We start from the raw sequence: 51934 nt of genomic DNA, 5'->3' as shown, positions 1-51934 counted from the left end.
AATGCGACATTAGCTCAGTTGGTAGAGCGGTACCTTGCCAAGGTACAGGTCATCGGTTCGAACCCGATATGTCGCTCCAAATTCCAGACGCCCACTGTCTTTAAATGTGGACTTAAGTGATGCGACATTAGCTCAGTTGATAAAATAGAAGGTCGGTACCTTTGTTGATTATCAGCTCGGATGATGAAGCAGATAAGCGATGCGACATTAGCTCAGTTGGTAGAGCGGTACCTTGCCAAGGTACAGGTCATCGGTTCGAACCCGATATGTCGCTCCAAATTCCAGATGCCCACTGTCTTTAAATGTGGACTTAAGCGATGCGACATTAGCTCAGTTGATAAAACAGAAGGTTGGTACCTTTGTTGATTGTCAGCTCGGATGATGAAGCGATTAAGCAATGCGACATTAGCTCAGTTGATAAAACAGAAGGTTGGTACCTTTGTTGATTGTCAGCTCGGATGATGAAGCAAATAAGCGATGCGACATTAGCTCAGTTGGTAGAGCGGTACCTTGCCAAGGTACAGGTCATCGGTTCGAACCCGATATGTCGCTCCAATCTTTATTTCCCCCTCAAAATCCTTAAAAAGTGCTTTTCGTGATCTGCCGCAGGTTTCTTGCGTTTTGTCTAATGTAGCGACATTTGTAAGCACTGATTTATGACCTTGTTCAAATATTCCCACCTTTTTTACTTCCATAATGTCTTCATACCGAATTGAATTGTGCCGTTGACGGCAGAAGAATGGAGATAGGCAGATGCGTATTCAACAGTTACGTGAACTCCTTGAATTTATAGCGAAATGTCGTCTTGATATGGCTCAGCTCTATCATAGATTACACACTCAGGCCGACTCATCCAGGGTCAAACTAATGCTGGAATATTTTGAACAGCATCAGAAACATATTGCTGAAACTCTTGAAAACTATATCGATGATGCGCCAAACAAGATCCTCGATACCTGGTACAAAGACATTGTCTTTGAGGACTTCGGCAAGCGCTGCCGCGATACCATGCTGGCGGCCAATATGACAGAAGATGATGTGCTGAATCTGCATCTGGATCTGGAAAACCGCTTGATTGCCTTGCTGGAAAAAACTGCCGGTTCGTCGGCTTCGGCCGAGGTGAAAGGGGCATTGGAAGACTTGGTGCGGGTCGAGAAGATCCAGCAGCAACGACTGGTGCACAGTACTATACGTATGGACGATATTTAACTTCTCCCAGACTTGGCGGATCTGCTTGGGTCTGCCGTTAGTTCTGCCCGGCCCAGACCGGGCTTTTTCATTTTTATCAACTTGTTCTGATTCAAGTCATAAATACTCACTGACTTTACTGCTAGTGTGTTATCAATCATCACAGTCTTTATGCTGATTTTTTATCGGTAGCGTCAGCGCCCGAAAGATGCCGATGGCGACCAATAAGGCGCAGAGAGCCAGGAGCCAGAACCAGGGAAATACCCAGTTAAAGGGTAATCCCAACAGTAATACGCAGAGTATTAAAATAAGCAGTGTCAGTAGCATCATTCCTGTGCTTCCTTCCGGCATCCTTTGCCACAGCATAAGTTTAGTGAACGAGCGGATTTTTTCGAGTTAACAAGTCATCAGTATCTGTCAGTCAGGAGATAGGAGAATCGATATGGCCCAGGATTTGTCAGATATGCCCCGTCAGCTGTATAGCGCCAAGGCTGTACGCCAGGCCGAGTTGGACTGGGTGGCGGCTGAGCAGGGCAGTCTCTATGAGTTGGTCGAGCGGGCCGGAAAAGCTGCTTTTGAGGCATTGGCGGTCAAACTGGCCCCGGACAGCCGGGTGCTGGTCATTGCCGGGCAGGGAAACAACGGTGCCGATGCCTTGGTTTGTTTGCGTTGGTTATTGAACTCGGGTTTCAACGCCAGCTTGTTTATCTTCCCCGCCAGTCAGCCCAGCACTGAGTGGGGGCAAGCCTGGAATAAGTTACAGCAATCCGCGCCGGAACTGGCTCAGGTATCAGAGATAACCGCCGCTGAATACGATTGGATAGTGGACGGTCTGTTGGGAACCGGCCTCAAGGGTGATGTGCGGCCGGAAGCCGCTGGCATGATAGCCCAGATAAATACGGCAAGGGCCAGGGTGCTGAGTCTGGATTTGCCTTCCGGCATAGATGCCGATACCGGCGCAGCTCTTGGGGCGGCAGTCGAAGCCGAGCAGACACTCTGCTTTGCGGCTTTGAAGCAAGGACTCTTGACCGGCAGGGCCAGGCATTGCTGCGGCGAACTGCATTTTGTTGACTTGGGACTAAGTGATTACTTGCCGCCTTCAGATGTAGTCAGAGTCGGCACTGAGTACCTCAAAGGGCTTTTCGATGCCCGCCCCAGGGACAGTCACAAGGGTAAATCGGGCAAGGTTACCGTCATAGGCGGCGATTATGGCATGGGTGGGGCTGTCAGGTTGGCGGGCGAAGCTTGTCTCAGGGCTGGCGCCGGTTTGGTGACTGTGGTGAGCCGGCCGGAGCATCAGCTCACGGTCAATGCCAACAGGCCGGAACTTATGTTCTGGGGCTGTGAATTGGTGGATATGGAAGTTTATCTGCGCCTTGGCTGGGCACAGGTACTGGTGTTGGGGCCAGGGCTTGGCCGCGCCGACTGGGGATATAATCTGTTCAAGGCGGTCAGTCTGAGCGATAAGCCCTGTGTGCTGGATGCCGATGCGCTCAATCTCTTGAGCCAGGAAAAACGCTCCCAGGAGAATCGGGTTCTGACCCCCCATCCGGGGGAAGCCGCCAGGTTGCTGGCAACGGATATTGCTGATGTCGAAGCCAACAGGTTTGCAGCGGTCAGAAAACTGCAAGCTCAATATGGCGGTGTGGTACTGCTCAAGGGTGCAGGCACTCTCATTTATGACGGTAAACAGCTATTTGTTGCCCCTGTGGGGAATCCCGGGCTCGCCAGCGGTGGGTGCGGCGACGTGTTATCTGGTATAATCGGCGCGCTGATGGCTCAGGGACTGGACAACACCCGCGCGACTGTGGCAGGGGTGATAGTTCACGGCGGCGCAGCCGACCTTGCTGCCCGTAACGGGGAGAGAGGCATGCTTGCCAGCGATCTTATGCCCTGGATCCGCCATCTGGTAAACACTGACTTGTAAGCTTAACGGGCCAATGTAAGGCGTGGATCCACACTTAAATGACTATCGAACACAGCTTGACTCTGCAATTGGCAGATGAGACTCAAACTGTCGCCTTCGGGCGACAATTGGCGGCCTTGATCAGTGCGCCGTTGACCATTTATCTGACCGGAGAACTTGGTGCCGGCAAAACGACTTTCAGCCGTGGCTTAATTCAGGCCTTGGGTCATCAAGGTGCGGTTAAGAGTCCGACCTATACACTCGTGGAACCTTATGAGCTTGAAGGAATCGAAGTATATCATTTCGACCTTTATCGACTCAGCGATCCTGAAGAGCTGGAGTTTATGGGGATCCGGGATTACTTCAACGACCGCAGCCTTTGCATTATTGAATGGCCGGAACAGGGAATGGGATGCTTGCCTGCTGCCGATATACATCTGCATATCAAATATGCTAATACTGGTCGCGAAATTTCTCTGCAAGCCGATTCCGACAAGGGTAAGGTGCTATTAAGAAAAATAACAAACAATGGTAAAGACTAATAACATCTTATTTAAACTGACTTTTTTTGTTATCTGTTGGGTGGTGGCGGCGCCGATTTGGGCGGCCAATAAACTCGACGGAGTGCGTATTTGGGCGGCGCCCGAGTCGACCCGGGTGGTTTTTGACTTAAGCCAAGCTCCTGACTACAGCTATTTCACGCTGAGCAACCCTGACAGACTTGTGGTGGATCTGAAAAAGAGCACCAATGGCGTCAAGCTGGAAAAAGTTGAAAACAACAGCCCCTTGGTCAAAAAGGTGCGTTTGAGCCAACCGCCGGAGAAAGGCACGCTGCGGGTGGTCATAGATCTCAAACGGGCCGCTAAGGCCAATCTGTTCTCTCTGCCGCCAACTGCACCATACGGCAACCGTTTGGTGGTGGACCTTGATGACAAGAGCACTTCGGCCAAAGCCAGGGTGACCCCGACAGCCACTGAAGCGGTGCGGGATGTGATTATTGCTATCGATGCCGGCCATGGTGGTGATGACCCTGGATCTATCGGGCCTTCCGGTTTGTACGAGAAGAAGGTGTCATTGGCGATTGCCAAGCGAGTGGAAAAGAAAATTAATGCGACTCCCGGACTTAAAGCCGTGATGATCCGTACCGGCGACTATTTTGTTAACCTGAACCGTCGCTCGGAACTGGCGCGTCAGAGTAAGGCCGATTTGCTGATCTCTATCCACGCCGATGCCTTTACTTCACCTCAGCCCAGAGGCGCCTCTGTGTGGGTGCTCTCCATGCGACGGGCCAATACCGAAATTGGCCGCTGGCTGGAGCAGAAAGAGAAACACTCAGAGCTGCTCGGTGGTGCCGGTGAGATTATTCAAAATACCGACAATGAGCAGTATCTGGCGATGACCTTGCTGGATATGTCGATGGATAGATCTATGGCGATGAGTCACACAGTGGCCAGCGATATTCTTTCTGGTTTGGGCAAGGTGACCAAACTGCACAAGCACAAGCCCGAGTCGGCGAGTCTGGCGGTGCTCAAATCGCCTGATATCCCGTCCATTTTGGTGGAGACTGGTTTTATCTCCAACCCACAGGAAGAGAGGCTGCTCAGTAATGCCAACCATCAGGACAAACTGGCCAAGGCGATTCATAAAGGTGTACTCAAGTATTTTGAAGCCAATCCGCCGGCCGGAACCATGCTGGCCAAGCAGGGCGCTATTAAACACAAGGTTGTCAGAGGTGAATCTCTGTCGGTAATCGCCAATCGTTATGAGGTGTCGGTGGCCGATATCAAGAAAGCCAATAACCTGAAATCGGATGTAGTCCGTATAGGTCAGCAACTGGTTATCCCCAGAGCCTGAGGAAGAGATGGCAATTCAGATATTACCCCCACAACTGGCCAACCAGATTGCGGCGGGCGAAGTGGTAGAGAGGCCGGCCTCCGTCGTGAAGGAGCTGGTGGAAAACAGCCTGGATGCCGGTGCAACCCGAGTCGATATCGAAATCGATAAGGGCGGCGCCAAGCTTATTCGAATTCAGGACAATGGCGGCGGTATTGGCAAGGATGAACTGGCACTGGCGCTGTCTCGTCACGCTACGTCCAAGGTGCATACACTGGACGATCTTGAAGCCATTCTCAGCTTTGGTTTTAGAGGTGAGGCGCTGGCCAGTATCAGTTCTGTTTCCCGCCTGACCCTGACATCTCGCACGGCCGAACAATCCGAGGCCTGGCTTGCTTACGCCGAAGGCGCGGATATGGGGGTCAAGATACTGCCTGCGGCTCATCCAGTGGGCACCAGTATTGAAGTGGTCGATCTCTTCTTCAATACCCCGGCGCGCAGACGTTTCCTCAAGAGTGACAAGACAGAATTCACCCATATCGATGAGTGGCTGAAACGGATTGCGCTGGCCAGGCCGGAAATCCACCTGACGCTGAAACACAATGGCAAACAGGTCCGCAATTATCGTCCGGCAGACAATGAAGCCCAATATCTGCAACGGCTGGCTCAGGTCTGTGGTCGGCCGTTTGCTGAGCAAGCATTGAAGGTGGAATGTCAGCATGACGATATGCGCCTCAGTGGCTACCTGCAGTCCCCCTGGCAAGTTGATCCTTGTGATACTCACTATTTTTATGTCAATGGTCGTTTGATCAGGGACCGTTTGGTGAATCATGCGGTCAGGCAGGCCTTTGCCGGTTTGGCCGAGTTGGAACAACCCGGCTATGTGCTGATGCTGGAGCTGGATCCCCATCAGGTAGATGTCAATGTGCACCCGGCCAAGCATGAGGTGCGTTTCCATCAGGCCAGATATGTGCACGATTATATTCTGCAGGCCTTGAGCTCAGCCCTGCAGCAAGCACAGCAACTGCCGGTCGATGACGTTAATCCGCATTTAAGCCAAACAGATTATGCTGCGCCCATTGATGTGGGTTCAGACGCCGCTGCTACAAGCTTCAACCAAGGTGGAGCGACTGATGGCAGCCGTGCCGAGCCGCGTTTTCGCGAGCCTGAGTCAAGCGGCGGCAGTGCTGGATATCAAAGCCAATATAGCGACAGAGCTCCTTTAAGCGGCAAGGCATTGGGTTCATATTCTGCTGCCGGTTCCCGTCAGGGGGTTGCAGCCCCGTCCAAGTCGGCCATCAGTAGTTATGGTGCCTTGTTGGCGACGCCGAGCGTGGTCAATGAAACCAGTCCTGAAGCCAATGTGACTGTGATGCCGCCTCTGCTGGATGGTGAACATTGGGTGTTGGTCGAAAATGAGCAGCTTAAACTGCTCAAGGTGAAAGCTGCTGCCAAGCGATTGAGATATATTGAGATTATCGCCCGCTTTCCTACCGGGTTGACCGGTCAGCCATTGCTGATGCCGGTTGCTGTGGACGCCGATCCGGAATGGCAGGCATTGCTGGAGGAAAGGGAGACTTTGCTGAGGCAATTGGGGCTGGATCTCAGTATTCGTCATTCGCAGTTGATAATCAAAAAAGTGCCCCCATATCTGAGGGACACGCAACTGGCTAGCTTGATCCCCGAGCTGCTGCAATGGCTCAGATTTGAGCAGCCACAGGAAGCGGCCTTGGCCAATTGGCTGGCGCAGAGCAGCCTTGGCAGTTTTGTCTCGGCGCCATTGATATGGCAGGGGATCTCGGCGTTGGACGAGCAAGCTCGACAAGAAATTTTACAGCTGGCTAAGGTATTGCCTTGGCAGCAATGGTTGGAAGAAGAAGGCAGTGAGTAAGGCGAAACAGCCAAGAGTGCTGACATTAATGGGGCCCACAGCCTCAGGAAAAACAGCGTTGGCGCTAGAGCTCGCCGAACATCATAACTGCGAGATTATCTCGGTAGATTCGGCACTTATCTATCGTGGAATGGATATAGGTACCGCCAAACCCAGTGCGGAAGAGCTAGCTCGCGGGCCACATAGGCTGATAGATATCCGCGATCCCAGCGAAAGTTATTCCGCTGCCGATTTTCGCAGCGATTGTCTGCGAGAGATTGAGCAGATCGTCAATATGGGAAAAACTCCGCTGTTAGTGGGTGGTACCATGTTGTATTTTAAAGCATTATTGGAAGGTTTATCGCCACTTCCCAGTGCCGATGAGGCGATAAGGGCCCAGATACAGCAAGAAGCCGAGCAATTGGGCTGGCAAGTGCTGCATCAGGAATTGGCACGGATCGATCCGGTTTCGGCCGCACGCATTCACCCCAATGACCCACAACGTCTCGGACGGGCACTGGAGGTGTATCGTATCAGCGGTAAGAGTTTGACCGAATTGACTCAGGAAAAATCGCCTGAGCTTCCCTATGATGTGGTGCAGTTTGCCATTGCGCCACAGGAGCGTAAAACGCTGCATGGGCTGATAGAGACAAGATTTATGCAGATGCTGCAGGCCGGATTCAGCGATGAAGTGGCCAAGCTGAAGCAAAGGGGGGATCTGCACCTGGATATGCCCTCGATGCGCTGTGTTGGATATCGCCAGTGTTGGCAATATCTTGAGGGTGAATTTGACCATGATACTATGGTCGAAAAAGCCGTCGCTGCTACTAGGCAATTGGCAAAGCGTCAATTAACATGGTTGCGAGGATGGCCGGAGTTGAATTGGCTGGAGAGTGGGGCGCAAGGGAATTTAGTTCAGCTTATGCGTTACTGCCGCTAGCTTAATAGCCCTAGCTGTATAATACTCAAACCGAACAAGAAAGCTTTTTGTTAGTACTATATAAATTAAAAAAAGGAAATAAAAACATGGCTAAGGGGCAATCTTTACAAGACCCATTCCTGAACGCACTACGCCGTGAGCGCGTTCCTGTTTCCATCTACCTGGTCAACGGTATCAAGTTGCAGGGACAGGTGGAATCTTTTGACCAGTTCGTTATCTTGCTGAAAAACACGGTTAGCCAGATGGTATATAAGCATGCCATTTCAACTGTTGTGCCTTCTCGTCCATTTAATGTGAGCAATCATCAGGGCGGTGGTCAGCAGAACTATAACTCGCAGCACGATGATAGCAGCGAACAGTAATAAGTTAAGGAGTTCACTTCTTGTTTGATCGCTATGAGGCGGGAGAAACTGCAGTACTTGTTCATATCGACTTTTCCGATGAAGACAGTCGGGAAGACCTTCTTGAATTGCAACTCTTGGTCGAGTCGGCCGGGGCGCGTTCGGTAGGGGTGATAACAGGAAGCCGTCGGGCGCCTAACCGCAAGTTTTTCTTGGGGACAGGAAAGGCGGAAGAACTGGCAGCTTTGGTAGCTGCGACCGAGGCAAATGTGGTGATTTTCAACCACGCATTGAGTCCTGCACAGGAAAGAAATCTTGAAATTCTGTGCCAATGCCGGGTGTTGGATAGAACCACACTTATTCTCGATATTTTTGCTCAGCGGGCCCGTACCCATGAGGGCAAGTTACAGGTGGAGCTAGCGCAGTTGCGCCACATGTCGACTCGCCTGGTGCGGGGCTGGACTCACCTTGAACGCCAAAAGGGCGGGATAGGTTTGCGCGGCCCCGGTGAAACCCAGCTGGAAACTGACCGGCGATTGCTGCGGGGGCGGATCAAGTCCATCAATCGCCGTTTGGAGAAAGTGGACAAACAGCGGGAACAAAGCCGTCGTGCCAGGAAGCGAAGCGACCTGGCTACTGTGTCACTGGTTGGTTATACCAACGCAGGTAAGTCCACTCTATTCAACGCTTTGACAACATCTGAGGTGTATGCCGCCGATCAGTTGTTTGCGACTCTGGATCCAACGCTTCGTAAGCTGGAGTTGGACAACGGCGCCGTCTTTTTAGCCGACACTGTGGGGTTTATTCGTCATTTGCCCCATGAACTGGTAGCGGCGTTTAAGGCGACATTACAGGAAACCCGTCAGGCCGATCTCCTGCTGCATGTGGTGGACTGCGCCGACGACAATATGAATGACAACTTTGAGCAGGTGCAAGAAGTGCTCAAAGAGATTGAGGCCGATGATATTCCGCAGCTTCTGGTCTGCAACAAGATAGATCTGTTGGAAGAGATAGGCCCCAAAATAGATTTCGACCCTGAAGGCCGACCATACAGAGTGTGGATCTCGGCACAACAAGGGTTGGGGTTGGATCTTCTCAAGCAGGCGGTGGATCAACTGACCGCAGCTACCATAGTTGAGCTTAGCTTGAGAATACCGGCAACAGCCGGGCATTATCTTGGCCAGTTTTATCGACTGGATGCGATACAGCAGAAAGAGTATGACGACCTGGGGAACTGTATCTTGTCTATTCGTTTACCACAGCCGGACTGGCATCGGCTGGTTAAGCAGAGTCAAGGTGAGTTGGAAACCTTTATCCTCGAACCCGAGATTGATAAAGTAGTTTGTTAATAATCTCGTTTATTCATCCACTTATGGAGAGTTAAATGGCTTGGAACGAGCCCGGTAACAAGGGTAATGATCCTTGGGGAAACAAAGGTGGCAACGACAAGGGGCCACCGGATCTGGACGATGTATTTCGCAATCTGGCCAAACGCTTTGGCGGCAAGGGCAACGGTGGTTCAGGCTTCAGCATGGGAACACTTGCCATAGTTGCAGGTATTGCCCTGGCAGTATGGGGTTTTTCCGGTTTCTACACTATCAAGGAAGCGGAGCAGGGCGTAGTGCTGCGTTTCGGTGAACACGTCGGCGAAGTTGGTCCTGGCTTACACTGGAAAGCCACCTTTATCGATACGGTTTTACCGGTAGATGTTGCATCGGTGCGCTCTATTCCCGCTTCAGGCAGCATGCTGACCGCCGATGAAAATATGGTCGTGGTCGAGCTTGATGTGCAGTATAAGGTGAAAGATGCCTACCAGTATCTGTTTAGTGCCGTTGATGCTAACTCGAGCCTGCGTGAAGCCACCGACAGTGCGTTGCGTTATGTCATAGGTCATTCAAAGATGAATGATATTTTGACAACCGGGCGTGCCAAGGTACGTGATGACACCCGCGCCGAGATTGAACGTATCATTGCACCTTACAATCTGGGATTGCAGATTGAAGACGTTAACTTCCTGCCGGCCAGACCGCCGGAAGAAGTGAAAGATGCCTTTGATGACGCAATTTCAGCACAGGAAGACGAGCACACCTATATCCGTCAGGCCGAAGCTTATCAGCTGGAAATCGAACCTAAGGCCCGTGGTCAGGTGGAACGTATCAGCCAGGATGCCCGCGCTTATAAAGAGCGTGTTGTTCAGGATGCAGAAGGTGCTGTAGCCAAGTTCAACAAGCTGCTGCCTGAATATAAGCTGGCCCCAGAGGTTACTCGTGATCGTCTCTATATCGATGCAATGCAGCAGGTGTTCAGTGATACCAACAAGGTACTGATAGATGCCAAAAATAACGGCAACCTGATGTATCTGCCGCTGGATAAGCTGATGTCTCAGGAAGATAAGCCTAAACCTAAAGCGGAGCAGGAACCCGAGCAGCATGTGGATGCCGTCAGCAGCCAAAGAAATACCAATAACAGCAGCTTCAACGGACGCATGTCCCGCGAAGAGCGTATCCGTCAGGGGAGGGAGTAAACCATGAGCAGATTTGTACTCATTATTATTGCCCTGCTGGCGATTGTTGGTGTGTCTTCATTGATGGTAGTCAATGAAGGGGAACGAGCTATAGTTTCCCGCTTTGGTGAAGTGTTGAAAGACAATGTTGACGGTAAGATGGTGCCCCGAGTTTATGGCCCGGGTCTCAACGTTAAGATCCCGCTGATCGACAAAGTCCGTTATATGGATGCCCGTATCCAGACCCTGGATGGCGCCGCCGACCGCTTTGTGACCTCTGAGAAGAAAGACCTGATGGTGGATTCTTATGTCAAGTGGCGTATCAAGGACTTTGAAAAATACTATCTGGCAACAGAAGGTGGCAACAAGTCCAAGGCAGAGTCGTTGCTGCAGCGCAAGATCAACAGTGACCTGCGTACCGAGTTCGGTAAACTGACCATCAAGCAGATTGTTTCCGGCACCAGCGAAGGCAGCACAAACTTGGCCGAGAGCAGTAGCCGTGATGACCTGATGCGTATTACTCTGGAAAATGCTGCCAAGAGTGCCGAAGGTCTGGGTATAGAAGTGGTCGATGTCAGGGTGAAACAGATAAACCTGCCATCCAACGTCAGCCACAGTATCTTCCAACGGATGCGTGCCGAGCGTCAGGCGGTAGCCAAAAAACACAGGGCTGAAGGTAAGGAAGCGGCCGAGAGAATTCGCGCCATGACCGACGCCAACGTTGTTGTGACTCTGGCCAATGCTCGTCGTGAAGCGGAAAACATTCGTGGTGAAGGTGACGCCATTGCCGCCAAGATTTACGCTGATGCTTATACCAAGGATCCTGAGTTCTTTAGTTTCCTGCGCAGCCTGGAAGCCTATAAGGCTAGTTTTGCCGGTAAATCAGACATTATGGTGCTGGAGCCGGACAGCGAATTCTTCAAATACATGAAGCAAAAAGGCAAGTAACAGTGTTGCTTGAAAGACCCGGACTGGTTCCGGGTCTTTTTTTATCTTTTTCTCAGCTTGATGCGAAAGTCACAGAATTATAAGTATTAATGTGTAAACCAAGAATATATTGTTAATAGTCAAATGGTTATGATTTAGCTTTAGTTAAATTACTTTCGAGATGCTGGTGTTTTGCAGCCTAAATCCGCTGTTTTTTTAACCCAGGCGGCTAAAAAACTGTAATCTCCTTAACCAACTTATGTCTTTTGACTATGATCTGCTTCTAATTTTTCGCTATAATGAGCCCCGCCTCAAAATTCGGCTTTTCCCTTTAGTGAGAACTAAGAGGCCTAAAGTCTTGAAAAACAAAAATTCCAACACCCTCTGGGAGATAAGTGGATGAGCAATGCGCCAGTCGATACCGGACGTCGCAGATTCCTGACAGCTGCAACCGCCGTAGTGGGCGGTGCTGGTGCCGTCGCTGTAGCGGTTCCCTTTATAAAGTCATGGAATCCGAGTGCCAAAGCGAAAGCTGCAGGTGCACCGGTAGAAGTAAATATCAGTAAGCTAGAGCCAGGTCAGCTGATCCGTGTGGAATGGCGTGGCAAGCCCGTATGGATTGTCCGCCGTACCGAGGAAGTTCTTAATGAGCTCCCCACCCACGATGACAGATTGCGGGATCCGGCTTCTGACGAACTACAGCAGCCTGATTACGCCCAAAATGGCGTACGTTCTATTAAGCCTGAGTACTTTATTGCCGTAGGTATTTGTACTCACCTGGGTTGTTCACCTACTTACCTGCCAGACTCTTTTGCAGAGCAGGTTGAAGGTGTGACTTCAGGTTTCTTCTGTCCATGTCACGGTTCCAAGTTCGATATGGCCGGTCGCGTCTTCCAGGGCGTACCTGCTCCACTGAACCTGGTGATTCCCCCACATCAATACATTGATGATGGTAACGTGCTCATCGGCGTAGACCAGGGAGCTGCATAATGGTTAAGAATATAATTGACTGGATCGATGCGCGTATCCCTATGACGGCAACTTATAACCGCCATGTTGGTCAGTACGCCACCCCCAAGAATTTTAACTTCTGGTATTTCTTCGGCTCTCTGGCACTGTTGGTTCTGGTAAACCAGCTGCTGACCGGTATCTGGCTGACCATGAACTATGTGCCTACCGCCGAAGGCGCATTTGCCTCCATCGAATACATCATGCGTGATGTCGAGTACGGTTGGTTGCTGCGTTACATGCACTCCACCGGGGCCTCGGCCTTCTTTGTGGTGGTTTACCTGCATATGTTCCGTGGCCTGCTCTACGGTTCTTACCAGAAGCCTCGTGAACTGCTGTGGCTGTTCGGTATGTTGATCTTCCTGGTGCTGATGGCCGAAGCCTTTATGGGTTATCTGCTGCCATGGGGCCAGATGTCCTACTGGGGCGCCCAGGTAATTATCTCACTGTTCGGTGCTATTCCGGTTATCGGTGATGACTTGACCCTGTGGATCCGTGGTGACTATGTGATCTCAGGTGCAACCCTGAACCGCTTCTTCGCTCTGCACGTTATCGCGTTGCCTCTGGTACTCGTGGTACTGGTATTCCTGCACCTGATTGCGCTGCATGAAGTGGGTTCCAACAACCCGGATGGTATCGAAATTAAGAAGAACAAAGATGAAAATGGCTGGCCTGTTGATGGCATCCCATTCCATCCTTACTTCACTGTAAAAGATATCATGGGTGTTGCCGGCTTCCTGATTGTCTTCTGCTACGTGCTGTTCTTTATGCCTGAAGGTGGTGGTTACTTCCTCGAGAAGCCTAACTTCGAAGCTGCTAACCCAATGAAGACGCCTGAGCATATTGCGCCTGTATGGTATTTCACTCCGTTCTACGCCATCTTGCGGGCCGTACCGGACAAGCTGGGTGGTGTAGTTATGATGGGTCTGGCGATTGCCGTACTCTTTGTGTTGCCATGGCTGGATCGCTGTAAGGTCAAGTCGGTTCGCTACCGCAGCATGATTCACAAGCTGAACATTGCTCAGTTTGCCGTGTCCTTTATCGTCCTGGGTTACCTGGGTGCGGTACCTGCGACACCAACACTGACCATTGTTGCCCGAATCTTTACTTTCACTTACTTCGGTTTCTTCCTGCTGTTGTTCATCTACAGCAAGAGTGAAAAGACCAAGCCAGTACCAGAAAGGGTGACATTCAAATGAAAAAGTTATTGATTGCTTTGGTTGCCTTTGTGCCTGGTATGGTGTCTGCCGCCAGTGGTCACAATGTGCACCTGGAAGATGCCAATATTGATCTGACAGATAAAGAGTCGCTGCGTCGTGGTGTAGAGTTGTTTCAAGACAACTGTGCCGGTTGTCACAGCACTCAATATCAGCGCTACCAGCGTGTCGCCGAAGATCTGGATATTCCTGTCGATGAGATGCGCAAGCTGATCCACACAGATGCCAAGATCGGCGAGCTGATGGAAAACTCAATTGAAACCAAAGATGCGGCCAAGTGGTTCGGTGCCGCGCCACCGGACCTGACTCTGGTAGCCCGTGTCCGGGGTGAAGATTGGGTATATTCCTACCTCAAAGGGTTCTACAAAGACCCAAGTCGTCCTTTCGGCGTGAACAACACAGTGTTCCCGTCAGTCGGTATGCCGCATGTGCTGGAAGGCCTGCAAGGCATCGCAACTCCAGTTATTGAAACTGAAGTTGTTGATGGCAAAGAAGTTACTAAGGTTAAAGGTGTGAATCCAGCTGAAGGTGGCAGTCTGTCTGCGGAAGAGTACGATCAGGTTGTTCGCGACCTTACCGGTTTTCTGGTTTACTCGGCTGAGCCGGTTAAACTGGAGCGCGAAAACCTGGGTAAATGGGTACTCGGCTTCCTGTTCATATTCTTTGTGATCGCATACCTGCTCAAGAAAGAATATTGGAAGGATGTACACTAACCCTTAGAAAGGGGTAGAATATATTATCCGCATAATGTAAACGGGGGGCATTGCCCCTCGTTTACATTTGTTTTTTTCAATTCCGGAGGGTATCAATGGCTGTTGCTGCCAATAAACGCTCTATCATGACCCTGTTCTCAGGTGCCGATGATCTCTATAGCCATCAGGTTCGCATCGTATTGGCTGAAAAAGGGGTAACTGTTGATGTGTTGCAGGTAGATCCCAATGATATGCCAGAGGATCTGCTGGAACTCAACCCTTACAACTCAGTGCCAACGCTGGTAGACCGTGAACTGGTGTTATACGAAAGCCGTATTATCATGGAGTATCTGGACGAGCGCTTCCCGCACCCGCCGCTGATGCCCGTTTACCCAGTTTCCCGTGGTCAAAGCCGTTTGATGATGCATCGCATCGATACAGACTGGTATTGCCTGGTTGATCGCATTCGTAAGGGTGACCGCGCCGATGCGGCCCGTAAAGAGTTGCAGGAAAGCCTGCTGTCTATCGCGCCTGTGTTTGCCGAAATGCCTTACTTCATGAGTGAAGAGTTCGGTTTGGCCGATTGTTATCTTGGCCCCTTGTTGTGGCGCCTGCCGGTGCTGGGTATCGAATTGGATAACCGCACGGGTAAAGATATCAAAGCCTATATGAACCGTATTTTCGAGCGTGAGTCCTTTAAGGCCTCTCTGACCGAAGCCGAGCGCGAAATGCGCATGGGTATCTGATGAAAGATTTGACCCCAAGTCGTCCATATTTGCTTAGAGCTTACTATGAGTGGTTGATGGATAATCAGCTGACTCCACATCTGGTAGTGGATGCCACTATGCCAGATACTCAGGTACCGCTGCAGTATGTTAAGGATGGTCAAATTGTACTGAATGTCGCCGGCAGTGCTGTCGGTGGCCTGAAGCTCGGTAACGAGTTTGTCGAGTTCAATGCCCGTTTCGGTGGAGTGCCACAGCAAGTGCTGTTGCCTATGGCTTCTATTGTTGCCATCTATGCCCGTGAAAATGGTGCCGGTACAGTATTCGATATGGAAGACGCCTATCTGCTTGAAGAGGGTGAAGAGTCACTGCTGAATGTGGTTGAAGAGGTTGAACAGCCACGTACTGAAGCCGAGACTGAACCTGCAGCAGACAAGCCCAAGCGACGTGGCCACCTGACTTTGGTTAAATAGCCGGGTGTCAGCTAAAGCATTGCAAAAAGCCAGTTACAATGACTGGCTTTTTCTTTTCAGTGGCTGCAATACCGCACCGGCCAGCTCCACCCGGTTACGACCATTTATCTTGGCCTGATACAGGGCTTTGTCAGCCCGTTTGAGTGCCTCGCTTGCACTATCTCCAGGTTCGAGAGTTGCCAGGCCTACAGAAGCTGTCAGTTGTAGATAATGGCTTTGATATTCCAGGCCTTGTTGTCTGAGGGACTCAAGGAGTTGCTCACCTCTTTGCTGTAGGGCCTGAGTCCCGGTTTCATCCAGCCTCAGCAGCAAGGCAAACTCTTCCCCGCCTATTCTGGCCAGTCGCTCCTGAGGCTTGAGCGCTTGCTTGAGCAGCTTACTGACATGAATAAGGGCGACATCGCCGGCATCATGGCCAAAGTTATCGTTTATCTTCTTGAAGAAATCAAGATCCAACAGGGCAAGTACCCAGCAGCCCGGCTGCTCTCTTTGCAGTGCGACTTGGCGCATGAATGCGCGGCGGTTAAGCAATCCGGTCAAGGTGTCTGTGTCGGCCTGATGTTGCAGCACTAACTCGGCGCGCTCGGCGTACATTTCGCTGATCAGTAGTATGGCGCAGGAGCTGATAATACATGAGCAGATCACCAAGGCCTGTAAAATGGCCAGAGTGTGTGTAGAAAGCAGGGTGATATCAGGGTGGGATGGCCAGCCGTGCAGCTCAAAGAAGCTGAACAACCCCAGATTGGCTACCATCAGGATCAGGATAGAACGCCATTCACGGATCTCAAACAGTACAACCAACATGATGGCAAACAGCAGGTAATAGCTGTGGATCTTGATACTGGTACCTTGGGCCGTCATTAAAGCTGTGGCGGCATCGGCCATCAACAGCAACATTAAACACCATCTGGCGGCAAAGAACTTGCCTTTGTAGTTGAGCAGTAATACCAGAGGCAGCAGGGCAACAAAGGGCAGTTGATTCAAGCCGGAAAGGAGAAAACCGTGATTTCCGCTGATATAAAAGCCGAAAGTAAATAATAATATAATCGCTATGGAAACCAGTACGCCTAAGTTGACTTGAATGACTTTACGCTCCCGGGTCTTGATAGCACATCTATCACACCCCAGCATCAGCAAAAAATTCAGCAACCTGGTCATATTGGGCATAGGCAAAGCACTTTTATAAGCCACTCGAAATATCAGCTTAATTCAAACCCCGTTGTTGAACCAGTCTTGGCGCCAGATAGCAGCGGATTGCCGGTGAAGTTTGGCGGAACGGCCAATGTCTTTCAGCGGTAAGCGGCAGGCATCTCCCCCTCTGTGCCACTTTGGCTTATTCCCAGATTACAGCGGCTATAAAGGTTAGGATTCTTGGCCAAAATGGCAATAAATCTACCCAAGCTGGCGCGGGAAGTTTCGGTCCCCAGAAAGCACTCGCCTTTTTGAGTAAGTTGAAACTCTTCTATCGGTTTATCGGTTAACCAGACGGGGCGCAGTATGGTGTAGTCGAGTGATGAAGCTTCGATAACATTGGCACTTCTGAGGTTAACAGGCCGGGTGAAACCCACCATACTCTTGTCCCAGCTATTGAAGGGTTCAGGAAGCTCTTCATAGATACCGCCGGCATTGAGTGCAACGAGGCGCTGCACCTGAGCATTTTCCATGGCGTGCACCAGATTTCGGGTCTTGCGGTCCAAATCCATTCCACCCATGGTGTTTATCACCAGATCGATTCCGGGCAATGCCGAGACCAGGTCATCGACTTTGTTGGCATCCCCCTCTACCAGCCGAACTCTGTCATTGTAAAGGTGTTGCAGTCGTTCAGATCTTCGAAGAAAAAGCGTCAGTTGCACTTCCTTTATCTCCAACAAACGCGGCAAGATGGCTTGAGCCGAACGGCCATTGGCACCGATTAACAAAATGTGCATCAACAAACTCCATTAAAGATGAAGGCTGGACAGAGGAGAGCCTCTGTCCGCTTGAAAGTTATAAATACTCACCGAAGAATGCGTTCAACTTATCGAAGGGGATCCGCTCCAATTGGTCATAGAGGTCAACATGGTTGGCGTCTTCGATAATCAGCAGTTCCTTGGGAGAGGCGGCTTCAGCGAAAGCGGTTTCACTGAAATAGCGGGAATGTGCCTTCTCACCGTGGATCAACAAAATGGGCCTGGGAGAGATTTCGGCGATATGAGTCAGCAGAGGTTGATTCATAAATGACATAGGGTTGGTGATGGTCCAGGAAGCATTGGAGTTGATGGCCCTTGGGTGAAAACCACGCGAGGTCTTGTAGTAATCGGCGTATTCCTGCACAAACCGGGGTTCACCTCCCTTAAGTTCCAGAGAGATAGGGCCATAGCCGGGTGAGCCATTTTCGGCATCCAACCAGCGCTGTTGGCTCAACTGGCCCAGAATTTCTTTGCGCTGCTCATGAGTCATGCTGTCGTTGTAGCCCTTGGACATGACCCGGGACATGTCATACATGGTGCTGGTTACCACGGCCTTGATGCGTTGATCCACTGCGGCAGCGTTCAGTGCCATGCCTCCCCAGCCACATATGCCGATAATGCCAATTCGTTGGCGATCCACCTGGCTTTGCAAGCCGAGAAAATCCACGGCGGCACTGAAATCTTCGGTATTGATATCCGGGGATGCGACGTTCCTGGGTTCTCCACCACTTTCACCTGTATAGGAGGGGTCAAACGCCAATGTGGCAAAGCCGTATTCGGCCATCTTTTGGGCGTATAGGCCTGATGATTGTTCTTTCACCGCGCCGAAGGGGCCACTTATTGCGATTGCGGCCAGCTTGCCCTGCCTTGCTTTTGGCAGGTAGAAGTCGGCGGCCAGGGTGATGCCGTAGCGATTTTTAAAGGTGACTTTTTGATGTTCGACCTTGTCACTCTTGCTGAAGGTCTTGTCCCAACTGTCACTGAGCTTCAATTCAGACTCGGCCAATGCCGGAGTGGGGATGGTGGTTGCAATGGTCATGGCGATACCGGCTCCTGTCATTTTCAATAGTTCACGACGCCCATTATCGAGCGTCTCAGAGGGGGATTTTGCTGTGTCTAGGTTGTTCATGCTGGTGTTACTCTTGGTTGTAGGGCTGGTGCTCCAGGTGCTGGTTCAGCGCGGTTTGCGCGCGCTCGGCGCTGGCTTGATTCACCAGTTGCTTCAAGCCGGTGATCACAGATGTGAGTTGCTCAGGTGTTAGTCCCAGATTCATGGCAATGGCTATGTGGGCCTGAAGTTGGGGTTCAGCGCCAGGCAAAACCGCCAACATGGCCAGCGTTGCGATTTCCCTGTCATGCCAGCTCAGGTTATCGCGGCTGAAAATATCACCGAATAAATGGGTCTTGAGAAACTCATCAATGGCCGGTGCAAAGTCAAACAGAGGGCCTTGGACAACGCCTCCAGCCAGTTGTGTCTGGTTGGCTGTACCCGTTGAGAGTAACGCATCACCTTTGGGGAGCGGATGACTGGGCAACTTGCCAATTTCATCTGTCACGCCGCGAGCCTTGCGTGTCTCTACTACTGACATAAGAGTTCCCAGCGCATTGAGGCTACGGGGAAAGCCGGCGTAGGCATAAACCTGTACCAGTATTTCCTTGGTATCGTTGATGGTGAGTCCGGCATCCAGTCCCTGTTCCAGGGCGGTATCCAGCTTGGCCAAGTTACCTTCGGCGGCAAAAGCCGCAATAGGTACTATCGCTTGCTGTCTTGAGGTTAAAGGCTCTGGTTCTGTCATAGTGGGTGTCCTCGATTGGAACGTATGGGGTGTTTGTCCGGCAGTCTGAAATATTGGGATGCAAAGACACAGTATCAGCGGCCAATAACTAATCCCGGGTTTCATGGGTGCTTCCCTGTCTTGTCTGCTTGATCCTGTCCCAGATACTGTTCATCGCTGACCTTTTCCAGCCAACTGACATTACGGCCTTCATTGTCTTGACCCGTGACCACAAGATGTGTCATCGCAGTCTTGGGAGCTGCGCCATGCCAGTGCTTTATGCCTGCAGGGCACCAGATCACATCGCCTGGCTTTATCTGTTGTCGAGGTTTGCCCCATTCCTGTGTGTAGCCTACGCCCTGAGTCACAATAATTTGTTGGCCTTTGGGATGGATATGCCAGGCTGTGCGGGTACCAGGCTCAAAGGTGACATAGGCTGCAGATGCATTGATTTCATCGGTCGCAGGAAACAGTGGGTCGATACGTGCTGCACCAGTGAAAAATTGCTCTGGCCCGGCAATTGAAGGCCGGGAACCTGATTCTGAGATACTTTGCTTTGGCTGAGCAGCCACATTTGGCAGCGAAATAAGCAATAATGTGCAAGTGAATATGAAGTTGAGTTTCATTGCTTTACTCCTTGTTAGAGTGAGACTTGAGCTGTTTACTTTCGATAAGCCCCGCTTTTTCTATGCGGATTTTCTGCCTGCCTGAAAATTTCATCAGCTCTTTGCCAGTGTCTATCCGCCCTAGCGGGATCAAGCCTTGGGCGTAGCCGTGATCACGATAGAAAATGGCCAGATTCCCCCAAGGGGCGTAATAGGTGAGGTCGCCAACCTTGGCCGAATGTCCGCTGGGGACATCCAAGGTGGAGAGCTTTTTGGGTAAGTCCGCGATTTTCTCACTGGCGCCATAGTCGCTCAGTTCAAGTTCAAGGGGTAACAAGGCAAGAAAATCCCGGCTGGCAGAGTTGTCTTCCAGGCTCGCGACCAGGGTTTTGCCGCCCAGTAACAGAGTTATGCTGTGCATGATTTTTGTCTCCTCAATCTGAGTGGGTAACTGGTCTTGAGCCAGAGACATTTGTCCTCCAAGGAAAGGCAGGACAAACATAAATGCCTTGGTTATCTTTAAACAGGCTGTATTGGTCAAAGGCTTTGTCCATGTCATCGTCAGACCCTATCCTTTTGGCTTTTCGGGGTTTCGTAGCCTTGTGTTACCCCGACCAAAGCTGTGGATAGCAACAGCAGCAGGGCGCTGATACCAAAACAGAGTTGGTGGCCACCAATGTCGAATAACACACCTCCCAAGGTAGAACCCAAGGCGATAGAGAGCTGAATGACTGCGACCATCAGGCCACCGGCTGTTTCGGCCGATTGCGGAATAGTCCGTGGCACCCAGGCCCACCAACCCACAGGGGCGGCTGTAGCGATAAGTCCCCAGAGGAGTAACAACACAATCACCGAGATCAATTGAGTGCCAAAGAACGCCAAACCGAGTGCGCTGACGGCCATCAACAAGGGCATGATTTTCAGCGTCAGATAAAATTGTCGTTTCAGAGCCCCATTGATAAGGCTGGTGCCTATGAGCCCGGCCAGGCCTATGAGCAACAGGATCAGGGATAATGGCTTTACAGCCACTTGTGTGACGCTTTCCAGAAACGGGCGAACATAAGTGAATAGGGTAAACTGCCCCATAAACAAACTGGCAATCGCCAGCATACCGGCCAGTACTACTGGAGTGCGTAACAAGCCCAGTACCGCAAAAGTGCCGCGGATCCTCGCTGAACGCTCTCTAACCGGCATGGACGGCAGGCTAAGCCATTGCCAAATCAGGGTGATGACAGCTATTGGCAATAAACAGAGAAAGGCGCCACGCCAACCAAGCATTGAGCCCAGATAAGCGCCGAGAGGGGCTGCCAAAATCATCGCCAAGGCGTTCCCGCCATTGAAGATGGCCAGCGCTTTGGGGACTTGTTCACTCGGTACCAAGCGCATGGCAATAGCCGCCGACATGGACCAGAATCCACCTATGACGACACCGATCAGTGCCCGGCCCAGCAAGTAACTGGCATAGCTATCGGACAGACCTATGATGAGGCCGGAAATCCCCATCAGCCCTGTCAGTCCCAGAAGCAGTGTTTTACGGTTTACCTTACCGGCCAGTACCGGGATAAGTAAGCTGGTCACCACGGCCAATATGCCGGAAATGGCTATCCCTTGGCCGGCCATTCCTTCGGTTATCTGCAGGGATGAGGCTATAGGAGTCAACAGGCTGACCGGCATAAATTCAGACGCAATTAGGACGAAGACACATAACGACATGGCAAAGACACCACTCCAGCAGGCGGTATCTTCAGTGGTTGGAAGCGGATCTGTAACTGAATGGCTCATAGATTGAGAATTTCCCCTCAGGAGTAGCTGGCGCTGGTAGCCGTTGTTGGATGAATTTATGACCAGCAGAATAGGCCTGGACGGCTGTGGTAACAAGCGCTCTAAATTCATTGAAACTATGAATCCAATTCATTAATAACGGATGTTTTTCGGTTATATTGGCCCAGTTTTCGAAGTATTCTTGTGAATATTTGATTGATTTGGTGAGCTGAAGGCCAAGCAGGGGAATAATATGAAGCGGGAAGAATTGAGTGATTTAACTCTATTTATGGCGGTCGCTGAAGAGCGCAGTTTTACTCGCGCGGCGACCCGACTCGAGCTGTCTCAATCCGCGGTCAGCCATGCAATAAGGCGCCTGGAAGAGGGGGTTGGTATCAAATTACTCAATCGTACTTCCCGTAAAGTGTCCACCACAGATGCAGGTGAAAAATTGTTGGCGGCCCTCAAGCCCGGGCTGGGGATGATCAATGCGAGAATTGAAGAGTTGCGACTATTGGGTGATGCCCCTAGAGGGCTGGTGAGACTGGCTACCAGTAAACCTGCGCTGCGAACCCTGCTGTGGCCCAAGTTGTCACAGATAGTGCGTGACTACCCGGAAGTGCAGATTGAGCTGAATCTGGAAAGTCGCCTCACGGATTTGACCGAAGAACGTTTCGATGCCGGGGTAAGGCTGCGGGAGTTTGTCGGCCCGGACATGATTGCCGTGAAAATTGGCCCCGCTGTGCGATTGGCAGCCGTGGCCACCCCTGAATACTTCAAACGCCATGGCGTGCCAAAGCACCCCCATGACTTGGACGAGCATGCTTGCCTGGTATTGAGGTTTCATGCTCATGCACCCGTCTATGACTGGGAGTTTGAAAAAGAGGGCGAAGAGATAGTCAAACACGTATCCGGCCCCTTTATTTTCAGTGAGAGTGATGTGTGTATTGAAGCGGCCAAGGCCGGGCACGGCATTGCCTTTGTTACCGAAGCCGAAGTGACGGAAGAGATAGAGAATGGATCCCTTCGGCGGGTGTTGGCCGATTGGTGTCCGCCGTTTGAAGGATACTGCCTGTGTTATTCCGGGCGGCGTAATATCAGTTCGGCATTCAGGTTGGTTATTGACAGACTCAGGTATGAGGGTAAGGATTGAACTGGCATCAAGGAGAACCGGCCCAAGGCATCTATTATTCAGGATACAATAAGTTTGTCGTTTGAATGAGCCAATAGCTGACCGAATAAAGCTATCCTTGTTCATCCCCAGGTTGAACCAGCTCAGCGTTAAACGTAACATAGCGTGCGCAAAAAGATGGCGCCTGAAAAAAGATGGAACATCTCCAGCGGTATCTTGTTTGCGGCACTGTAAGCCCTATCTCTTAAATCAATCGGTTCCCGTTATATGCTGCTGATGATCGACAACTATGATTCCTTTACCTTCAATCTGGTGCAGTATTTTCAGCAGTTGGGGCTGCAGCCTGTTATCAAGCGTAACGATGAGATTGGGCTCGATGAGATCCGCGAGTTGGCGCCGGATTATCTGGTGATCTCTCCCGGGCCCTGTAGCCCGGATCAGGCGGGGATCTCGCTGGCCGCCATCGAACATTTTGCCGGTAAGTTGCCTATCCTGGGCGTCTGTCTTGGGCATCAATCGCTGGCTCAGGTGTTTGGTGCCAAGGTGGTTCGGGCCAAGCGGGTGATGCATGGCAAGACATCGGCAATCAGTCACAATGACCGTGGGCTGTTTCAAGGCCTGGCCAACCCCTTGACTGTGACCCGCTATCACTCGCTGTTGATTGACCGTGTGCCCGAAGGTTTTACTCTGGATGCCTGGTATGATGACCCGGTACACGGGCGGGAAATCATGGCCATCAGCCATGCCGAGAAACGCCTCTACGGCGTGCAGTTTCATCCCGAATCCATTCTGACCCAGCAGGGGCTTGAACTACTCAATAATTTCCTGCGTCTGGCTTAAGGAGCAGTGAGTCAGTCCTGGATTCGTACCAAGGCTCCATCCTTAACAAGCCTTTACAAGTTTTCAGCTTTTGCAGAACAACATCCTCTGGCAAATATGGTATAACAGGCCGCAATCGCTTGTTTTCTGTCATATGTCGCTTCCCGGCGGCCAAGATAACTATAAAAAGGAAGGATGATGAAAAGCCTGATGCGTCATGCCGGTCTGAGTGTTTTGACTCTGGCCGTTCTCAGCGGCTGCGCCGCCACCGAGCCGCGACTCACCCCCCAAGAGATCACCAACACCAGCCAAACAGTACCCTTGGCAGCGCCTCCTGTGGCCGACAAGCCGTTAACTCTGAATCAAATTATGGCGGATCCCGATTGGATGGGACTCGCCCCCAAGGGTGCCTACTGGAGCGATGACAGCCACGCTGTGCTGTTCGCCCGCCAGCAGAGTGCATCTGTGCTGCGCAGTTACTATCGTCAGGGAGTGGCAGACAAACAGGCGCAGGAGCTGGCGTTGTCTGAACTGCATACAGTTTCGCAACGAGACGGTGTTCTGAGCCCGGATAAGCGCCGCAAGGCTTACATCTATCAAGGCAACCTGTTTGTGAAGGCGCTCGATAGCGGTGAGATCACTCAGTTGACCCGACAAAATACCAAGGTTGAAGGGCTGCGTTTTTTAGCGAATGGCGATCTTGCCTATTGGCAGGCGGGGCAGATATTCAGATTGCATGCAGACTCAGGCCTTGTGGAGCAGCTCGCGGATATCAAGATGGCCAAAGAGCCGGCACAGGCCCAAGAGCCGGAAACTTATCTCGCCAAGGAGCAACACAAGCTGATCCGCTATGTGGCCAAACAGCAGGAAAACGCCAAGTCTCGGGAGACATATCAGCAGCAGTTACAGAATGAAGACCCGACCCTGTCGGCCAAGCCTTGGTATCTGGGCGAGAGTGAGCAGTTGGTGGAACTGAGCCTGTCGCCGGATGGCCGCTATGTGCTGCTGGCGTTGCAGGACAAGAGCTACAACTGGCGTGGCGAGCATGACATCATGCCCAACTATCTTGGCAAAGATGGCTATGTCGATCCTGTGCCCGTGCGAGCCAGAGTCGCTGAAGACAAGGCACCGGGGCAGCGCTTGGTATTGCTGGACTTGCAGCAGCAGAGTCAGAAAGAGATAACCATCGAAGGTTTGCTCGGTTACAACCAGGATGTGTTGGCCGGCGTCAAGGCTGAAAACGCCAAGGCGAAGGGGGAGCGCTACGAAAGTGAAAAAGCCCCGCGCAAGATCCAACTGATGCAGGATTGGGGCTGGCGCCAAAGCGCTATTCAATGGCAAGAGTCGGGCGAGCGAGTGGCCGTAATGCTGGAAGCCGTGGACAACAAAGACCGTTGGCTGGCCCGGCTCGATCTGGCCAAGGGCAAGCTAGTCACTGAGCACAGGCTGCATGATGATGCCTGGGTAAACTATGACTACAATCAGTACGGTTGGCTACCCGGCAGCGAGACCCTTTACTACCTGTCGGAAGAGAGTGGTTATTCGCAGCTGTATCTCAAGCCGCTCGGTGGCAAGGCGCGGGCTTTGACCTCGGGCAAGTTCGTGGTCAGTGACATCACTCTGAGCCCGGATAACCGTTATATCTACTACAAGGCCAACAAAGAACACCCCGGCAAGTACAATGTTTATCGGGTTGAGATAAGTAGCGGCAAGGATGAACAACTGACCCAGTGGAATGGAGTGCTTGACTACAGCCTGAGCCCGGATGGCCGTTCGCTGCTGTTGACCGCCTCCAGCCTGACCCGGCCGGATGAGCTCTATATTCAAACCATAGGCGGTGAGCTGACCCAGCTGACCCATTACACCAGCGACAGCTTCAAGAGCTATCCTTGGCAGGCGCCTGAGGTGGTTGCCGTGCCTTCCAGCCATGGCGCAGGTGAAGTCTATGCCAGGGTGTATCTGCCGGCAGGTTTCGACAAGGATCGCGCCGAATCATATCCGGCGGTGATCTTCAATCATGGTGCCGGTTATCTGCAGAATGCCCATTATGGGTTTTCCGGTTATTTCCGTGAGTTCATGTTCCATAACCTGCTGGCACAGCAGGGATATGTGGTGATGGACATGGATTATCGCGGCTCCAAAGGCTATGGCCGCGACTGGCGCACCGCCATCTACCGTAATATGGGGCATCCGGAAGTGGAAGACTTGGCCGATGGCGTCAAGTGGATGAGCCAGCATGCCAATGTTGATGCCAAGCGGGTAGGCACCTATGGTGGTTCTTACGGCGGCTTTTTGACCTTTATGGCACTGTTTACCCAACCCGAGTTGTTCCAGGCCGGCGCCGCGCTGCGGCCGGTGACCGACTGGGCTCATTATAATGCGCCCTATACCTCGAACATACTCAATACCCCGGAGGTGGATCACATTGCCTATGAACGCAGTTCGCCCATCTACCATGCCGAGGGTTTGCAAAAGCCGCTGCTGATCATGAGCGGAGTCATGGACGATAACGTATTCTTCCAGGACAGTGTTCGTCTGGTGCAGCGACTGATAGAGCTGGAAAAACCGATGTTTGAGACGGCTATTTACCCGGTTGAACCCCATGGCTTCAGGCAGCCATCAAGCTGGCTGGACGAGTATCGCCGTATCTATAAGTTGTTTGAACAAGAGCTGAAATAGTCACTTTACAGGCCTCATACGAGGCCTGTTTCTTTTTGCTATCAAGATATTGCTGATAAAGCCGCTACATATAACAATAAAGGGGCTAACATAAAAACACAGGGCCCGGGCACGGGCGTGGCAGGAAGGTAACATTTTGGCCTTGTCGGTAGCGGGTGGGGTTAAACCCGGCAGTGTAATAGAGATAGAGCAGCGTCTGTATCAGCAGTTGATACTGGGCAAGCAACGCATTGACAGTGGTGGCGATAAGCTTGAACCTGAGCTGGAGGCGGTGGCTTTCAAGCTTGAGGTTGAACGTGAGGCGACTTTGGAACGGCTCGCCAGGCAGCAACAGGCCAAGGCGCTCTATCAGAAGGTGTCGGCTCAGTTAATCGAGACCCTGGCGGCAGAGCTCGGCAATCGTCTGGCCTCCATCGAAGAGGTGGCACGCCTGGCAGGCATCACAGATAAACAGATCTTGCTGCTGGAGTTATTGCTGCACCCAAGGCTTGATTTGGCGCGCATTCGCCCGGTCGTTGCCGAGCAGAGTTGGCTGGTGAGAGACTTGAGCTCTCTGGTCAACAGTCCCTCATTCAGGGCTCGCAGGCCGCAGAATCTGGATGTACAGCTGACAGATCTCAAGTTGGTGCTCAGCTATATCGGGGTTGAGAATCTGCGCATTTTAGTCCCTTACTACAGCTGTCGTTATTGGCTGCCCACAGGCCATGCCAGTCTGCTTTGGACTGTGCGCAAGCTATGGCGTTTCTCGCAGGTGCAGGGCATTGCTGCCAGAACCCTGGCCAAGTTGCATGACTTGGATGCCCCTATGCTGCATGCGGTTTCCCTGATGCAGCAACTGGGGATCTCAGTGCTGCTCTCCATGAGCGCCAAGTTGTTTGAGCAGTTGCGCGGCTCATGGCTCAGAGAGGCGAGTCGAGACAGGGATAAGGCTCTCTATGATGCCATTGCCCTGTGTGATTTCCCCGCGGCCTTGGTCTATTCCCTGGTTAAGCAGCATGCGCTATCACTCAATTGGCAACTGCCAACCCAGCTTGGGTTTGCGGATGCGGCCATGGTGACTCTGCTCAAGGAGCGGGACACGGCCCTTGGCTTCAGTCAGTTGTCAGCCAATGCGGCAGTGCTGGCCAAAGCCGATTGTTTTGCCAAGTGTTTTTTACTGGAAGAGATGCGGCAACTGGAATTCAGGGACAGGAGGATCATGATGGCGTATCATGAGCTCACGGAACAGGAACTCATTCGTCTCAAAGGCCAGAATTACCGCAAACCCGAGCTGCTTTAAGCCGTTGCGGAGCCTGTAGGCCTTCCATGGAGGAGCTATGCCCAGTTGGCAAGCCTCGGTATTGAACCGGTTGTTAACTTATGTGGCGCGGCCATCGGTCAGTCGCGGCAGTGCCAAAGTACCACTCAGTGCTATTCGTCAGCGTTTGCTGGAGATGGATCGTCGCTTGCTGGGCTGGCTGCCGGAACTCAAGGTCGAACACTGGCCGTTGAGCCACTCGCCGCTCATCCATTACCAGCTGCCGCAACCCAGAGAAGTCAGCCTCTTTTATATCCGCGGCGGAGGCTTCTGTTTCAAGACCCCCCATGCCCATGCCCGTTTTCTGGCCGATATCATGCGGCGCAGTCTGGCAGATTGTTACGTGCCCGATTATCGTCTGGCACCTGAGCACCCGTTTCCGGCGGCCTGTGATGATGTGCTGGAAGCTTATCGGATGACGCTTGAGCATTGTGACCCGGACAAACTGGTGCTGATGGGGGACTCGGCCGGAGGCAACTTGGCCTTGAGCCTGTTGTTGCAGCTGAAACAGCTTGAGTTACCGTTGCCGAGAGCCTGCGTGTTGCTGTCTCCGGCGCTGGATCTCGGCATCACAGGCGATACCGAGCGCATTTTGGCGGCCGACGACCCCTTGTTTACCGTTGAATCCCTGCTCAGACTCAGGGGGGCGTATCTCGCCGGTAGTAACCCCATGTCTGAGCGGGTTTCGCCGCTTTATGGTTGCTTTAAGGACTTGCCGCCCATCTTGCTGCTGGCCGGTACCCGTGAGCTGTTGTTGCAGGATGCCGAGCGCCTGCAACAGGCGGTATTGCGCGACGGAGGCCGGATAGAAGCCGGTTTCTACCTCAATATGCCCCATGTCTTTCCGCTATTTGAACTCTTGCCCGAGGCCATGGAAGCCAGGGGCCAAATCGCTGCTTTTATACGCAATAATCTACTGTTATGATTGTCGTTAACTATTCAAAATAGGTGAATAGTTAACGAATTCGGTGTCAGTTGAGATTTTTTGTGACTATTTATGCCGTTAAATGGCAGATATTTGCCTGCTTAATTCTCAAACTCAGATCTTTATGCACTTATAGGCCAAGGCATTGCTCCTGCATATTGATCAAACTGGTATTTTGATCACAATTTCGCTAATAATGACACCTAAGCAACACAAGTAAGTGCAGTTTTACTCACAAATAATAAAGATTAACTGCTTAAAACGGTGGCCGACAGAGCCGCCGACAACACAAAGGATGAGAAGGAATGAGTGTAAACATGAATTTGACACGTGCCCAGTTTGATGAAGTTATGGTGCCTAATTATGCACCGTCACCCGTTATCCCGGTTCGTGGCGATGGCAGTCGTGTTTGGGATCAGGAAGGCAAAGAATATGTCGACTTTGCCGGTGGTATTGCAGTTAACTGTTTGGGCCACTGTCATCCAGCCGCCGTTGAGGCGCTTAAGGCGCAGGGTGAAAAACTCTGGCACTTGTCCAATGTGATGACCAATGAGCCGGCACTGGCATTGGCGACCAAACTGGTTAACGCCACTTTTGCCGACAAGGTCTATTTCGCCAACTCAGGTGCCGAAGCCAATGAAGCGGCCCTGAAACTGGCCCGCCGCTATGCTCTGGATAATTTCGGCGCCGGAAAAGATCAGATTATAGCCTTCGACAAGGCCTTCCACGGCAGAACCTTCTTTACCGTCAGCGTGGGTGGCCAGGCCGCCTACTCAGATGGTTTTGGCCCCAAGCCGCAGGGGATCACACACCTGCCATTCAACGATGTTGCCGCATTGGAAGCCGCGGTGTCGGACAAGACCTGCGCCATCATGCTGGAGCCGCTGCAGGGTGAGGGCGGTATCATAAACGCCACTCCAGAGTTCCTGGCCAAGGTGCGTGAACTGGCCGACAAGCACAATGCGTTGGTGGTGTTCGATGAAGTGCAAACCGGCGTTGGTCGTACCGGCGAGCTGTATGCCTACATGGGGACAGATATAGTGCCGGACATTCTCACCACGGCCAAGGCCCTGGGCGGCGGTTTCCCCATCGCGGCCATGCTGACCACGGACAAGATTGCCGCTCATCTTAAAGTGGGTACCCATGGTTCCACCTATGGTGGTAACCCTCTGGCCTGCGCCGTCAGCAACGCGGTATTTGATCTAGTCAATACCCCCGAAGTGTTGCAGGGCGTTAAGCGTCGTGAGCAACTGCTGCGTGATGGCCTGGAAAAAATCAATTCCAAGTACCAGGTGTTTTCCGAGGTACGCGGTAAGGGACTGTTGCTCGGCGCCGTGTTGAATGAGCAGTATCAGGGACGCAGCCGTGAGTTTCTGTTGGCCTCGGTCGACAATGGCCTGATGACACTGATGGCCGGTGCCAACGTGGTTCGTTTTACTCCTTCTTTGATCATCCCTGAAAGTGATATTGCCGAGGGTCTGGCACGCTTTGAAAAAGCGGTCGCCAAGGTGGTTGCCGCCTGATCCCCGTGGGCCCAGGCCCACTTAGCGCAATAGACTCACAGCTGCTGTTCTGACGGGCGGGCCCGACGGAGCAGCAACTGTGGATGAGTGGAGATTTAACCATGTTAATCATACGGCCTATCCGAGCCTCAGATTTCCCGGCGCTGCGCTGTATCGCCGAAGAATCGGGCCATGGATTCACCTCGCTGCCGGTCAATGATGAACTGCTGACCCGCAAGATCGCCCGTTCGGAAACCTCTTTCGCCAAGGCGGTGGAAACGCCTTTTGATGAAGGCTACCTCATGGTGCTGGAAGACACAGAGACCCAGGAGGTTGTGGGCACCTGTGGTCTGGAAGCCGCAGTGGGAATGGAAGATGCTTTCTACCATTACCGTTTGGGCACAGAGGTTTATCATTCGTCGCAGATAGAAGTACGTAACGAGGTTGAAACCCTCAGCCTGTGTCATGACTACACAGGTGCCGCCGAGCTCTGCACCCTGTTTCTGAGAGACTCCTACCGCAAGGGTAATAATGGCCGCATGCTGTCACGCAGTCGCTTTCTGTTTTTGGCCCAGCATGCCAATCGATTCGGTGAAACTGTTATTGCCGAGATGCGCGGGGTCAGCGATGAAAACGGTAATTCCCCTTTCTACGGCTGGCTGCAGCAAAACTTCCTCGGCATAGACTTTATTCAGGCCGATTATCTCTCTGGTCTGGGGCAGAAGGCCTTTATGGCCGAGATGATGCCCCGCAGCCCTGTCTATGTCTGCCTGTTGCCCGAAGCGGCGCAGAAGGTTATCGGTGAAGTGCATACCAATACACGCCCGGCCCTGAGCCTGTTACAGGCGGAAGGTTTCCGCTGGCGCAACTATGTGGATATTTTTGATGGTGGCCCCACGGTTGAATGCAATCTGGCGGACATTCGCTCCGTGCGCGAGAGTCGCCTGCTGACGGTGCGTATCGGTGATATGCCCCAATCAAAGGACAGTTTTATTCTCTCCAACACCCATTTGGCAGACTACCGTGCCGGTTCGGCCAAGCTGGCGCTGACAGACGACAGTGAAGAAGTGATCCTGTCGAGCGAGTTGGCCGCCGCACTTTTGGTGGCAGACGGGCAATCGGTCAGGGTATTGGCAATATAGGAACAGCATAATGACACAATTTATCAAGGGCCAATGGCTCGCTGGCGAAGGCCAGGCAATGAGTTCAAGCAACCCGGCCAACGGCGAAACCCTGTGGCAGGGTAATGCCGCTACCCCGGCTCAGGTAGACGCTGCCGTTGCAGCCGCCAGAGAGGCGCAGTTTGACTGGTTTATGCTCGGCTTTGATGGCCGCCTGCAGGTGATAGAGGCCTATCGCGATCAACTGGAAGCCCATAAGGCGGAAATCGCCGACACCATAGCGCAGGAAACCGGTAAGCCACTGTGGGAAACGGCCACTGAGGCGGGTGCCATGATAGGCAAAATTGGTCTGTCGGTCGCGGCTTATCACAAGCGTACCGGCGAAACTGAAAATGAATTGCCTGCCGGGCGGGCGGTGCTGAGACACAAGCCCCACGGTGTAGTGGCGGTCTTTGGGCCTTATAACTTCCCTGGGCATCTTCCCAACGGCCATATAGTACCGGCTTTGCTGGCGGGCAATACCGTGGTATTCAAGCCATCGGAGCTGACGCCCAAAGTGGCTGAGCTGATGCTCAAGCTGTGGGAGAAAGCCGGTCTGCCCGCCGGGGTCATCAATCTGGTGCAGGGCGAAGTGGAAACCGGCAAGAGGCTGGCTTCACATCCTCAGCTTGATGGTCTGTTCTTTACCGGCAGCTCCCGCACCGGCCACTTGCTGCATCAGCAGTACGCCGGTCATCCGGGCAAGATCCTTGCCCTGGAAATGGGCGGCAACAATCCGCTCATTGTTAAAGGGATCAGTGATATCAAGGCGGCCGTGCACGAAATAATTCAATCTGCCTATATCTCCAGTGGCCAGCGCTGTACCTGTGCCCGCCGTCTCTACATAGAGAAAGGTGAGCAGGGCGATGCTTTGATTGCCGCCTTGGTTGCAGCGGTCAAAGCGATAGCTGTCGGCCCCTGGAATGCCGAACCTCAGCCCTTTATGGGCTCGATGATCTCTGAAGCAGCAGCCAAGGGAATGGTCGCGGCGCAGCGTAATCTGCAGAATCTCGGCGGGGTCTCGCTGGTGGAACTGACCCATATTGAGAGCGGTACCGGTCTGGTGTCTCCTGGGTTGATTGATGTTACCGAGGTGATTGAACTGCCGGATGAAGAGTATTTCGGACCCTTGCTGCAACTGGTGCGCTACAGCAGCTTTGACCAGGCGATTTCGCTGGCCAATGATACCCGCTATGGCCTTTCTGCCGGGTTGCTGGCCGATAGCCGTGAAGACTATGACTATTTCCTGGCACGGATTCGTGCCGGCATAGTGAACTGGAACAAGCAGATCACCGGAGCCTCTGGTGCGGCGCCATTCGGCGGTGTCGGGGCATCGGGTAACCACAGAGCCAGCGCCTTCTATGCGGCCGACTATTGTGCTTATCCCGTGGCTTCCATGGAGGCCGATGGTCTGAGTTTGCCACCATCATTGAGTCCGGGACTTAGCCTCTGACAGTGAAGGGAAGCGCAGTGGCGCTTCCCTTTTTTGAACATACCATTTGCCTTTGGGCAAACTGCATTACACAGGGAATAACCATGCATACAGATATCAATGCGCTGTTCAATGCCATGTGGCAGGACTATATCAAGATGACGCCATCGGCGGCCAAAGTGCACCAGCTGTTGGGGCAAGGCAAGGCGATTATTAACGACCATATCGCCTTGCGTACATTCAATCTGCCTAAGGTGGGCTTGGATGTGCTGGCAGCCCATTTCGAAGCGCTGGGCTATGTGGTTTGCGGCGATTATCGCTTTGAGCAGAAAAAGCTGGTGGCAAAGCACTTTGAGCATCCGGACCCGACTCAGCCCAAGGTCTTTATTTCTGAGCTGCTGGTGGAAGAGTTCAGCCCAGAGTTGCAGCAGCGGGTTGCCGACTTGGTTGAGCAGATCCCAACCCAGGCGTTGACCGCAGATAACTTTACTTATTCAGGCAGACACTGGCAGCTTGACTATGACACCTACCAAGCCCTGCTCGCCGAGAGTGAGTATGCTGCCTGGGTTGCCGCTTTTGGTTATCGTGCCAACCACTTTACCGTGTCTGTGAACCATCTGGCCGAGTTCAGCACCCTGGCTGCCGTGAATACCGCGCTCAAGGAGGCTGGGTTTACTCTCAACAGTGTTGGCGGTGAGATCAAAGGTTCAGCTGAAGTCTTGCTGGAACAGTCTTCCACCATGGCCGACAGAATCCCCGTCGCCTTCGATGACAAGACGGTAGAGATCCCCAGTTGTTTCTATGAATTTGCCCTGCGTTATCCCAAAGCCGATGGTGAACTCTATACCGGCTTTGTTGCGGCCTCGGCAGATAAGATTTTTGAGAGCACTAACGTCAAAGCATAGCATTGCTTAAACTTTTATAAATGGCCTCCTTAATTAGGGAGGCCTTTTTTTATAAACAAAACGACATGCTTAATATATTGATGCGTTAATGTGTTTATTGTGTTTTAAATATGTTTTTCATTGGTGTTTTTTATGCTGTGTTAATTTGTTTTTATGATGTTTTTTATGACGTACACCCAGTTTTTAATCTATTTAGACTAGTCATTAAGTATTGTTGTTGATTGTAAGGTTTTTCACGCCTATGCTTGTTTACATACGTAACAATATGTATTGAGTGCATTAGAATCAATATCGAGACGCTATTCCCCTTGGAACAGCGAAAAAAACATGAACGAGAGAAAAAAGTCGAATAGTAAATTGCTGAGCTTGGTTAAATTTGTCATGCCTTTGCTATTGTTCTTGGCTTTTTCTAATGCAGCGATATCTAATGAGTTTGAAGAAGTTAATACACTGATATCTATTGCCAAACAGAACACATCACAGGTAAATCAGCTGGCAATCTATTCTCTTTCCTTGCCTTGTATTATGGCCGTTAAACTGGCGGATAACGCCGTCTTGGCCGAAGTGTTTAAATTTATTGCCGTCAGTTGGTTTATTTTGTTTTTCTGCGGGCCCCGTATACCCAACCTGGGGGTCCCGCAACTTTCCTTTGATTGGATGCCCTATTGGGCGCAAATACTCCTCGAATGGGTAAAACCTATTCGTGGCAGTACCTCTTAGACTGGAATTATCTCCAGATTAATTCGTTTTAAATAAATTAAGGCTTTTAAATATGAGATCCGGTAAATATCACCGCGATCTGGCCTTGTCACGCATAATAAAAAGTAAAAAAGCAAAGACGAGCTTCCCTTTGCTGGGCTTACTATTGCTTGCGGGACAAGCTCAGGCGGTTAATGAGTTTGAACTCAAACAGGAAGAATTCGGCGAATGGACTGCCTATTTTAATGCGTCTTATACCCGCAATGTCTACAGTGAGTCGGCCTTCGATGCGTATCGGGCTTATAGTCTGGATGCCAGGGTCGATTACAACAGTGATTGGGGCAGTGTGCTGCTGACTTTTGGCGGTGAAAAAGAGACGCTGCACGGTAAGGAGTCGAGCTTTTTTGACCCCTTGCTTGAGTATAGGACGCCACTCTATTCCCTGACCAATACTCTCTCGCTCAAGGGCAGTGTCGGTGTCTATCTGCCAGCGAGACATTACAGCAAGCTGGATAGACTGGAGTATGCCCCCAGAGTGGCGGCTTATCTCTTCTATCGTCCTGAGGGCAACTTCAGCTTCTACCTGTCTCCCAGATACAGGTACAACGCCTACAAGTACAAGACCGCCGGTGAGCGGGTGCTGATTGAACATCAGGTCGATCTGGTGGCCGATGCCTATTGGCAGTTTGCCAGTAATTGGTACCTGGATATCAGCGGTCGCTATCGGATGTCGAAGAATTACCGTGGTCGTCGTATGGATGACCAATTCACCTTTGCCCAGGAACTGGGATGGATGCCTGCCGAGAGTTGGACATTGGCCATTGGCCATAACAACAGCGGTCGTTTCTACCACCCGGAACTGGGGCCTTCAGAAGGATTTGAGCTGTATGACAAGCGCAGCTCCACCTTCTATTTCTCAGTAACAAAATACCTATAAACTCAATTTATTCAGAGGATTAAATGAAGAAGTCAAGTCTGAGCCTGGCGATAGCAGCCAGCCTGGCACTCGCAGGATGTGGGGCAGGAGAAGAACCGTACAAGGAGTTGCCCAAAGATGAGAAACAGATTAGCAGCGACTCGATAGAGAAGGCCGGTGAGCGCCAATACCTCTATATCCGCAGTGTCGGCAAGGCGCCGCGTTATGCCGCCGCTATCCGCGGCTTCAGCCAGGGGGATCCCAAGTTGGTGACCCTGCACAAGACAGAGAATGGTATTCAGGTTCGCCAGTTGGACCGGGACGCCATAGGTCTTGGTCATGACAGCCGCTACCAGGAGGGCATCAACCAGGCCCCGGTACTGACCATTCCCGGTGAGTACATAGACTTCAGATGTACCGAAGACAAGTGGCGTGAATGCATCAACGTTGAGCAGGTCAATACAGATGCCAACCTGACCTGGCAGGATAAGCGCTTCTTTGTGCCTGACTTTGCCGACACCAAGATTGCCGAGCTGGGGATCAACGATATCTTTATGTTTGGTGAGTGTGTCACCGAAACTGAATCCCCAAAACTGGTCAATGCCGGAGCCTACAAAGGCTATGAAATGGACCTGGACAAGGGCGTAATCAACTTCGAGATTGAACACACCTATCAGGCATCGGGCCAGTGTTTCAATCAGTTTTACGGTGGCAATCTGGATAATCTGTCGTTCACCACCACGGAATTTATCTCCATAGTGGCGCTGGATCAGCTTGCCAGTGAAGATTATCAAGCCATTCCTTACAGCGAGCATGAGAAGGGCACCTTTGGTTTCTTCAACTCCAGTCACAGCTATCGGGACAGAACCGACTCAGGAGGGGTGGATGGCTATGTTCGTACCTACCTGAACCGCTTCAACCCGGCTAAGGGTGAGTTGGTGTACTACTTGTCCAACAACTTCTATGAGCCCAAGAACAAGCCTTTCCTGGATGCGGCTATCGAATCTGTGACCGCGATGAATATCGCCAACAGCCGTTATCATACCGGCTTGCCACAGATTAAGCTGGAGCAGGCGGGCGATAAACGCCATGGCGATCTGCGTTATAACCATATCACTCTATTTGATGAGCCTCTGGATAACGGTCTGGCCGGTTACGGTCCATCAGCAGCCAACCCACTGACAGGGGAGATTGTCAGCGCCAGGGTTAACCAATACAGCTCCAACCTCAAGCAAGGCGCGGTGCGTTACTATCGGCAACTGATGCTGGATTATAACCGCGGCAAGTTGGATGCGGCTTCGGTCGAAGCGCTCACCGGCGTGCCTTATCAGCAAGCCGTGGTTAAGCCAGCGGCTTCCACCACATTGCAAGCTGTGCCTGCGGCGCTGGACAAGCCTGCCGATGTGATGGTCGCCGCCACTCCGGCAGCTCTGCCACTCAAGCCCGCTGAGCAGCAGTTCAACGCCTTGGCCGACTTCGATGAAGCCAGCCGTGACTATTGGTCCGAGCATACTTTGATGCATGTCGACACTGTGTTTGCCGCAGGTGGTCAGCAAAGAATGCTGCCGGCCGGCGTCAAGGATCACAAGATTGATTGGCAGAATGCCGAGTTGTGGGTCAATGGTGATGTTGGCGGTAAGCTGCAGGCATTCGAGAAGCTGAGCCTGGACCTGCAGGATAGCCTGAGCACGGCGCTGGCCGCCCAGGCCTTTGCCGGTACCCTGACCCATGAACTGGGCCACAACTTCGGCTTGAGACACAACTTCGCCGGTAGCCGCGATGGTGACAACACCTTCAGCCAACAGGAATTGGAAACCCTGAACCAGGCCTTTGCCGGTGCCGGTTATCCTGATCTGAAAGTGAACGCCGAGTTCTCCAGCCAGATGGACTATAACGTCAACCGTTTTGCCACGACATTTGAGCCCTATGACCTGGCGGCGCTGCGTTTCGGTTATGCCCGTGAAGTCGAGGCTGACAGCGGTGACTTTGTCTCCCTCAAAGCGGAAGATGCCAAGCGTCGTGAGGAGCTGCAAAAAGGAGTGCTCCAGGGCGAGACACGTTTCGGCGCGCTCTACAACATTGCCCGCGACCACAAGCTGCGCAGCTATGCCTTCTGTACTGACGAACATGTGTCGCTCAACAGCAACTGTAACCGCAGTGATGCCGGTCAGAACCTGGATGACATCGCCCAGTTCTATATCGATAGATATCAGGACAGCTATGAAACCAGTAACCTGAGACATAACCGTCAGTCGCTTTATGAAGACCACAGCCTGGGTTACACCATTGCCCGCAAGCGTCAGTTTGATGAGATCCGCCAGTTTATTGAAGATGTCAGTTTCCTCGAGGGGATCTTTGACTTGCCGGAAAATTTCTTCGCAAATGACTGTCAGGTGAAAGCCGCAGCCGGCCAAGATAGCTGGTATTGTGCCAACCAAAGGGCGATGAACAAGGCGGCCGACCTGTTCCTGCGCCTTGCCGGTGAGAACGATGCCGTGGTAGATGTCACCTTCCGCACCGAAGATGGTCAGGCAGCCCTGAGACAGCAGTACAACTTTGCCAAGTTGTTGGAGCAGTATCGCTTCAAGAGCGCCGATATGACCATGAAGTTTGCTCCGGGTGAAGTGATCAGCCGGTTTGCCGACTCTCCAGAGGCATTGAAGGAACTGATTATCAACTATGGTATCAAGGAAGAGTTCCGGGATATGCTGAGCGCCGATGTTACCTTCGCCGGTCGTTTGCTGAACGGGATCAAGGCGCCTGAAGGCTCGCCCAACCATCCTTACGTCAACGAGCGTGATGTGCTTGGGGTATGGCCGGACAAACTGCTGGCAGTGCGAGCCTTGGTGAGCCGAACTACGCCGAGATCGACTTTCAGCCGTGGTCACAAGGCGCTGGTGGATCTGCCACAAACCGGCAAGCTGTTCGAAGATATGCTTTGCCGCATGGCGCTGGGTAATGGCCCGGATCTGGTCAGCAATGGCAAGCCTTTGTTTGCCGATGCCTGCAACAGCAGCCCTGAGCTGGAAACGTATCTGCCTTACTACAGCGATTTTGCCAGCCAGAGCATAGAGCCTCTGCCCAATTATGACCGCACAGTATCACGCTTCTTCGGCTTTGATACCGTCAATGGTCAGCCCAAAGGCAAGAGCAACCTGCTGCAGATGATGTTGAGACAAGTGGTGTTGGCCTCGGTCGACAGCGACTATCAGGGTGAGCAGAAGGCCAGGGTATGGCGTGAATATGTTGGTATTCATCAGGCTGCCCCTGGGCTGGATATGCAGGCCCAAGTGTCCCTGAACGGTAAAATCTATGCCGCGACCGCCGAGAATAAGTTGGCGCTGGCGCTGATTGCCCGCATCAAAGAAGTGCAGCAGTTTATCGCCTCGGCTTCTCCTGAACTGCTGGCACAGCAGCTCAAGGGCGGCACTGTGGGTGAGATACTCAATGGTCAATTGAGCCGTGACCGCCTGGCTCTGAGCTACCTGCCAGTGCTTGATTGAGCCAAGGGCTGACAGCTTGATAGCAGAGAACCCAGCCTAGGCTGGGTTCTCTATTTTTGTTTGAGGGGCCAGGTTAACCTTCAGGCCTTAAAGGTCAGTGAAACCTTGAGTCCACCCAGTGCCGGGCTCTTGCCGAAGTCGATATCCAACTGATATTGCTCGGCAATATCCTTGACTATCGATAACCCCAGCCCATGACCATTGATCTCTTCATCCAGGCGATTGCCGCGGCGGGTGAGGGTTTGCATGTTTTCCTTTGCCACCCCGGGGCCATCATCCTCGACGCTGACATATACCTGCCCCTGATGTTGCCATACCCTTACCAATACCAGGCTAGAGGCCCACTTATAGGCGTTATCAAGTAGGTTACCGAGCAGCTCCATGCCGTCTTCTCTGTGGATTGGCAGCCTGGGAATGCCATCACTGATATCGAAGCGCCAACTGATTTGCTTGTATCTATGTACCTTATCCAAGGTCTGGCACAGGCTTTCCAGATCTCTTGGCAGTACCAGCTGCGCCGCCGGCAGCATCTCGCCGGTTATTCGCGCCGCCGCCAGTTTACGCTCTATCATTTTGTGGATCTGATCCAGTTGTTGCTCCAGTGCCCTGGCGGTATCGGGATCTTTCAGCCCCAGCGCTTCTACCTGCTGGCGCATCACTGCCAGTGGCGTCTTCAGACCGTGGCTGAGATTGCCAAGGTTGTTGCGGCTGCGTTGAATTTGATTACTCGTGTATTCGAGCAACTCGTTGTAGGTCTCGGCTAGGGGTTTGACTTCTGGGGGAATGGTCTCCAGCGACAACGAGTTGATCTCCCCCTCTCTGAGTTTGGCCAGCGCCTGTTTTATCTGCTTCACCGGCTTGAAGGATTGCCGCAATACCAGAAATATCCCCAGGATCATTGCCAGCAGCATGGCCAGGTTGACACTCAGTTTGGTGCCATAAACCTCGGTAAATACCTTGCGGCCTATACTGAGATCCTGCGCCACTGTTAGAGTGGCATTGATCTTCTTGCTACTGGAGGTCAGCCCCAATGACAACAACTGAATGTCGTGATTTTGTGGCCCTTTGGTTTGCCAGGCGCGGGTTTGCCCTGGCTCCAACTGCACTATTTCCAGGCGTTGATCCCATAAGGAGCGGGAGCGGATCTCCCGATCCGGCAGATTGAGCTGGTAGTAGCGTCCGGAATAGGCGGGTTTGTAGAAGCCGGAAAGCAGGCTCTGATCTATCAGGATCTCACCGTCATTGAGGTGAGTGGCCAGTGCCACCTGTTCCAGATCTTCTTGCAAGCGGTTGATGATAGAGTCGTGAAATGCCTGGCGCAGCATGGACTCCATAAACGCCAGGCCTATCAGGGTACTCAGTAACACCAGTGCTGTCAGCCACAGGCTCAGCTTGGTGCGGATGGACATCATCAGGATTGGCTGCCGTGAAAGATATAACCTTGGCCGCGACGGGTTTCTATCGCTGTCTTACCCAGTTTCTTGCGCAGATGGGTGACATAGACCTCGACCACATTGCTCTCTTTCTCATCGTCAAACTGGTACAGCTTATCTGTGATCTGCGCCTTGGAAAGCAGTTTCTTGGGCGACATCAAGAAAATTCGCAGCAAGCGAAACTCCATGGCGGTCAGGTCGAAATGTTGTCCATTGACTGTCACCGCCTGTTCGGCTTCATCCAGACTGACGCCGCCGAAGTTCAATTGCTTGCCAGGCACAGTAGCACGGCCATGGGTACGGTGGATAATTGCCTGCAGTCTGGCCAACAGTTCCTGGGTGTGAAAGGGTTTACCCAGGTAGTCATCGGCACCTGCATTGAAGCCTTCGACCTTTTCATGCCACTGACTGCGAGCTGTCAGCATAATCACAGGAGTGGTCAGTCCCTGCTGACGCCATTTTTCCAGCAACTGCAAGCCGTTGCCATCGGGCAGGCCGATATCGAGAATGATGCAGTCATACTGGGTTTCTTTGACCAGATAGTCGGCTTCTATGGCTTTGTCGGTGACATCCGTGACATAGCCTGCTTGTTTTAATTGTTTTGCCAGTTCTTCAACCAGCAGGGCGTTATCTTCAACGAGTAGCAGTTTCATTGGGACGACATTCGCTCGGTAATGGGGTTAGGTCATCGTATAAACCTGTGCCTGCATTCAGGCTCAGGCTGACGATATGGCCATGTTCGACTTTTATCTGCAAATCATAACGCCATTCACCCTCTTTCTGATAGAGATGAGCGTCAATCAATTTGCCATGGCACACCCATTGTAGCTGAGAGAGAGTGGCATCCAAGGAGAGAATCGTCCCGGATTTCACTAATTCCTTGGCGATATCGTGATCGGGTTCCAGGTGGGGACTTGCCACTTCAGCCTTTGCAGTACTCAAAGTCAGGCTAATAAAGCAAACGAAAAATAGCCCTCTCAATTGATGCTCCTGAAAAACAAAAGTGGCCAAGGTTATTACCTTGGCCACTCTATAGAATCAGGCTTAAATCAAGCTGAAGCTGGCTTAGCGGGTACCGTAAACCACTATGGTTTTACCGTGCGCCTGGATCAGGTTCTGCTCTTCCAACATCTTGAGGATGCGGCCCACAGTTTCGCGGGAACAGCCAACAATCTGACCGATTTCCTGACGGGTGATCTTGATCTGCATACCGTCTGGGTGGGTCATGGCATCAGGCTGTTTGGCCAGATGCAACAGAGTTTGAGCGATGCGACCTGCCACGTCGAGGAAGGCCAAGTTGCCCACTTTCTGACTGGTGCTTTGCAGACGGTGCGCCATCTGAGCGGCCAGTTTCATCAGGATCTCTGGGTTAACCTGGATCAGTTGCTTGAACTTCTTGTAAGAGATTTCAGCAATTTCACAGGCTTGCTTGGCGCGAACCCAAGCGGTACGCTCGGCTTGCTCTTCGAACAGACCCAGTTCACCGATAAAGTCGCCCTGATTCAGATAAGAGAGGATCATTTCCTTACCTTCTTCATCTTTAATCAATACGGCAACAGACCCTTTAACTATGTAATACAGGGTGTCTGAATCTTCACCAGCATGGATCAGAGTGCTTTTGGCTGGATACTTATGAATGTGACAGTGTGATAAAAACCACTCCAAAGTCGGATCTGGTTTTGGCTTACCAATCAGAGCCATGCCTATGTTCCTCGATTGATTAAAACGAAAGTAAGGATATTCTAAATAAGGATTTTACGTCAATATCAAAGAGTAAACTTTGAACCAGGTCTTAGTTTAGACTGAGTGAATCAACGCAATTAAATCGCTAATCTTGGTTATCATTCTGATACTTTAGTGATACATGTCAACCAATTCAGATTAAAAGCCTCCGGATTCGCTCGAGTCTGTAGGTTAAATCACATCTTCTCTGCCTTGCTCACAATTCGCCAAGCTCATTGAGGGCTATTATTAGCATTTTATTGTTGGATTGACCTCGACTTTTACGCCGGGTTCGGGCTAATTTATGAGTCTGTATGCGTAGATTATCAAAGGGTATCAGAGTGAAATCTCCCTTAATTGCAGCGGCTGCCATGTTGGCCTTGAGTCTGTTCAGCGGACAGTTACAGGCCTTTGCCATTCCCCAGCCAAGCAAGGAAATTGCCGCCAGCAAACTGGCCTATATTCAGCTCAATGCCGCCAATGGTGAAGTGGAGGCTCAGTACCTGCTTGGTTTGATGTACCTCTCCGGCCGTTTCGTCGTCGAGGACAAAATTGCCGGCCTTGCCTGGTTGACCAAGGCTGCCGACGGGGGCGAAACCAAGGCGCAGCAAACCTTGGCAGACCTGGCATTTGAAGGCAAGTTGATGCAGCGGGACTTGGCGCTGGCCGAGCGTTGGTATCTGCCGTTGGCGGAGCAGGGCAACCATTGGGCCAAGTTCAGACTGGGTTTCCTCTATGCTTCAGGTGGGGAAGGGGTTAACCGCCATTGCGGCAAGGCTGTGGCGTTTTTCAGCTCGGCCGGTGATGACATCTCTCTTGGTAATGCCGCCTGGATCCTGGCCACTTGCCCCGAAGCCAAGTACCGCGATGGTGGTCGGGCGTTGGCGCTTGCCAAGCAACTACTGGAAGACAACAATCAGGACCCCACCAATCTCGATAACTTGGCGGCTGCTTACGCCGAATTAGGGAATTTTACTGCCGCAGTGGCGACTCAGCAGCAGGCCATTGCAGCGCTGGAGCAGTCGCAGGATCTTAGTAAGGCGCTTGAATTCCGGCAGCGGCTGGAGAGTTATCGCAGTCACAAGCCTTACCGTGAAGTGGTGCCCTTGATGGAATAACGCCCATTGTGAATGCTTCAAGCCGATACGGATAATTCCTTTGCCGAACGCTGGGGTTTTGGTTGAAGTTTTAGCTGTGGTTGATTGTGTTTGCGTCAGAGGAAGAGACTGACGCTTGCATGGAGAGCAAGAATTCGGGCAATAAAAAATGCCCATTATGGGCATCTAAAATAGGGTAGGTTGTTGACATACTCGAGGGAACAAACAGATCAAGATGGGGGAATCTATCCCCAAGAGTATGTCAACCATCAGTATTTCGCCTGAAATCCCGATGACTGTAATTTACCCCTTTAGACTTAAATCAAACTTAATCGAGTCTGAAGCCAAAATTTATCTGCATCCAGCCTATTCAATATCCTGCTCCAGCAGGGCTTGGCGCTTATCCATCAGGTCTTTGATAAGCGGTGTCAGAATAAGCTCCATCGCCAGTGACATCTTGCCACCCGGCACGACCAGGGTATTAACCCTGGACATAAAAGCTCCCTGGATCATCTTCAAATAGTAAGGAAAGTCGACATTGTTGATACCGCGAAAGCGGATCACCACAAAGCTTTCGTCCAGGCTGGGAATATCCTTGGCGCTGAAGGGGTTGGAGGTATCTACCGTAGGGACCCGCTGAAAATTGATATGAGTGCGGGAGAATTGCGGCGTCATGTGATTGATATAGTCGTCCATCGAACGCACGATTGAGCCCATCACTTTTTCACGGGTATGGCCGCGCTCAGAGGTATCGCGGATAATCTTCTGGATCCACTCCAGGTTGACTATGGGTACCATGCCAATCAAGAGATCCACGTGCTGGGCAACATTGCTTTCGCCGGTTACTACACCGCCGTGCAGCCCCTCGTAGTAGAGCATATCCGTGTCTTCCGGCAGCGGTCGCCACTGAGTAAAGGTACCCGGCATCTGGTTGTAAGGCACGGCTTCATCGAAGGTATGCAGGTAGGAGCGGGTTTCCCCTTGTCCCGTGCCGGCATAGTCGGCAAAACACTTTTCCAGACGGGCAAAGTCATTGGCTTCCGGGCCAAAATAGCTGATGTTGCGGTTCTCGGCCTTGGCCTTGCGGATCATCACTTCCATTTCGGCGCGGGTATAGTGGTGAAAGCTATCCCCTTCCACCATGGCCGCGTTGATCCCCAGTTGTCTGAAGATGTGACTGAAGGCGGTTGTGGTAGTCGTGGTTCCGGCACCCGATGAACCTGTCACTGCGATAATTGGATGTTTTGCAGACATTTTTCCTACCTGTTTTAAAAAACTTGGGCGCAGGCCGACGCTGTGGTTGTCTGGCCCGTTAACCTTTAGTTAACTACTTATAAAGGAATGCAGGGGGACGGGTCAATCATGGGCAAGTGGAGTTCGGCGCATGATCTCCTCGCGGGAGCGGATGGCAACAGACTCGTCATCTTCGCTGAATTCTACCAGTAAATGCCCTTCCTTCAGCGCCAAGCGGCACTTGCCGATGGCCTGTTCCAGCGCTTTGTCACCCAGGGCATCAAAACTGCCGTCTTCCACCTGGGAGAGCAGGAATTCTTTAATCAGGTTATCCAGGGTTTCCTTGGGCAGTTGCAGCAGGGATTCATAGGGTATCAGCATGAGTTGACTCCGTTAGATAACGCAGCAAACGCTGCTCCAGATAATAGCGTGGCTGCCACGGTGTGCCGCCCTCGATAAAGCCCACATGGCCGCCATTGGCATGCAGCTCATATTCGACGCAGGCGGGCAGATGTGCCAATGATGGGATAACGGCGTCAGTCATAAAAGGGTCGTCTGCTGCATGAATTATCAGGGTCGGCTTGGCTATCTTACCCAATAAAGGCAAGGCGCTGGCCTTTTGATAATAGTCATCGACACAGTTGAAGCCGTGCAGCGGTGCCGTCACCTGATGGTCAAAATCATAAAAGGTGTTCAGCCGTTTGATGGCTTCGCCATTCAGCGGCAACTGACTATTGCCCCGCTCGAGTTTTAGCAGCATTTTTTGCTGCAGTTGGCGGATAAGATAACTTTGATAAACCTTGGAGAAGCCTTTCTCCAACCGCTTGGCACAGGATGCCAGCGCCAGCGGTGCCGATACCACGGCGGCGCGGCTGAGCAGGCTTTTCTCTGCAAATTCTCCCTGGTACTTGGCCAGTACATTGCCGCCTAGACTGTAACCTACCGCCAGCAGAGGCGAATGGGGATAGCGCTGCTTCAGGGTTTGCAGGCTATGGCTGATATCGGCCGTATCACCGCTGTGGTAACTGCGCGCCAGGCGATTGTCTTCACCCGAGCAGCCTCTGTGATGGTGCACTACGGCTGCCAGCTCCTGCTTCTGACACTCGCGCAGCAGGCGGCGGATATAGTGGGAGTCGGCGCTGCCCTCCAGCCCGTGCAGTATTACCAACAAGGGCTTACCCGGGATAGGCGCTTTGAGCCAGTCGAGGTCGATAAAGTCGCCATCTTCCAGCTCCAGACGCTCACGCCGCAGCGGCAGCCCAGCCACCTTGGTCAGCACGGGAATGATAGTTTGAAAATGGGGGCTTCTGGCCCACCAGGGCGGACGAAAACTGCTGCTCATGATATCTCGCATGCAAAATGGCCTATTGCCGTGGGCGCTTTGCTGTGGTTAATTGGTTATCGGCCGAATTGTAACACAGATGTCAGCACAGCCCAGTGCAGGGAAATGACAGGAGGACAGGCATGCAAAGACGGCAGTTTCTACTCTGGACTTTGGGAGGAACAACGGCACTGGCGTTAGGTGTCAGCCTTTATGTGGATGAGGAGATCGCCAACCTGAGTGAGCACGAAAAACCCCATGACCTTCTGCTCGGCGCCTTGATCCCTGTGTTGCTGGAAGGCGCATTGCCGGAGATTAGCAAGCATAGAGTTGATGCCATCAATCGCACTCTGGATGCGGTCAATCAAACTTTGAAATGGCTACCTAAGGCCCAGCGTCAGGAGCTGGAACAGCTGCTCGACATGCTGGAAAACCGCTTTGGCTTACTCTTGCTGAGCGGCAGCATGACTCCTCTGATGTTGCGCAGCCCCAACGAATTGGTCGAGATGCTGGAATCCTGGCGCAGCTCTTGGATGGCGCTGCTGCAACAAGCCTATCTCGGTCTCAGAGAGTTGTTGATGGCAAGCTATTATGCCTGCCCTGAGCATTGGGACAGACTTAACTATAACAAGCCAAAACTGGCACTCTGATACCCGACTGGAGACACATTTGCCGATAGCTGATCCCATTTTGGCCGGGCTGGCCGCAGGTTGGAAACATACAGATGGAGCCTCTTTGACCGAGGATCTTGAACTGGAGACGGATGTTGTCATCATAGGCACAGGTGCCGGCGGTGGCACGGCGGCTGAAATATTGACTCAGGCTGGGCTCAGAGTCTTGCTGTTGGAGGCCGGGCCGCTCAAGTCATCCTCTGACTTTGTCATGGAGGAGCGCCGCGCCTATCCAGAACTCTACCAGCAAGCGGCGGCCATGAAGACCCTGGATAAGGGAATAGGTATTTTCCAGGGCAAGTCGGTCGGCGGCTCCACCACAGTCAACTGGACCACTTCGATTCGCACCCCCAAAGCCACCTTGGATTATTGGCAAAGCCTTGGGGTTAAAGGTTTGTCCCGCAGCGAGTTGAACCCCTGGTTCGACAAGATGGAGCAAAGGCTCAATATCAGTCGTTGGCCGATAGATCCCAACCGCAACAACCAGGCCCTCAGGGATGGCTGTGTCGAGCTTGGCTGGGACTACACAGTTATCAAACGCAATGTGCTGGGCTGCTGGAACACGGGGTACTGCGGCATGGGCTGCCCGGTTAATGCCAAGCAATCCATGCTGGTCACCACAATACCTGCTGCCCTGAATGCCGGAGCAGAGTTATACAGCCATGTTCGCGCCGAGCGCTTCGAGCATCATGGTGAGCGGGTTTTTGCCCTCAGAGCCGAGGCGCTCGATGGCTATAACAAGCCCACTGGAGTCAAATTGATGATCCGCGCCCGTCATTATGTGGTGGCGGCCGGGGCAATCCACACTCCGGCATTACTGCTGCGTTCACAAATGACAGATCCCTATCAGCGCCTCGGCAAGCAGACCTGTTTACACCCAACCGTGCTCAGTGGCGCTCGCTTTCGGGAGGCAATCAATGCCCACTCCGGGGCACCGCAGTCGATATATTCGGATCAGTTTGTTTGGCAAGATGGTGCCACTGGTCAACCAGGATATAAGCTGGAGGTACCGCCGGTGCATCCTGTGCTTATCGCCTCCAAAACCCTGGGGTATGGGCCACAGCATGCCGAGCTGATGTCCTGGTTCAATCATCTGCAGGTCACCATAGCCCTGATCCGGGATGGCTTTTCGCCGGAATTGCCCGGTGGCCAGGTATTGCTGACAGATAAAGGCACTGCCCTGGATTACCCTCTGACGCCGGCCTTGTTTGCCGCCGCCAGACGGGCCTTTGCCAGCATGGCCGAGCTGCAGTTTGCCGCAGGCGCCGAGCAGGTTATGCCCATCAATGAGGGCGCCGGAATTTTGTCCTCCTGGCAAGAGGCCAAACAGGTTATTGCCGACATGCCGCTGGCGCCACTGAAGACCATAGTGGCTTCGGCGCATGTGATGGGCGGCTGCGCCATGGGGGAAGACAGGCAGTTATCCTGGGTGAACAGCGAAGGCCAGGCGCATTACTACAGCAATCTGTCGGTGATGGATGGCTCTGTATTCCCCAGCAGTTTGGGAGCCAATCCACAGCTGAGTATCTATGGTTTGACTGCGCGCAACGCCAGCTTACTGGCCCGGAGGCTCAAGCCTGAGCCAGCAGTGCAGGATGTTGCTGAGGGCTGAGGTTGAACTGTGCCAGATAGGTACTGAGATTGTGTTGCTTGTCTTCAGTGACGCTGCGAGGCAGGCCATTGAGTTTGTGCAATATCAGCTGCTGCCCTCTGCGTTCCATCATCAGCTCGACATCCAACATCTGTTGGTACTCGGCTTGTCCCAGGTTGGGTTTGGCCAAGCGTCTCAGCCGCCGATAGGGGCGCAGAATGCCGCTTTCCCACTGCTCAACTTCGCTGTGGAGCTGGGACCATGATCCCTGGTTGAGGCTAACGCCTTTGTTGTCCAGAGTCAGCGCCAGCAGCAAGAGGTTGACTATCAGGCCGTGTTCGTCCTGCAGTTTTATCAGCAGGCTTTCCAGCGCCGGGTAAAGTGTTTCACATTCCTGCCAAAGACTAGAGGTAAACAGACTCGTATGTGGCACGCTTTTCTCCTTGCTTGCAATCTCAACACCCGGGTTTCCCCGGCTCAAAGGCCTGACTCGGCTTCGATGGTGTCTATCTCTTCCTGAAGTTCCAACCAGTTCATTTCACTCTCTTCCAGCGCCTGCGAAAGTTGGGTGCGCTCGGCGAGGATCTCCGTCAGTCTGGGCTTTTGCTCGGCCTCGTAGAGAGAAGTATCCGCCAGCAGATTTTCCAGCTCCGCCAATCTGTCGGTAGCCTGGCTCTGCTCGGCTTCCAGTTTGGCCTGGCGTTTCTTCAGTGGTGATAGTTTTTGTCTCAATTCAGCTTCCAGGCGCTTTTGCAGCTTCTTGTCCTGGGCCGGTGAGGCTTCGTCAACCTGGGACACACTCGCCGTTGCGGCCTTGGCGGCATCCAGCAACCACTGGTGATAGTCATCCAGATCGCCATCGAACATCCGCACTTCGCCGCCGTCGACCAGATAATAGTCGTTGCAGGTGAGTCTCAGCAGGTGACGGTCGTGGGAAACTATCACCATGGCGCCTTCAAAGCCCTGCAGCGCTACGGTCAGGGCGTGGCGCATCTCCAGATCCAGATGGTTGGTGGGCTCATCAAGCAGCAATAGATTGGGGCGTTGCCAAACCAGCAGCGCCAATACCAGACGGGCCTTTTCACCACCGGAGAAGGGACGCACTTGGGCCAGTGCCATATCTCCCTGGAACCCAAAACCACCGAGGAAGTCTCTCAACTCCTGTTCGCGGGCATTGGGTGCCAGGCGCTGCAGATGCTGCAGCGGGGTATCATCCAGCTGCAGAAACTCTATCTGATGCTGGGCAAAGTAGCCGATATTGAGCCCGGGATTGGGCTCGTACAGGCCGCGCATGGGCGAGAGCTGCTCAGACAGCAACTTAATCAGGGTGGACTTACCGGCACCGTTGCGCCCCAGCAAACCGATGCGGGCGCCGGGTACCAGATTGAGATGCACCTTGTTGAGAATAGCCTTGTCGCCGTAGCCGACCGACACATCTTCCATCTTCACCAAGGGGTTGGGCAGCGCATCCGGCTCGCGAAACTCCATATAGAAAGGGCTGTCGGCCTTGGAAGGCATCAACTCAGTCATCCTTTCCAGTGCCTTCAGGCGGCTTTGGGCCTGTTTGGCCTTACTGGCCTTGTAACGGAAGCGATCCACAAAAGACTGCATGTGCGCCCGCTCTCGCTGCTGGCGCTCATAGGCCACCTGTTGCTGGGCCATACGCTCGGCGCGAGTGTGTTCAAAGGCGCTGTAGTTACCCTTGTAGAAGTTGAGTTTCTGGTGTTCCACATGGACGATTTCGTCCACTATGGCATCGATAAAGTCACGGTCGTGGCTGATCAGCACCAGCGTACCCTGATAGGATTTAATCCAACCCTCCAGCCAGTACATGGTATCCAGATCCAGGTGGTTGGTGGGTTCATCGAGCAGCAATAATTCCGAGCGACACAGCAGTGCCTGCGCCAGATTGAGACGCATCCGCCAGCCGCCGGAGAAGCTCTTCACCGGATGGCTCTGCTGGGCCTCGGTAAAGCCAAGACCTGCCAGCAGGGTACCGGCACGGGCGCGTATGCTGTAGCCGCCTACGGCATCAAGCTTGCCGTGCAGTTCGGCTATCCTGTGGCCATTATCCTCGGCTTCAGCCTTGGCCAACTGGGTTTCGAGCTCGCGAAACTCTCGATCGCCATCGAGCACATATTCCAGTGCCGATACCTCCAGCGCCGGGGTTTCCTGGGCGACAGTTGCAATGCGCCACTGGGATGGCACGCTGATCTCGCCTTTGTCCAGGTGTAGTTGCCCTAAAATCAGGGCCAGCAATGAGGACTTGCCCGTACCGTTGGCGCCGACTAATCCCACCTTGTGGCCGGGATAAATAGTCAATGAGGCCTCGTCAAGCAAGGTCTTGGTGCCACGGATCAACTGGGCATCGGAAATGGTGATCATGAATACTGCTTTGGAATACGCTGAATTTATGGGGCCAGATGATAGCCCAGAACCCCGGCCTCAGGCTATAGCAGCAACACTTTGCTGTGAGCTGGCACCTGGGGGTAAAAGTAGGCCATCATTTCGAATGAAAGACTCCCCTCAAAAGTATAGTTTTACGGCTAACGACGCGAAAAATATCGGAAAAAGCCAAAGTTTCAGATATTTCTGAGCTGCTTTTGTAAAAACTTGCAGTACCATCCAGGCGCGCTCAAAAAAGCGCCACAGGAAACAAGGAGTTTTACCAAGGGGTAACCTAATTACCTTGGGGCAGACAGGGAGAGTCGTAGATGGGCGTAATCCGCGTAGTCAGCATGGCTGAGTTGCATCTCAGCGATGCCGGGCAGATTGAGGCCAACTGGCAAAGCTTGAGCAATGAACAGCTGGTATCTTTGGCGCCGTCCGGGCGCTCGCTCGAGCAGCTCAAGCGGGAACTGGCCGATGGCAGCAGAGTGATCCTCAGTGATACTCCAATCTTGCCACTATTTCGTTATCAATCAGGCGAGTGGGTTACCAACATTCAAGAAGGTATTTCCCCTCACGCCGTTAATCAGATCCAAAAGCGTTTTGCCTCTGCAGGCAGCAGTGCTCACTTTAAGACATCCACCGGCAGCCTGGCCCCGGCCATCGAACCTGTTTACAGCCCGGATCCCAGCCTGACTCAGATTGCGCCCACCACGGCGCCAACGGCCAAAATCAGCCCCAAGTTCGCTCAGGCCAGACGCAGGTTGGAGTTGGAACTGGTTTACGATGACAAAGAGGAGACGGCGGCAGGCAAGGTGCCCTATAGAGTCGAATTCAGTGATGGTTCGCAAAAGAGCGGGGTATTGAATGCCAAGGGCTGGGCCTGCCTGGAAGATTGCCCCAACGGGGAAGCCACAGTGATCTTCGGCGATGAGGCTGAGCGCCAAAGTGCAGAGCAAAGGTTACCCAGCCTCTACCGTCAGTTGGCGGCGTCGCTGGACACTGCGGCAGCGGAAATGGCCAAGAAAAGCGAACAGTTGGCCGCTCAGGCGGATGTTCAGCAAATCAGTGACAGCTTCAGGCAAAAAGTGGATGCACAGCTGGCGGAGCTAACGGCTCAGCGAGAGCAGTTCAACCAGCAGCAAATCTGGCAGCAAGTCTTGCAGACCGGCCTGGCTTACAAGCAGGGGCTGCGTCAGGGTACGGCCAGCGTTATGGACGATTTGCTGGATTTCAGCGGCTTGATGGCATTCCTCGAGGAAGCAGATATCAGTCTTTCTTTGTTGCTCGAGGCGATAATGACTGGCGATGTCGATGCTCTGGAGAGCAAACTGGCCCAATGGCGTGCCCGCAGTGAAAATGGCTTGAAGGCCACAGGTGAGGCGATGGAAATGCTGATCTTGCTGTTAAAAGACGAGCATGTCCGGGCCTTATTGCAATCACTGCCACTGCGTTATCTCGACGCCCTTCCCAAAGATAAGCTGGCCGAAATAGCCGGTTATATGCATAGCCGGGTCAGTTTGGATGGCATGTTGGAGATGTCTCTTGTCCTGCTTGCGGCGCTGGTTGGCAGCGTCTTTGGGGTGATCCTGATGTTTCTTGTTGTGACCAAGAAACGGGCCAGCAGGATTATCAGCCCGGCCAGCAGCGTATTGGAAGATATCGCCAAGGCGCAAAAGGCGGTTCGGAACGACCATGCAGTTTGATCCGCACCGCTAATACAGGACACGCTACTAAGCAACACTCTTTAGTTCGTAGTTTTCTGGACTGATATAGCCCAGAGCACTGTGCCTTCT

The 51934-nt window shown here is 52.5% G+C and carries 48 protein-coding genes and 3 tRNA genes; 34 read left to right on the top strand and 17 right to left on the bottom strand.

All coding sequences use genetic code 11. The annotated features are described in order from the left end of the window. Positions 1–3 precede the first annotated feature (3 nt). The 4 genes from ACMHXE_RS00890 to ACMHXE_RS00875 all read left to right on the top strand — a co-directional run bounded on the left by ACMHXE_RS00890 (position 4) and on the right by ACMHXE_RS00875 (position 1209). Positions 4–79: transfer RNA gene (locus ACMHXE_RS00890), tRNA-Gly, on the top strand. Between the two features lie 122 nt (positions 80–201). After that, a tRNA-Gly gene (locus ACMHXE_RS00885) sits at positions 202–277 on the top strand. 202 nt (positions 278–479) lie between these two features. Then, positions 480–555 (top strand) — tRNA-Gly (locus ACMHXE_RS00880). 198 nt (positions 556–753) lie between these two features. Beyond that, positions 754–1209, top strand: coding sequence for a hypothetical protein (locus ACMHXE_RS00875; RefSeq protein ID WP_039035507.1), 456 nt, complete (start codon positions 754–756; stop codon positions 1207–1209). Between the two features lie 132 nt (positions 1210–1341). Here ACMHXE_RS00875 and ACMHXE_RS00870 read toward each other — a convergent pair whose 3' ends face one another. Then, a complete protein-coding gene (locus ACMHXE_RS00870) occupies positions 1342–1518 on the bottom strand; it encodes a hypothetical protein (RefSeq protein ID WP_157822699.1) in 177 nt (58 codons plus the stop codon). 112 nt (positions 1519–1630) lie between these two features. On the opposite strand from ACMHXE_RS00870, the gene ACMHXE_RS00865 reads away from it, so the two are divergent. From ACMHXE_RS00865 to ACMHXE_RS00800, 14 genes are all read left to right on the top strand, one after another. Then, positions 1631–3115 (top strand): NAD(P)H-hydrate dehydratase, encoded by a 1485-nt coding sequence (locus ACMHXE_RS00865; RefSeq protein ID WP_101057401.1) that lies wholly within the window; start codon positions 1631–1633, stop codon positions 3113–3115. A 38-nt stretch (positions 3116–3153) separates the two neighbouring features. Next, complete coding sequence (tsaE, locus tag ACMHXE_RS00860) at positions 3154–3636, top strand: tRNA (adenosine(37)-N6)-threonylcarbamoyltransferase complex ATPase subunit type 1 TsaE (protein WP_101057404.1); 483 nt, start codon at positions 3154–3156, stop codon at positions 3634–3636. Continuing rightward, positions 3623–4948, top strand: coding sequence for an N-acetylmuramoyl-L-alanine amidase (locus ACMHXE_RS00855; protein ID WP_101057406.1), 1326 nt, complete (start codon positions 3623–3625; stop codon positions 4946–4948). The genes tsaE and ACMHXE_RS00855 overlap by 14 nt, the downstream gene beginning before the upstream one ends. A gap of 7 nt (positions 4949–4955) precedes the next feature. Continuing rightward, a complete protein-coding gene (mutL, locus tag ACMHXE_RS00850; RefSeq protein ID WP_101057408.1) occupies positions 4956–6818 on the top strand; it encodes a DNA mismatch repair endonuclease MutL in 1863 nt (620 codons plus the stop codon). Beyond that, positions 6811–7737, top strand: a complete 927-nt coding sequence (gene miaA / locus ACMHXE_RS00845) for a tRNA (adenosine(37)-N6)-dimethylallyltransferase MiaA (protein ID WP_101057410.1) — start codon at positions 6811–6813, stop codon at positions 7735–7737. The genes mutL and miaA overlap by 8 nt, the downstream gene beginning before the upstream one ends. A gap of 86 nt (positions 7738–7823) precedes the next feature. Continuing rightward, positions 7824–8099 carry an RNA chaperone Hfq gene (hfq, locus tag ACMHXE_RS00840; RefSeq protein ID WP_039035513.1) on the top strand — a complete coding sequence of 92 codons (276 nt, stop codon included), beginning with the start codon at positions 7824–7826 and terminating at the stop codon, positions 8097–8099. Between the two features lie 20 nt (positions 8100–8119). Then, complete coding sequence (hflX, locus tag ACMHXE_RS00835) at positions 8120–9427, top strand: ribosome rescue GTPase HflX (RefSeq protein ID WP_101057413.1); 1308 nt, start codon at positions 8120–8122, stop codon at positions 9425–9427. A 35-nt stretch (positions 9428–9462) separates the two neighbouring features. Beyond that, the gene (gene hflK / locus ACMHXE_RS00830) at positions 9463–10602 is read left to right on the top strand and encodes an FtsH protease activity modulator HflK (RefSeq protein ID WP_101057415.1); all 1140 of its coding nucleotides are present in this window, start codon (positions 9463–9465) and stop codon (positions 10600–10602) included. Between the two features lie 3 nt (positions 10603–10605). Then, complete coding sequence (hflC, locus tag ACMHXE_RS00825; RefSeq protein WP_039035516.1) at positions 10606–11529, top strand: protease modulator HflC; 924 nt, start codon at positions 10606–10608, stop codon at positions 11527–11529. A gap of 378 nt (positions 11530–11907) precedes the next feature. Beyond that, positions 11908–12498: a ubiquinol-cytochrome c reductase iron-sulfur subunit gene (petA, locus tag ACMHXE_RS00820; protein ID WP_039035517.1), complete on the top strand. Its 591-nt coding sequence runs from the start codon at positions 11908–11910 to the stop codon at positions 12496–12498. Then, complete coding sequence (locus tag ACMHXE_RS00815) at positions 12498–13715, top strand: cytochrome b (protein ID WP_025011323.1); 1218 nt, start codon at positions 12498–12500, stop codon at positions 13713–13715. Before petA ends, ACMHXE_RS00815 begins: the two co-directional genes overlap by 1 nt. Further along, positions 13712–14446, top strand: coding sequence for a cytochrome c1 (locus ACMHXE_RS00810; RefSeq protein ID WP_101057417.1), 735 nt, complete (start codon positions 13712–13714; stop codon positions 14444–14446). Before ACMHXE_RS00815 ends, ACMHXE_RS00810 begins: the two co-directional genes overlap by 4 nt. Positions 14447–14541: 95 nt before the next feature. After that, positions 14542–15171 (top strand): stringent starvation protein SspA, encoded by a 630-nt coding sequence (gene sspA, locus ACMHXE_RS00805; RefSeq protein ID WP_039035519.1) that lies wholly within the window; start codon positions 14542–14544, stop codon positions 15169–15171. After that, the gene (locus ACMHXE_RS00800; RefSeq protein WP_101057419.1) at positions 15171–15623 is read left to right on the top strand and encodes a ClpXP protease specificity-enhancing factor; all 453 of its coding nucleotides are present in this window, start codon (positions 15171–15173) and stop codon (positions 15621–15623) included. The genes sspA and ACMHXE_RS00800 overlap by 1 nt, the downstream gene beginning before the upstream one ends. A 33-nt stretch (positions 15624–15656) precedes the next feature. On the opposite strand, the gene ACMHXE_RS00795 is transcribed toward ACMHXE_RS00800, so the two are convergent. From ACMHXE_RS00795 to ACMHXE_RS00765, 7 genes are all read right to left on the bottom strand, one after another. Further along, on the bottom strand, positions 15657–16790 hold the full coding sequence (locus ACMHXE_RS00795) for a GGDEF domain-containing protein (RefSeq protein WP_101057421.1): 1134 nt from the start codon (positions 16788–16790) through the stop codon (positions 15657–15659). A 122-nt stretch (positions 16791–16912) separates the two neighbouring features. Beyond that, positions 16913–17551 carry an NAD(P)H-binding protein gene (locus tag ACMHXE_RS00790; protein WP_037474272.1) on the bottom strand — a complete coding sequence of 213 codons (639 nt, stop codon included), beginning with the start codon at positions 17549–17551 and terminating at the stop codon, positions 16913–16915. Positions 17552–17609: 58 nt separating this feature from the next. After that, positions 17610–18701: an alpha/beta hydrolase gene (locus ACMHXE_RS00785; RefSeq protein ID WP_025011317.1), complete on the bottom strand. Its 1092-nt coding sequence runs from the start codon at positions 18699–18701 to the stop codon at positions 17610–17612. 7 nt (positions 18702–18708) lie between these two features. Continuing rightward, on the bottom strand, positions 18709–19368 hold the full coding sequence (locus ACMHXE_RS00780; RefSeq protein ID WP_071239094.1) for a carboxymuconolactone decarboxylase family protein: 660 nt from the start codon (positions 19366–19368) through the stop codon (positions 18709–18711). Positions 19369–19469: 101 nt separating this feature from the next. Beyond that, positions 19470–19973 carry a cupin domain-containing protein gene (locus ACMHXE_RS00775; protein ID WP_025011315.1) on the bottom strand — a complete coding sequence of 168 codons (504 nt, stop codon included), beginning with the start codon at positions 19971–19973 and terminating at the stop codon, positions 19470–19472. A 4-nt stretch (positions 19974–19977) separates the two neighbouring features. Then, complete coding sequence (locus tag ACMHXE_RS00770; protein ID WP_123117164.1) at positions 19978–20373, bottom strand: cyclophilin-like fold protein; 396 nt, start codon at positions 20371–20373, stop codon at positions 19978–19980. Positions 20374–20513: 140 nt separating this feature from the next. Beyond that, the gene (locus ACMHXE_RS00765; RefSeq protein ID WP_198552059.1) at positions 20514–21734 is read right to left on the bottom strand and encodes an MFS transporter; all 1221 of its coding nucleotides are present in this window, start codon (positions 21732–21734) and stop codon (positions 20514–20516) included. Positions 21735–21966: 232 nt separating this feature from the next. Between ACMHXE_RS00765 and ACMHXE_RS00760 the strand changes: the two genes are divergently transcribed. From ACMHXE_RS00760 to ACMHXE_RS00705, 12 genes are all read left to right on the top strand, one after another. Continuing rightward, positions 21967–22866 carry a LysR family transcriptional regulator gene (locus ACMHXE_RS00760; protein ID WP_025011314.1) on the top strand — a complete coding sequence of 300 codons (900 nt, stop codon included), beginning with the start codon at positions 21967–21969 and terminating at the stop codon, positions 22864–22866. A 246-nt stretch (positions 22867–23112) separates the two neighbouring features. Continuing rightward, positions 23113–23685 (top strand): aminodeoxychorismate/anthranilate synthase component II, encoded by a 573-nt coding sequence (locus tag ACMHXE_RS00755; RefSeq protein ID WP_101056778.1) that lies wholly within the window; start codon positions 23113–23115, stop codon positions 23683–23685. 177 nt (positions 23686–23862) lie between these two features. Further along, complete coding sequence (locus ACMHXE_RS00750; RefSeq protein ID WP_101056777.1) at positions 23863–26343, top strand: S9 family peptidase; 2481 nt, start codon at positions 23863–23865, stop codon at positions 26341–26343. A gap of 136 nt (positions 26344–26479) precedes the next feature. Further along, complete coding sequence (locus tag ACMHXE_RS00745) at positions 26480–27622, top strand: HDOD domain-containing protein (RefSeq protein ID WP_101056776.1); 1143 nt, start codon at positions 26480–26482, stop codon at positions 27620–27622. Between the two features lie 37 nt (positions 27623–27659). After that, on the top strand, positions 27660–28565 hold the full coding sequence (locus ACMHXE_RS00740; protein WP_101056775.1) for an alpha/beta hydrolase: 906 nt from the start codon (positions 27660–27662) through the stop codon (positions 28563–28565). Positions 28566–28870: 305 nt separating this feature from the next. Beyond that, positions 28871–30088, top strand: a complete 1218-nt coding sequence (locus ACMHXE_RS00735) for an aspartate aminotransferase family protein (protein ID WP_101056774.1) — start codon at positions 28871–28873, stop codon at positions 30086–30088. A 101-nt stretch (positions 30089–30189) separates the two neighbouring features. Next, positions 30190–31209 (top strand): arginine N-succinyltransferase, encoded by a 1020-nt coding sequence (gene astA / locus ACMHXE_RS00730; protein WP_039035546.1) that lies wholly within the window; start codon positions 30190–30192, stop codon positions 31207–31209. Positions 31210–31219: 10 nt separating this feature from the next. Continuing rightward, positions 31220–32680 carry a succinylglutamate-semialdehyde dehydrogenase gene (astD, locus tag ACMHXE_RS00725; RefSeq protein ID WP_101056773.1) on the top strand — a complete coding sequence of 487 codons (1461 nt, stop codon included), beginning with the start codon at positions 31220–31222 and terminating at the stop codon, positions 32678–32680. Between the two features lie 83 nt (positions 32681–32763). Next, entirely contained in the window at positions 32764–33564 is an 801-nt protein-coding gene (locus tag ACMHXE_RS00720; protein ID WP_101056772.1) for a DUF1338 domain-containing protein, read from the top strand. Between the two features lie 327 nt (positions 33565–33891). Continuing rightward, a complete protein-coding gene (locus ACMHXE_RS00715; RefSeq protein WP_101056771.1) occupies positions 33892–34284 on the top strand; it encodes a hypothetical protein in 393 nt (130 codons plus the stop codon). A 130-nt stretch (positions 34285–34414) separates the two neighbouring features. Beyond that, positions 34415–35200, top strand: coding sequence for a hypothetical protein (locus ACMHXE_RS00710; protein WP_198552058.1), 786 nt, complete (start codon positions 34415–34417; stop codon positions 35198–35200). A gap of 23 nt (positions 35201–35223) precedes the next feature. Further along, positions 35224–38682, top strand: a complete 3459-nt coding sequence (locus ACMHXE_RS00705) for a zinc-dependent metalloprotease (RefSeq protein WP_413731107.1) — start codon at positions 35224–35226, stop codon at positions 38680–38682. Between the two features lie 80 nt (positions 38683–38762). On the opposite strand, the gene ACMHXE_RS00700 is transcribed toward ACMHXE_RS00705, so the two are convergent. From ACMHXE_RS00700 to crp, 4 genes are all read right to left on the bottom strand, one after another. Next, positions 38763–40094 (bottom strand): ATP-binding protein, encoded by a 1332-nt coding sequence (locus ACMHXE_RS00700; protein WP_101056769.1) that lies wholly within the window; start codon positions 40092–40094, stop codon positions 38763–38765. After that, positions 40094–40768, bottom strand: coding sequence for a response regulator transcription factor (locus tag ACMHXE_RS00695; RefSeq protein ID WP_101056768.1), 675 nt, complete (start codon positions 40766–40768; stop codon positions 40094–40096). The genes ACMHXE_RS00700 and ACMHXE_RS00695 overlap by 1 nt, the downstream gene beginning before the upstream one ends. Continuing rightward, positions 40749–41036 carry a PepSY domain-containing protein gene (locus tag ACMHXE_RS00690; RefSeq protein ID WP_224868349.1) on the bottom strand — a complete coding sequence of 96 codons (288 nt, stop codon included), beginning with the start codon at positions 41034–41036 and terminating at the stop codon, positions 40749–40751. Before ACMHXE_RS00690 ends, ACMHXE_RS00695 begins: the two co-directional genes overlap by 20 nt. 144 nt (positions 41037–41180) lie before the next feature. Beyond that, the gene (crp, locus tag ACMHXE_RS00685) at positions 41181–41816 is read right to left on the bottom strand and encodes a cAMP-activated global transcriptional regulator CRP (RefSeq protein WP_025011303.1); all 636 of its coding nucleotides are present in this window, start codon (positions 41814–41816) and stop codon (positions 41181–41183) included. A 356-nt stretch (positions 41817–42172) separates the two neighbouring features. Between crp and ACMHXE_RS00680 the strand changes: the two genes are divergently transcribed. Further along, positions 42173–42955, top strand: a complete 783-nt coding sequence (locus tag ACMHXE_RS00680; RefSeq protein ID WP_373296859.1) for a tetratricopeptide repeat protein — start codon at positions 42173–42175, stop codon at positions 42953–42955. 345 nt (positions 42956–43300) lie between these two features. Here ACMHXE_RS00680 and ACMHXE_RS00675 read toward each other — a convergent pair whose 3' ends face one another. From ACMHXE_RS00675 to ACMHXE_RS00665, 3 genes are all read right to left on the bottom strand, one after another. After that, complete coding sequence (locus tag ACMHXE_RS00675) at positions 43301–44188, bottom strand: phosphoribulokinase (protein WP_039035531.1); 888 nt, start codon at positions 44186–44188, stop codon at positions 43301–43303. Between the two features lie 102 nt (positions 44189–44290). Further along, positions 44291–44548, bottom strand: a complete 258-nt coding sequence (locus ACMHXE_RS00670) for a YheU family protein (protein ID WP_101056765.1) — start codon at positions 44546–44548, stop codon at positions 44291–44293. Continuing rightward, positions 44532–45509, bottom strand: a complete 978-nt coding sequence (locus tag ACMHXE_RS00665; RefSeq protein ID WP_413731106.1) for a hydrolase — start codon at positions 45507–45509, stop codon at positions 44532–44534. Before ACMHXE_RS00665 ends, ACMHXE_RS00670 begins: the two co-directional genes overlap by 17 nt. Before the next feature lie 122 nt (positions 45510–45631). Between ACMHXE_RS00665 and ACMHXE_RS00660 the strand changes: the two genes are divergently transcribed. Beyond that, positions 45632–46138 (top strand): TAT leader-containing periplasmic protein, encoded by a 507-nt coding sequence (locus ACMHXE_RS00660; RefSeq protein ID WP_101056764.1) that lies wholly within the window; start codon positions 45632–45634, stop codon positions 46136–46138. A gap of 19 nt (positions 46139–46157) precedes the next feature. Further along, the gene (locus tag ACMHXE_RS00655; protein ID WP_101056763.1) at positions 46158–47771 is read left to right on the top strand and encodes a GMC family oxidoreductase; all 1614 of its coding nucleotides are present in this window, start codon (positions 46158–46160) and stop codon (positions 47769–47771) included. On the opposite strand, the gene ACMHXE_RS00650 is transcribed toward ACMHXE_RS00655, so the two are convergent. Beyond that, positions 47731–48183 carry a DUF2390 domain-containing protein gene (locus ACMHXE_RS00650; RefSeq protein ID WP_096141983.1) on the bottom strand — a complete coding sequence of 151 codons (453 nt, stop codon included), beginning with the start codon at positions 48181–48183 and terminating at the stop codon, positions 47731–47733. The genes ACMHXE_RS00655 and ACMHXE_RS00650 overlap by 41 nt on opposite strands. 44 nt (positions 48184–48227) lie before the next feature. After that, complete coding sequence (locus tag ACMHXE_RS00645) at positions 48228–50135, bottom strand: ABC transporter ATP-binding protein (protein WP_062793747.1); 1908 nt, start codon at positions 50133–50135, stop codon at positions 48228–48230. Positions 50136–50464: 329 nt separating this feature from the next. Between ACMHXE_RS00645 and ACMHXE_RS00640 the strand changes: the two genes are divergently transcribed. After that, positions 50465–51844, top strand: coding sequence for a hypothetical protein (locus tag ACMHXE_RS00640; protein WP_101056762.1), 1380 nt, complete (start codon positions 50465–50467; stop codon positions 51842–51844). The last annotated feature ends 90 nt before the right edge of the window (positions 51845–51934 follow it).

The organism is Shewanella sp. BJSY2023SW007 (genome assembly GCF_047314525.1).
In the GTDB taxonomy this organism is placed as follows: domain Bacteria; phylum Pseudomonadota; class Gammaproteobacteria; order Enterobacterales; family Shewanellaceae; genus Shewanella; species Shewanella chilikensis.
This window is presented reverse-complemented; position numbering and strand designations above follow the sequence as displayed.

What these genes read in the sequence shown, in the direction of transcription:
- ACMHXE_RS00665 (WP_413731106.1), bottom strand. Translation starts at nt 45,509, where the DNA reads ATGAGCAGCAGTTTTCGTCCGCCCTGGTGGGCCAGAAGCCCCCATTTT.
- sspA (WP_039035519.1), top strand. Translation starts at nt 14,542, where the DNA reads ATGGCTGTTGCTGCCAATAAACGCTCTATCATGACCCTGTTCTCAGGT.
- ACMHXE_RS00870 (WP_157822699.1), bottom strand. Translation starts at nt 1,518, where the DNA reads ATGATGCTACTGACACTGCTTATTTTAATACTCTGCGTATTACTGTTG.
- ACMHXE_RS00760 (WP_025011314.1), top strand. Translation starts at nt 21,967, where the DNA reads ATGAAGCGGGAAGAATTGAGTGATTTAACTCTATTTATGGCGGTCGCT.
- ACMHXE_RS00790 (WP_037474272.1), bottom strand. Translation starts at nt 17,551, where the DNA reads ATGCACATTTTGTTAATCGGTGCCAATGGCCGTTCGGCTCAAGCCATC.
- ACMHXE_RS00795 (WP_101057421.1), bottom strand. Translation starts at nt 16,790, where the DNA reads ATGCCCAATATGACCAGGTTGCTGAATTTTTTGCTGATGCTGGGGTGT.
- hflC (WP_039035516.1), top strand. Translation starts at nt 10,606, where the DNA reads ATGAGCAGATTTGTACTCATTATTATTGCCCTGCTGGCGATTGTTGGT.
- ACMHXE_RS00770 (WP_123117164.1), bottom strand. Translation starts at nt 20,373, where the DNA reads ATGCACAGCATAACTCTGTTACTGGGCGGCAAAACCCTGGTCGCGAGC.
- ACMHXE_RS00640 (WP_101056762.1), top strand. Translation starts at nt 50,465, where the DNA reads ATGGGCGTAATCCGCGTAGTCAGCATGGCTGAGTTGCATCTCAGCGAT.
- ACMHXE_RS00750 (WP_101056777.1), top strand. Translation starts at nt 23,863, where the DNA reads ATGAAAAGCCTGATGCGTCATGCCGGTCTGAGTGTTTTGACTCTGGCC.
- ACMHXE_RS00815 (WP_025011323.1), top strand. Translation starts at nt 12,498, where the DNA reads ATGGTTAAGAATATAATTGACTGGATCGATGCGCGTATCCCTATGACG.
- astA (WP_039035546.1), top strand. Translation starts at nt 30,190, where the DNA reads ATGTTAATCATACGGCCTATCCGAGCCTCAGATTTCCCGGCGCTGCGC.
- mutL (WP_101057408.1), top strand. Translation starts at nt 4,956, where the DNA reads ATGGCAATTCAGATATTACCCCCACAACTGGCCAACCAGATTGCGGCG.
- ACMHXE_RS00865 (WP_101057401.1), top strand. Translation starts at nt 1,631, where the DNA reads ATGGCCCAGGATTTGTCAGATATGCCCCGTCAGCTGTATAGCGCCAAG.
- astD (WP_101056773.1), top strand. Translation starts at nt 31,220, where the DNA reads ATGACACAATTTATCAAGGGCCAATGGCTCGCTGGCGAAGGCCAGGCA.
- ACMHXE_RS00675 (WP_039035531.1), bottom strand. Translation starts at nt 44,188, where the DNA reads ATGTCTGCAAAACATCCAATTATCGCAGTGACAGGTTCATCGGGTGCC.
- ACMHXE_RS00645 (WP_062793747.1), bottom strand. Translation starts at nt 50,135, where the DNA reads ATGATCACCATTTCCGATGCCCAGTTGATCCGTGGCACCAAGACCTTG.
- ACMHXE_RS00660 (WP_101056764.1), top strand. Translation starts at nt 45,632, where the DNA reads ATGCAAAGACGGCAGTTTCTACTCTGGACTTTGGGAGGAACAACGGCA.
- ACMHXE_RS00765 (WP_198552059.1), bottom strand. Translation starts at nt 21,734, where the DNA reads ATGAGCCATTCAGTTACAGATCCGCTTCCAACCACTGAAGATACCGCC.
- ACMHXE_RS00740 (WP_101056775.1), top strand. Translation starts at nt 27,660, where the DNA reads ATGCCCAGTTGGCAAGCCTCGGTATTGAACCGGTTGTTAACTTATGTG.
- crp (WP_025011303.1), bottom strand. Translation starts at nt 41,816, where the DNA reads ATGGCTCTGATTGGTAAGCCAAAACCAGATCCGACTTTGGAGTGGTTT.
- ACMHXE_RS00780 (WP_071239094.1), bottom strand. Translation starts at nt 19,368, where the DNA reads ATGACAGAACCAGAGCCTTTAACCTCAAGACAGCAAGCGATAGTACCT.
- ACMHXE_RS00800 (WP_101057419.1), top strand. Translation starts at nt 15,171, where the DNA reads ATGAAAGATTTGACCCCAAGTCGTCCATATTTGCTTAGAGCTTACTAT.
- ACMHXE_RS00715 (WP_101056771.1), top strand. Translation starts at nt 33,892, where the DNA reads ATGAACGAGAGAAAAAAGTCGAATAGTAAATTGCTGAGCTTGGTTAAA.
- ACMHXE_RS00810 (WP_101057417.1), top strand. Translation starts at nt 13,712, where the DNA reads ATGAAAAAGTTATTGATTGCTTTGGTTGCCTTTGTGCCTGGTATGGTG.
- ACMHXE_RS00670 (WP_101056765.1), bottom strand. Translation starts at nt 44,548, where the DNA reads ATGCTGATACCCTATGAATCCCTGCTGCAACTGCCCAAGGAAACCCTG.
- ACMHXE_RS00855 (WP_101057406.1), top strand. Translation starts at nt 3,623, where the DNA reads ATGGTAAAGACTAATAACATCTTATTTAAACTGACTTTTTTTGTTATC.
- ACMHXE_RS00875 (WP_039035507.1), top strand. Translation starts at nt 754, where the DNA reads ATGCGTATTCAACAGTTACGTGAACTCCTTGAATTTATAGCGAAATGT.
- petA (WP_039035517.1), top strand. Translation starts at nt 11,908, where the DNA reads ATGAGCAATGCGCCAGTCGATACCGGACGTCGCAGATTCCTGACAGCT.
- ACMHXE_RS00775 (WP_025011315.1), bottom strand. Translation starts at nt 19,973, where the DNA reads ATGAAACTCAACTTCATATTCACTTGCACATTATTGCTTATTTCGCTG.
- ACMHXE_RS00700 (WP_101056769.1), bottom strand. Translation starts at nt 40,094, where the DNA reads ATGATGTCCATCCGCACCAAGCTGAGCCTGTGGCTGACAGCACTGGTG.
- hfq (WP_039035513.1), top strand. Translation starts at nt 7,824, where the DNA reads ATGGCTAAGGGGCAATCTTTACAAGACCCATTCCTGAACGCACTACGC.
- ACMHXE_RS00785 (WP_025011317.1), bottom strand. Translation starts at nt 18,701, where the DNA reads ATGAACAACCTAGACACAGCAAAATCCCCCTCTGAGACGCTCGATAAT.
- ACMHXE_RS00695 (WP_101056768.1), bottom strand. Translation starts at nt 40,768, where the DNA reads ATGAAACTGCTACTCGTTGAAGATAACGCCCTGCTGGTTGAAGAACTG.
- tsaE (WP_101057404.1), top strand. Translation starts at nt 3,154, where the DNA reads ATGACTATCGAACACAGCTTGACTCTGCAATTGGCAGATGAGACTCAA.
- ACMHXE_RS00755 (WP_101056778.1), top strand. Translation starts at nt 23,113, where the DNA reads ATGCTGCTGATGATCGACAACTATGATTCCTTTACCTTCAATCTGGTG.
- ACMHXE_RS00720 (WP_101056772.1), top strand. Translation starts at nt 32,764, where the DNA reads ATGCATACAGATATCAATGCGCTGTTCAATGCCATGTGGCAGGACTAT.
- ACMHXE_RS00705 (WP_413731107.1), top strand. Translation starts at nt 35,224, where the DNA reads ATGAAGAAGTCAAGTCTGAGCCTGGCGATAGCAGCCAGCCTGGCACTC.
- ACMHXE_RS00735 (WP_101056774.1), top strand. Translation starts at nt 28,871, where the DNA reads ATGAGTGTAAACATGAATTTGACACGTGCCCAGTTTGATGAAGTTATG.
- hflK (WP_101057415.1), top strand. Translation starts at nt 9,463, where the DNA reads ATGGCTTGGAACGAGCCCGGTAACAAGGGTAATGATCCTTGGGGAAAC.